The sequence below is a fragment of the Chitinophaga silvisoli genome, assembly GCF_003412465.1.
Lineage (GTDB): Bacteria > Bacteroidota > Bacteroidia > Chitinophagales > Chitinophagaceae > Chitinophaga > Chitinophaga silvisoli.
On sequence record NZ_QTJV01000006.1, the window covers coordinates 56,717 to 114,387 of the forward strand.

The window sequence follows — 57,671 nt, forward strand, 5'->3', positions numbered from 1 at the left end:
GTGGAATCAGAAGGCTCCGGCAATATCGAATTATTACCGCTTTTAAACAGGACCGCAGCCGAGAAAAACAGGAAATTAACCTTCGTGATTGATAAAGTCATTACCCCGGCTAAAGAACAGGACTTTAACGACAAAGTAGCCTTACTTTCTAAAATATTCGGGAAAGCCCAAAAAAGCCGTGCGCATCCTGTACTCTACTGGCAAACCATGATTTGAATTAAATAAAACACTAGTATGGAACTACCTATCTACCTTATCAGCGGTTGGAATGAGGATCGTCCTGTATGTAAGCTTATTAGAAATTCTTATTTTCCAACTCATGCACATCTCGATAATACACTCACCCGGCAATTATTAAATGTCCAGGTCAGTGCATGTGGTAATGTCCATGCCGGCAAAGGCAATAGCAGGGTGATCTTCAACGGTAGCGAAATCTTCGCAGATAATGACAGCCACTTATCTGAAATTACTGATACACACCTACCATTATTAAAAAATAGGATCTTAATCGCTGCGGGCCATTACATGCCCAATAAAAAAGATCTTGCATTAGTCAATAGTAACTCTTACCAATTACTCTGCAATGGTATCCTGATGTTAAAGAAAACCATCCTGGCGGGTGCCGCTGCAGACCTGTTAATCACCATCAACGATGTCACCGTCAATGGTGAAAATCCCCATGCGCCTACTATGACCAGCGACGAAAGAAAATCATATTATGACAATTTCAGGCTTCCCAATGCTTATCTAAAAGAAATCGTCGCACTACAATCAGAGGGATACACATGCTCCGTGTATGTAGTTGGAGAAAATAAACTGGCAGAACGATTGAATAAAATAGCAGGCAAACTTACCACACAAGGGGCCTTCACCCAGGTGAATGAACCTAAGGGCTATAAGCTGAACTTCGATTCGAGAGAGCTGGTAGAATTAGCACACAATCAATACAAGAGCGATACTTTTTTCATTTCCAACGAAGCCGGTATTCCCGGCAAGCCAAAATGTGTAAGGGCATGCACCAAGCTGGCAGCGCTTCCATACGAAATGAATTATACAGGGTTTATTCAATACCTGCCGGTATGCTCCCGCAATGCGCTGGAAGGTTTCCTGATCGGGAATAGAATATTCAGCCGGCAATATGGACATAGCATCCCTTATATCTCCATCCATCATACAAGGTCATGTTTTTAAAACTTAAAATTCAAGCACGTGCAAACGGAAAATAGCATAGTAGACACTGCATCTCTCTCATACCTGGGAATCACCAATTCGCCCAGGATCTTTTGGAACCTGCCGGTTCCCACATTAATTGAAAAAACGATCCTCCACCTACAGGGGAATCTAACGATTAATGGTGCCCTGTCTATTGATACAGGCAAGTTCAAAGGGCGATCCCCGCAGGATCGCTTTGTTGTCAAAGACGCGGTTACAGCAGACAAGGTGTGGTGGAATGACCAGCATAATTTCCCCCTGGAAAGCGACACATTTGATGTGATCTATAGAAAAATGATTGCTTACCTATCCAATAATGAGGTGTATGTCAGGGACGCAGGAGTTTGTGCTGACACCAGGTATAAAATGAAGATCCGCGTCATCAACCAATACCCATGGAGTGACTTGTTTGCGCACAATATGTTTATTCGTCCTACTGAAGACGAATTGCAACAGCCTACGCCCGAATGGCACCTCCTTTGTGCGCCGGGATTTACCGCTGATCCGGCCACAGATGGTATTCCAAGCGGGAATTTTACCATCTTAAATTTCAGTAAAAAGATCATTATCATCGGTGGTACCGGCTTTACAGGGGAAATGAAAAAAAGTATATTTACCATCTTAAATTTCCTTCTGCCTCTCCAACATGAGGTACTGCCTATGCACTGTGCTGCCAATGCAGGCGATAATAAAGAGGTTGCCCTTTTCTTTGGCTTGTCAGGCACTGGCAAAACCACCTTATCAGCTATTAATAACCGCTCCCTGATTGGCGATGATGAACATGGCTGGAGTGATCATACAATTTTTAACTTTGAAGGGGGATGCTATGCCAGAACCATCAATCTCACACATCACAAGGAACCGCAGATCTATGAAGCTATCAGATTCGGTTCCTTATTGGAAAACATCGGCCTGATGCCGGATGGAGTAACACCTGACTATACATGCAGCAGGAAAACCGAGAACACACGGGTTAGCTACCCCATTGAGTTTGCAGGCAATATCGTGCCGGGGTCAGTGGGGAATACGCCGCGTCATATCATCTTCCTGAGCTGCGATGCATTTGGTGTATTACCTCCTGTAAGCAGACTTACAAACGAACAGGCTGCCTATTATTTTATTTGCGGTTACTCTGCTAAAATCCCGGGATCAGAGGTTGGTGTAACTGAGCCTACGGCAGTATTCAGTCCTTGTTTTGGGGCTCCCTTCTTTCTCCTCCATCCTACACAATATGCGGACCTGCTACAGCAAAAGCTGGCAGCCGGGAATATAACACCCTGGCTTATAAATACAGGTTGGATAGGCGGGCAGTACGGGGCAGGCAAAAGAATCGACCTTGCATACTCCAGGGCGATCATCAAGGCAGTGCTTGAGGGCAGCCTGCAAGAGGTGCCTTATCATACCGACAACATCTTCGAACTGGCAATACCGGTATCTTGTCCCGGCGTACCGGATAATATCCTCAACCCCGCTGCCAGCTGGACTAACCAAAACAGTTACGATGAAAAAGCCAGGCAATTGTTAGAGAAGTTTCAACAGAACTATTCAAACTACTCAAAAAAACAATGATGGACGAAAATAGAAGAACCCACCTTGGGTATATACAGAATATTATTGCAAGAATGGGATCAAATTCGTTTTATGTGAAAGGCTGGTCTGTTACCTTGGTTGCCGCTTTATTTGCCCTGGCAGCAAAGGACGCGAATAAAAATTATGTATTGATCAGTTGTATACCCGTACCCATCTTCTGGGTATTGGATGCCTATTATCTCTCTTTGGAACGGAAGTTCAGGAAGCTATATAAAGAAGTTGTAGCAGGAAGGGTCGCTGATTATGTGATGGATGTAAGCAGTTACAAAAGCCATAACTGGACCAGCTGCCTGTTTTCCATATCGGTATGGCCCGTGTATGCGTTGATAATTTTAACTACCTTCTGTGTGATGTTTTTATTGCAATAATTTATCTATCGTCTTCTAACCAATTGTATCCTCCTCTCCCTCCATCCCTGCCATAGAGATTTTTACCTTTGGAGCCAGTATCAATTATGGAATGCTGACGCACCTGCGAATGCCGCTTTCCCTGGTTCAGGGCATTCTTTGCACCTGGTACATGAAGTTATACCAAAAATTTCCCTTTAGTGGATGACATAAGTATTGGCTGGAAAGATCCGAATGGGATGAACCGGGAAAAAGCTTGTATCAAAAGTAATGCGAGGGGCCTGAAATTCTACTTTTGATACAAGCACTTTTTTTTATTCAGCTTTTAACCATTTGAAAGAAGTACTATCCGCCACCAGCTTCTCCCCCACAAATTTCAGTTTAACCATCCCCGTAGCCCTCGGCGATACCTTATCCCCCGAACGATGCGTATGGAATACATAGTACATATTCCCTTTATTATCAAAGAACACATCGCCGTGCCCCGTTCCATTCTGCCCGATATTATGTCTGCTGATAAACGGGCTATTGTCTGCCTTCTTCCAGGGCCCTGATGGCGATGTAGCAGTAGCATACCCTACCGCATAATCAATATTCCTGAAATCGTTGGCAGAATAAATCAGGTAATACAGTTTTCCGTGCTTTATTACTGTTGGCCCTTCTGTGACCGGCCAGTCAGACTTCGCAGTATTTTCCCAGGGTGCTGTGCCGGAGATTAACTCCTTTTCCGTACCCGGTATGATATCAGACAGGTCTGGTTTCATTTCAGTAACAAAGATGCGGTTGCCGTGTTCCAACTTCACATGAAAGAGATAGACCTTTCCATTGTCATCAAAAAAGATGAAAGGGTCAATTTGTTTGCCGCTGCCACTGAGCGCATAGCTGCTATCCTGTTTGAAAGGGCCTGCGGGACTGTTGGATCTTGCTATTGCGATCTGTTCATTGGCCGTATAAGCCATGTAGTAGGTACCTTTATGGAGGAAGATTTGCGGTGCCCAGAATCCCTGGGAACCATAGGCTTCGCCACGGGTCAACGCCAGCCCATTGTTACTGCCTGCGGCAGGTTTCCAGTTTGTAAGATCCCTGGATTCATATACGGGGAAGCCCTGGGGACTGCCGGTTCCGTAGAGGTAGAATTTTCCCTTGTCCCTGAACACGGTTGGATCGGCAAGGAAGATGGATGGCTGCTGTGCCAGGCAATACGTGGAAATGAATGTCGTTAGCACGACAATGCTAAATGAGAGTTTCTGACTAACCATAATGGTTAAAGATAATAAGCCGGTCTTATATTTTTCAGATCTTATTCCAATACAGGTGCTCTCCCCACCGCCTTCATCAATTCCAAAAATACCTCCTTCGTATATCCCTCCCTTGTATCCATCCTATACACCTGCTTTCCATTCACCATAACATTCAACAAATACTTTTTCCATCTATCCGTACCTTTAATAATCACATCCTGGTAATCCTGCATCGTCATCACCATCCCCTTCAGGCCTATCACCTTCACCCGCCTGAAAAAAAACTGCCTGTACTCAATACGCAGATGCCCTCCCTCCAGATTCACCCGGGTCGTAAATCTATAGGTCAGCTGCGAAAGCACCATGTAAAACACAAAAAGATAACCGATAAAGCGAAATTCTTCATCGAAAAAGAACAATCCAAAGAAATACAATAAAATCGGGAAACGGGTAATATCAAACAAAAACATCGGATACTCCCGGGTTGAACTGATTTCCATAAACGTGAGGTATAAGGGGTACAAAAGTAAATAAAACTCCCCGACAGTTAAAAATTATTCCAGACTACAACAATACCCTCCTTCATTCAATCTGACTCAGTACAACAGCAGCATCAATTAATCATTAAAATTGTCCAAAATAAAGTACTCACAATTCTTCCGGCAACAGGGGAATAGCCCTATCTTTGCCCCGACAAGTTAACTAATATATAACCCGAACCTTACCCCTGACTGTAGAGACACATTCATGAAATAACAATAAAGACCCTGACCCTTACTGATTTGCCTGTGTAACCCGACACGCATCCAGCTCCTTTATTTTTTTTCATACTGTACATCTTTTCGTCGCATCCATGCGTCGGTTATACTTTTTTATTCATTTATTATCTTTAAACCCTTCATCATGAAAAAAATCCTGGTATTCTGTCTGGCTGTAGTCTGCTGGTCATGCCAAAAAGAAAACAACGAAAATCTAAAAGTTAAAAACACCCTTGCCGACGGAAGCACCCAAAGAGCCGGCGATGGGGTAAACGATGTGATCGGATATGGTTACGATGTAACAGGTGTCTATGCTGATGCCTCTGCTTCAAGAAATGCCGTCATCGATATCCCCGCATTCTCAGCTGCCTATCCAAATCGCCTGTATGTATCTTTCCCAAACAGTCAGAGCTTCTTCTCCACCTGGGGACTGAATGCACGTGATTTCTCCAGCAAAATTTCGAAAACCATCAACGCCACCTCCGCCTTTTCTGCATTTACCGGTACTGTCAATGCCAGTACAACAGAAACCAATACCTATTCATCCAAATACATGTATGGTATTTACAACCTGTTGCTCCAGAAAAAACAAATCCAGTTAAATGCAAGCACCGATCTGCTGAAGAACTACCTTACTCCTGAGTTCTTAGCTGATCTGAGTAATCAGTCTCCTGCCTACATCGTCAGCAAATACGGCACACACGTGCATGTAAATATCATCACAGGTGCCAAACTTGAAATTCTATACCGCTCAGAAACCAGCAGTTCCAGCAGGGAAGTAGCCGTGCAGGCAGGATTGAAAGTTTCCGTAGGCAAGATATTTGATTTAGGGGCTACTACCAGCACTGACATCAAAGATGCGCAAAACAACAGTAACCAAAGACTCACTTATCACACCACTGGTGGTGCTATCTCTGTGCCGCTGGCAACCGTAAATGTAGACGGTGCTACCAGCGTAAGCCTTGCCGCATGGCAGGGTTCTGTAACGGAGGCCAACTCTGTCCTGGTGGCTATTCCCGCCGATGGCCTGATTGAGATCACAGACCTGGTCAGTGATGCAACGCAGAAAGCCGCATTGCAAAATTACATCACGCAGTATATCGCCAGCAGGGCGGTGAATGTAACTTATAATACAATGCCTCTACTGAGTTCATATAACATCCTTTCTATGAGCAATATGTTGTCAACAGCACCGGAAACCGCCGGGCTGAGTAACTGGGTACAGAGAGGATCCATCGGCCAGATCTTTACGGACAATGGCATGGAAGGAACTGTTCCTGTTTACAGGTATTACCTGAACAACGGCACTTTCTTTTTCAATACCAATTATAATGAAATTGGTACAGGTGGAGACCTGGGGCACCTGGATTATATAATTGGTTATATCTATTCCCAGCCCACTACAGGGGCTATACCTATCTACCGGTATAACCATAATGGCAAACACTGGTATACGACTAACTATAGTGAATTGGGCGCTGGTGGATATAAAACTGTCGGCGGGTTACTGAGGTATTATTATACCTATGAGGGTATCATAGGCTATATTAAGCAGTAAAAACGATTCAGATTGTGAAAAGGCCGGGAATGCCTGGCCTGCCCCCTCTAAGACAGGTTCTTTCAGGGGGCTTTTTATTTGCAAAAAATACAAACTAGTGGGTATTTTTTCCTACTGGCAGAAGTCCTAATTTGCAGGTAAATACAACGCCACACAATTTTAACCCCCAAAATCTTTATTGCATGTTTGATAGTGCATCCATGGAAGTGGTTATTGCCCTGGTATTTATTTACCTTATTTACAGTTTACTTGGCTCCCTGCTACAGGAAATCATTGCGACAAATATCGGACTACGGGCTTATATTCTCCAGGTTATTATCCGCCGCATGTTAAACGACAGGGGACCCAAAAAGTCCGCACCGCTGAACGACGAATTTTATCATTCACTAAACGCTGTATCGAATGAGATAAAAGACAGCAATAAAGGGTTGCGGTCACGGATCCTGCTGTTTATTGTCAGACGGATCCTGAATGATAAAAGTCTGAATAAACCTGTATTACTAAGTGACGAGTTTTACCGCCATCCGCTGGTCAAGTACCTGGTATCAGGTGCCTGGTGGAGTTTTCGCAAACTCCCCGCTTATATCACCAAAGAGACATTCTCAAAAGTAATGATCGACCTGCTGAGAGGAACGGATCTGAATGCCGGCGATGCTTACAATACTAAAATACAGCAAAGCCTGAATGAAGGTGCCATACAGTGGAATCCTGATATCAGTATTTGCCCGGATACGTTGAAATACCTGAAATCACTCTGGGTAGATGCGCAGGGAGATGTACAAAAGTTTAGGGATTCACTGGAGAAATGGTTTGATGAGATGATGGACCGGGCAACAGACCTGTATAAGAAGTTCACCCAAATTATACTCTTGTTTGTCGGTATGCTGATAGCTGTTTCCTTTAATGTAGATACCGTGAAAATTGTGTCTAAGCTGCAGCATAATCCCAAATTGAGATCACAGCTGAACTTACAGGCGGCACAATATACAAAGGATCATCCGCAGGGTCTTCAGTCGGCCGGACAGGAAAAGGAGTTGCAGGATTCATTGTACGCACAGGCATTGCGGATGGTGGGTAAAGGTGGCGACGTGGCGAAAATGAATGAGTTGCTGGCCCTGGGATATGATGGCGGGTTCAGGAAAAATTTTGATAAGGGGATGAGCATATTGGGATGGATCCTGACAGCACTGGCCATTTCCCTGGGAGCACCGTTTTGGTTTGATCTCCTGAATAAGATCATGAAACTGCGCTCAGCGGTAGACAGCAGTAAGGGAAATGATGAGGGACCGAAGGAGCAAAAGACAGTAGTAGCAGTGAAGGAAAGGGTTGGGTAAGCATACAGATCGCTGCAAAAATATTCATTCCCCAAAAAAAGGCGCATGATCAAAGTCGTTGTAAAAGACAGATATCTTAATGTGCGGGTAGGTAAACCCCGGCTGAATGCCCCCTGTTATCAATACATTGCTCCCGGTAGTGAGATTGAGGTAGATGGTAAGTTGTACCCCGGAGATCCATTTGAAAAAAATAGCTTCTGGCTGAAAGACGGAGCTGATAACTACTATTGGAGTGGCGGTGTATCCGGCTTGCCGGTAAAGGATGATCAATTCAGTAGCGCTGCTACCTATGCATGGTTCAAAAGTATGCAGATCGATCAGATCTGGCAGGAATATGGAACGAAGGGACGAAATGTAACGGTGGCGGTGATTGACTCCGGCTACTCAGTGAGTAATCCTTTTTTAAAAGGCAGGGTCCTGGATGGTGACAGGTATTCATCGCTTGCAAAAAATCCGGAGTTGCCTACTGCCGAAGAAATTGATGATAACGATGTAGATGCGCATGGTAATAGATGCGCATCCCTGGTGGGTGCGCTGAGTACCCCGAATAGTACACTGGGCATAGCACCGGAATGCAGGTTGCTGATCGCGAAAATATATGAGAACCAGGTGATCAATAATAATCAATACCTGGAAGATGCGATTAAATGGGCGATTGATAAGGGTGCGGATATCATCTCTTGTAGTTTGAAATTATCGATTACTGCGGCAGGGGCAAATGCACTTGATCAACGGATAAAAGCGCTTGTTGGCAACAAGCCTGTATTGCTGCTGGCAGCAGCTGGAAATACGATTAAGAACCTGGCTAAAGTTGATTTCTACCCGGCTTGCATGTCTACATTTGAATCTATTGGCGGTGCTACATTGGATGGCCATATTAATTCATCTACGGCGATTAATGGCAAAACTTTTATCTACGCCCCTGGTAAGGATGTAGAATCTTATGGACCAGGTAACCTGCCTACTCCTGATAGCGGCACCAGTTTTTCCACCCCGATTGTAGCAGGTATTGCTGCTTTGGCAATGAGCTACCTGAAGAGTCATAATATTCCAATTATTAAAGATGATTTTTTAAAAATGCTCAGGGAAAACGGGCCTTTGCAAAATGATATTCCAGCTCCGCCTGAAAGGAGATTTATAAACCCATCACAACTTTTCCAAAAATTAAAATCGCTTATATGAAAGGTAGATTACCCCTGATTGTGTTACTATTTTCCTGTCTGTCAGCTCTTGGTCAAAACAAAAATAAAAGCATCTATTTACAATCGAAGAATTTATTTGCTGCCCTGAATGGAAATAAAATTGTGTTAGATGGAGATTTAGCCGAGGATCTTACTGAACTTTTTTCCGATGCAGTGACTGCCGATGATATCGCAAATGAACTTAACAACAATCCGTTTCTGAAAGGGAAAATAACATTCATTGCTCCTAATGCGCAGTCTGCCGGCACCGGGAGATTTAATTCATTGATCAAACAGGCGGGTTCCCTCGATGTTACCAACTTCGCCAATGCGCTTGCCAGTCTGCTAATAGACCGTGCAAAGGAGGAGCTGAATCTTGCTTTCTTCAACCGTTTACAACAGTTCTCCATAAAATACCCCGAATTCCAGACTTTATTCCCTACCTCCTATGACAGGCTCAGGAACCTGCTCAATGTAGACTATCCCCGCATGTTGCCTGTATTGAGAGAGGCATTTTTTAGTGACATCGAACAATTGACCTACAACCTGGAAGCAGTGCTCGAATTACCAAAATACCAGGCACTGAGGAATAACTTTCCAGAGATCAACATGGCAATAGAAACACTGAAACTGATTCACAAGCTTGAAAATGGCGCGACACCTTCGGAGGTGATTGTCGATGTGGACGATGCGGCTACCAACATTACCCGGGGTGATTATTGGGCGAATGCAAGCCTGGGATTTAAAAACCTGGTCACTACTGTTCACTTTACAAGGATCTTCTCTGAAAGTTTGCAGGGTGATGATGCAACTAAGATCTGGATTTCGCTGACGGATGCCAAAGACCTTGTAAAAAATGAAAACTTCACCAGGCTGTATTTAGGTTTGCTCTGGCAAAAGGTCGTTAAAATGCGAGAACTGAGATACTACAAAAACAAAACTGATTTCACTTCACTGCAAGACCTTTTGGCAAGCAATAGCAACAGTATTCTTTTATTTCAAAACAAGATTTCCCAATTCCTCTCATTAGCCAGCCAGGTGCAGCACAACTATAATGAGATTAAGGGACTTGCTCCCGGGGAAAAACCAGGCCCGGAACAGTATTACAACTACATCAATACATCGCTCGATATAATCGACTTTGGCCTGAGCATCGTCAAACTCCTTGACAAGGACCTACAGCCGGATGATTATCTTGATATTGCCCGCCAGTCAAATAATCTCTATAAAGATATTTATTCAAAGCAATACACGATGGCGGTGAATGATGGTTTTGAGATTATTGGCAGCATCCATGACCTGATTAAAACGAAGAAAGACGACGTGAATGATGCAAATGTAAATATCGCCTTCAATGAATTCAGCACTTTTGTGTCCAAAGCCAAACCCTATGTATTATTCATCGGCAATGTGGCAGATGCAAAAAGTGAGGAGGATATAAAGGCAGCATTGAACAATGCCATCTTACCGGTAGGCAGCTCATCTATCAAGAAAAATTCAGCGAATAACCTTAGCATCCAGGCCTACCTGGGCGCGTATTATTCTATGCATAATGACCGTTCGGATGCAGTGAGAGCGTGGTCAGATAAGTTTGGTGTATATGGCCCTATCGGCATTGCTTATACGCCGGGAGTTTTTAGTTTTGGAAAGGGAGGTGCACTTTCTTTGTTTGCATCTGTATTTGACCTGGGGGCTATCATTGATTACAAACTAAAAAAAGATTCTGTGATCACGAGTACGGATCCTGCCAGCAGCTCCTCTGCAAGCAAGCAGTATACAGTGAATCTTGGCCAGATCTTCTCCCCTGGTTTACACCTGGTATACGGCTTTTGCTACAATGTTCCTTTATCATTGGGAATTGGGGCACAATATGGTCCTGGCCTGTCTAAGATAGATGTGGCAGGCACAACGAATGTGATCAATCCTTCATGGCGCTTCAATGCATTCCTGGCAGTGGATTTGCCTTTATTCAATGTGTTGAATAAGACGAAGGACAGGAAATAATCTGAGCGGAGCCGGGGATTGCATCTCCGGCTTCTTTTTGTATTTATTCCAATAGCAGCTCCCTTACCGTTTCATTCCCTGCCAGATCCGCCACAGTGGCCTTCACCTTCCCTCCCACCGGCAGGGCCACTACTTTATAATACCAATCCACGCCATTACGGCCTACTACCGCCTTGCCTCTTTCCAGTATCGCACCTGCAGGGTCGGTGATGATTACTTCCACTTCCGCTACCCTGAACTCATCTTTTGCCGTCACTACCACAGTTGAGTCTTCGAAACGAAGACTTTGCACCTGGGGAGAGTTATAAGCATCCTTGATCGCCATATTCCAGGCATTCTGTCCCGGACCTGCCTTAGAGGCATAGTAGGCTTTCAATTCAGGATCTTTGAGTATCTCCTTTGCATAAGCCGCAGCTTCCTGCATTCTATACCTGGCCTCCAGCTGTTTTTGAGTCGGCTTTTTATTAGACCGGCCCCGCTTTTTAGCTACGATAATCTGGCCATTCCTTTTGTAAATCGTGATTTGATCGCCGAGGCTCCCTTCGACGTATTGAAAGAGCAGGTTGTCTTTAATAATAGCCATATAAATTGGTTTTGGAGTGAACACTCAATGTTAGCGATTCAGTCCCGAATAATAAGGTATCTTTTATACTAAATGAGTATCAATACTTCATCTTTTCGTCACTAAAAGGGCACTTCAATATCGATTTGATATAGAGGTGTCCTTATGGTGTCCTTATAGTATCCTTATGATGATAGGTTGACCTTAATGGCTGGAGGAAGAAGCAAATGCCGGCCAGGGGCAGTTGAAGCAAATGGAGGGACAGGGGAATAAAACAGATATATTCCCTAAAGAGGGGAATTTTTCGGTGCCTGATTACAGGTGATTTGTGTATATTCGCTACAAGAGGATAATAATCAATTCGTATGAGAGTATTTATCATATTGCTGGCAATGGCATTTTCCGTTATAGCCCGGGCGCAGAACAGTATTAATAATTACAAGTATGTACTGGTACCCGAGCGTTTTGACATCTTTAAGAATGATGACCAGTATGGGGTGAACACTATGACCAAATACCTGCTGGAAGGTGTGGGTTTTAAGGCTTACATGACTGATGAGCCACTGCCGGCGGAACTGGCGAACAATAAGTGCGGGGCGCTGAAAGCAGAATTGGTGGAGAAGAAAAAATTCCTGGCGACAGGTCTTATCCTGGTGTTAAAGGATTGCCAGGGTACAGTGGTTTATCAAAGCCAGGAAGGTAAGAGCAGGGAAAAAGAATGGCAGGCGGCCTATACAGAAGCGCTGAGGAATGCATTTGTGTCGCTGAATGCGGCGCAGTATAAGTATGATAGCAGCACATCCATAGCCAATACGGCGGCTGTTGCCAGTACAAGTCCCGCGGCCACTACTCCTGCCGTAGTGAATACAACTGCCGCTGCACCAGTGATCAGCGCGGCTACGCCAGCTGCTGTAAGTGATAGCAAGGATATACTTTATGCACAGGCTAACGCGAATGGTTACCAGCTGATTGACACCTCTCCTAAAAAAGTAATGACCTTACTGAAAACATCCCAGCAGGATAATTTTATAGCTGATAATGGGGTGGATAAGGGAATTGTGTTCAGGAAGAATGGAGAATGGTATTTTGAATTTTATAAAGAGGATAAGCTGAATTCGGTAAAACTGAATATTAAGTTTTAGGTTATTGATTTTACCTGATTTTCCAATATAAGCTACAACATCACATGCATCGCCTTTTCCGGAATCCAAGCGGATGAGGCGATGTTCTTTTTAGAGATATAAGCTACAACATCACCTGCATCGCTTTTTCCGGAATCTAAGCGGATGAGGCGATGTCCTTTTTAGAGATAAATACGGCACAAATCCCCTTGCCCCAAACAATTAAGCAGCTCACTTGTTTCTACCATCATGCTACTTAACAAACAAATCTCCATTTCATACTTCCTCGATCTCATCAAATGGGATCTCCTGGCCATTGCCATTTACGCGATCATTGCCGGTTCTCTAGACCATTACGGTCTCTTGCGGCGTGTCACCATTCCCCTTGCTATTTTATCCCTGGTGGCTACCATTGTATCACTGCTGCTCGCATTCAGGACCTCTCAATCCTACGAGCGATGGTGGGAAGCAAGATTGATCTGGGGGGCGATCGTAAATGACAGCCGCACACTCATCAGGCAGGTAAAGACATTTTTGCCGGAGGAGACGGCCAGCTTTGCGCAACGGCAAATCATCTGGTGCTATGCATTGTCCGAATCATTGAGGGGTCTGCCATTTTCAGAAAAGGTGAAGGCGTATATTGCTCCATTCAATTCAGAGAGCCGCAACTGGCCGAATTTTCTCCTCAATCAACATGGGGAAGCCCTGGCAGCGGCAACGGAGTTGAACCCTAACAGGCAGGTGCAAATTGATGCGACCCTGGCCAGGTTGTGTGATGCGATGGGGAAATGCGAGCGGATTAAGAAGACGGTATTCCCGAAATCTTATAGTTTACTGATTCACTTTCTTATTTATGTATTGATGACGATTTTGCCCTTTGGACTAGAGGATAGATCGCAGTGGATGGAGATTGTAATTGTGTTCGTGGTGCCGGTATTGTTTATAGCTATTGAACGCACGGCTATTGTTATGCAGGATCCTTTTGAGAACAGGCCGACGGATACGCCGATGACGGCGATTAGTCAGACGATAGAGGTAAATTTGCTGGAGATGATTGGGGAACCAGTGCCAGTGCAGGAGGTGCAGGAAGAGAGTTATTATCTGATGTAATGGTGGAAGGGACTTGTGGCCTGAGAGAATCGTTGTAGATCTTATTTCCTGGGGAAATTGTGGAAGGGACTTTTTTCCTGAGATAATCGTAGAAGGAACTTATATCCAAAGCGAATTGGTGGAAGGGACTTGTAACCTGACGTAAAAGTCCCTTTATTTTTATAAAAACTTTGGCGATTCCAGATCCAAGGCACCATTAGCCGGCCAGGGACCATCAGGAATATGCAAAGCACTATGGGGCCATGCTTTCCAGTTATCCCGGGGCATAGCCGCTGCTGTGACCAGGTTGTGCACTACGATAGACAAGTCATCCATCCGCCACACATCTTCATTTGGATCATCGTCCATACCGGCAGATGCAGCGATTGCTTCCTGTCCCGTACGGGAAACGACTACTGTAGCGCAAGGCGGCGACCAGCATCCCAATCCACTAAACACAGCGTGTAGCCTTGCCGCCACTTCTATCCCTCCAACAGAATCCATGGAAACCGCACAAGCCACTGGCTTGCCAAAAAAGGCAGGCGTATTCTCAAAAGCAGAGACGACTTCTATAAAACGTTGCAAAGGAGAGCTCCAGTTATTCCAGTAAACACCTGAAACCACCAGGATGCCATCGCAGGATGCCAGGAGGTCGTATACTTCACGGATACCCGGCAGCTGATCTGACAATGTAAGCATTGTCGCCTGCTGACCTAATAGCGTCACTGCATGATTTGCAAGGACAGCAGAGTTGCCGGTATTCCCCCGGAGAGAGCCGTTTAAGACTAATATTTTCATTTTATAAGAACGGAATGACTAAGAATCGAATGAATAAGAACCGAATGATTAAGACTCGAATGATTAGGAACCGAATGACTAGAACCGAATGATTAAGACCCGAATGATTAGACTCGAATGACTAGACTCGAATGACTAAAAAAAGAAATAACTAAGAAAAAGAATCACCCGCGAAAAAATCAATAATATTCCCGGAGAATTATTCCAATGTCACCTTCTCATACTGATCTAAATCCTTAAAAGTGTATTCCCTGGAATGAATCTGAACACAGAAAGGCAATGCACCTTCATCTTCTGACAGGTAGGTGACCTCAATTCCATATTCAGTAAATAAGATACCACCATCCTCATCCAGGTAAGCTTCACTATTCTGCCCCAATTCCTCCATCAACTCAATTCTTGTGAGGTTAAACAGGTCTAAATCATTATAAAAAGCTTTAGATGGGGAGAGGCAAATGATATTCACAACGACACCATCTGCAAAAGCGAATCCGATTCCGGTCTTACTGTCGATAATATTCATACCATATTCATCATTTGATTCTGAATAGCCGTTCTTCATCATTTGCTCTATTTCAGGAATAGACATTCCCAGGCGATATTCCCCCATGCTAACAAATGGGACGATATTGAATTCCATATAATCTATTTAAAAGGTCTTTTTAGATCGGGTAAAAGTCCGCTTTTTTAAGGGTATTTGCAAGATTAAATTTTTTGAAGGGCTATGATGTAAATGGATTTACTTCCGAATGATACGCCCAATGAGCTTCATTTAAATTCCACAGGCAGGGGCAGTGTTTTTCTTTTTACAGTGGGAATTATTAACCCATACCACCACCATTGTATGTGCTTGTAAACAAAAAAGGACCACATTGCTGTGATCCCTTTAATCATTTCTATACATTATGCAACTGATGCCTTGGTATAACAAAATACCCCGACCTGATCCCCTCCTCTATTAAGCCTCCAAACCATTCCAGGCTCAACTTGGGGAAATACAGTCCATATCCCGCTATCAAATCCAATGACTTCCCATGCATGTACCTGACCCTCCTTGGAAAATCTTCTGAGCGGCGAATCCAGTTGTCCATCAGGGAAATCACCTTCTTATCTGCCACACTGCCTTCGAAAGAGGCTACTTCTATATTAAAATCCGCAGCATCGACCACCTCCACTTCATGTCCCAGCTGTGTCAGCATCCCTGCCAATTGCTGGAACGACAGGTACTGGGGATTTTCTATGTGCAGGCATTGCATGTTATTCTCCGGCATCCTGATGGCACTGTTGACGATGCCCCTGGCCACAACATCTACAAATGAGAAAGATACTTTTTCAACGTATGAACGGGGGATCTTCTTAAGCAGCAGCATCCCTTTAATAATCTGGAAGATCCGGTTATCCGCCATGTTCTTCTGGAACCTGCCAGCCACCGCATCCGCAGCTACGTGGCCTACCCTGTAGATCTTGCCTTTGATATGCGCTTCATTGAAAGCCTTCCTCACCAGTTTCTCCGCTTCGAATTTCGTTCTTTCATAATCAGAAACAAAGGTCTGCCCATACTCCAGCTCATCTTCAGAGAATTGTTTAATACTACCGGTTCTGGCACAACCACTCACCGCCAATGTAGATACATAATGCAGTTCCTTCGGCTGATGAAGTTTGGCGAGCCGGATGATTTCATGCAGCGGATCGATATTTGTTTTCTCCAGGTCTGCATAGCTTTTCAGCAAATTAATATCTGCCGCCGCGTGGATGATCAGGTCTGTACCGGTAGCTATTGTATGATAGTCTTCCTTGCTGAGGCCCAGTTGGGGAGATGAGATATTCCCCTTTAAAACCACGACCTCAGGTGCAGGCGTAGTACCGAAATAATAATGAAACTCCTCCTGTAAGCGCGATTCCGCCTGCTGCTGCGACTCCCCTCTCACCAGGCAATACACCTCCGCCTCTCCAAACCTGGTAAGCTCATTCAGGATGTGAATACCTAAAAATCCGGTAGCCCCGGTAAGGAATACACGCCTTTTAGCAGTCCTGTTGCCAGCTTTGATGGAGTATAAAGGCTGGCCGACGGATGGCAGTCCACTTTGAAGCAGCAATGGTGCATGTTGCTGCCCCAGTTTTGCGAGGAAGCCCTTTACAATATTATCTACATTACTCTTGGTGAGCATCTTTTGCTGATACTGCAGATCAATGATCAAGGATGCACCAATAAAGCGGGCGGTAAAGCAAAGCTTATATTCCTGGTGGGCCTTATTGCTCCTGGTCGTACCCGGATTGAATGATGATGGCGACATACTGATCACTGAATTCTCAAACTTATCCGGGAAACGGCCCAGGTAGTTAAAGCGGATATCAGGGATGATCGTTGAGCGATTATAAAATGCATCGGGATAAGCATTGATCAGGTTGCCCGCTTCTGCTTTCTGGTCTATGAGTGCAGAGCAGGTATCCGGATCAAGGTACTTTTGATCAAAAGTTACCGGCAAGGTAGTAGACCACCATGCTACCGAACGACTAAGATCTGCCAGCTGACCATGTTGTGGCCTGCCATGGAATTCGATATCGATGGTAATGGCAGGCAAAGAAAATTCTTCCAGTAAGGCATTTGTAAACAGGCTAAGCAGGTAGCCGCTTAAACTGGTACTTTGTTTCTTTTCGTCTATTTGTTTGAGAAATGCAGATGTCTCTTCCGGGATGCGAATACTACATACTTCTGTAGTTGTAAGCGGGTGAGTATGTAAGCGCTGATCGGGTAAACGATGTATGACAGGGTGCCTCTGCAAAGCAGCCTGTTCCAGCGAAGGCAGGATGCCCTCCCCTTCCGGCAAGCTGGCATAAAAATGCTTCACTGCATTTTCAGGATTTACTACCGGCAACTGATCCTTTATAATCTGTTCATAATAATCCAGCAATTCATCGATTATAATATTCCACGAAATAACATCGACTACCAGGTGATGACAGGCTAAATACAGGTAATCTTTGCCGGCAGGATCAATGAATAAATGCGCCGCCAGCAGCTTATTATTTTCTATTGAAATTTCATTTAGGAGGGAATGGCAGATCTCCTGGATCTGCAATACGATGGAGTTCTTACCATGCAGTATAGAGGTTCCCAAAGCCGCTCCTGCCTGCTCATGTTCATCATCCGTAAAGCCGCCTGTCAGCTGCAAATGACTATCCCTGACATAACTAAATGCCAGTGCCATTTCTCTTACTCTCACCTTATGACCGGTTTCCAGCAAGATGCACTGGCAGTACTTATCCTGGTCAAAACTCTCCTGCTGAAGGAACAAGGATTGGGAAAATGTAAAATGGTCCTTTTGTGCGCCTGTACTATGGCGATGCTCCTTTTCCTGCTCCTGGATGCGTTCAGGATTGAGTGCTGCAAAGTCTGAAAATACAGGATTGTTATTGATGTCTGTAATGTGTACTTTATAGCCATAACGCTGTAAGCGGCCAATAAGCTGGATGCCCAGCAGTGAGTCGCCACCCGTTTCAAAGAAGTTATCGTTGGCATTGACGGTATGGGTGTCGAGTACTTTTTTCCAGCAGGACTCCAGCAGGGAAGGCCATGAATTTACATCTACCACTTCATTGACAGCCGCAGGTTTTTGAATACCGGGTTCTTCGAAGCTTTTCTTCAGGGCATTCATATCAATCTTCCCGTTGGAATTGTAAGGTGCCTTTTTATAAAAGAAATAGCCTACCGGAACTTTATAACGGGGCAGCTTGTTCAGCAACCAGTTCTTCAGCTCATTTGCAGTAAGAGTACTGCCTTTCAGGAGCTTTATGTAGGCATTCAGAATGGTATGTTCATCTTTGGTGGCCAGGCTGACAATTACGTTTTCTATCTCAGGATGTGCAGCCATGGCCAGTTCGATTTCGCCGAGTTCCACACGGTAGCCATTTACTTTAACCTGCCTGTCGGTACGATACAGGAACTCGTAATTGCCATCATCAAGTTTCCGGCAGATGTCGCCGGTACGGTAGCAGAGGGTCTGCCGGCCATTGATTTCGCGGAGGAAGAATTTTTTGTTATTTTCTTCTTCATTCTCGAAATAACCGATGCTCACACCGGGACCAGTTACATAGAGTTCACCGATATTGTCCTGCGGAGATTCAAGGAAACAGGCTCCCTGCCCGATGGGCGCACCCAGTGGTACAGAACCTGATTGATGATAATGTGGAGAACTGGTTGTTATTCTGAACGCGATGGCACCGATCGTGGTTTCGGTGGGACCGTAGTGATTAAAGAGATTGTCGCAGATGCCTAATGAGAGGATGGTATCAACGGTTTCCCAGCTGAGTTTTTCGCCACCCAGTACAATGGTTTCAATAGGTTTTTTATATCCGTTTTCCAGATTGGAAACGAGGGACAATAAGTGTGAAGGCGTAATTTTGAGTAATGAGATGGCATCTTCTTCAATAATTGTATTAAAGACAGCAGGATCAGTGGCTTCGGTTTTATTGATGATTCTCAGCATACCACCTGCTACCAGGGCCACAAGTGTATTGGTCAGGCCAAGATCTGCGGCGAAGGTTGATACGTGTGCAGCTCTAACATTTTGAGGGGAACCCAGTTTTTGATAAATGGAATAGGTATAGTGCATGACATTCTCATGCGACAGCTGTACGGCTTTGGGTTTGCCGGTAGTACCGCTGGTGAGCAGGATATAGCAGGTTTCGGGATAGCTGACCGGATGAAGTAATACCTCTTCAGGCGCAGGACGATCCAGTGATAAGAGATCGCTAAAATAAAATATGCTGTTGCCCGGAAATTCATCTAAAGGCATTTCAAGGCCTTTATCCAGGATGATGCCGGCACTCTTTACCTCTTTTATTTTTTCACGATTGGTGGCAACGCCGTCTTCACGGTCGATCATTACCGGTATACCTCCACACATCAGAATAGCATAGAAACAGACCATGCTTTCTGTATTTTTACTGCTGATACAAACAATCCGGTTACCAGATCTGATACCATTCTGCTGAAGGATAGCCGCTGCTTTCCGTGCGAACAGGAAAGTATCACGATAGGTGAGCGCGCTGGTGCTGTCTTTAATTGCGATGCTATCCGCTTGCTCCTGCACTTGAAGTGAGAGGAGCTCAATCAGGTTTGAACAATGTGATGCCATTGAAATTTGAATGAGGGTTAAGAGTTAAGTTGCATTCGTACCGGGCTATGGTATGGCTGTCTGGTGGAGTTATTATAAGGGTCGTCTAATTATGGATAGGATTGTCTCGTTGGCCTTATCGATATATTATCCAGGTGTACGTTTCCGGGTAAATCAACCAGGAAATCAATCACTGCTGCCACATCATCTGCTACCAATACAGGCCCTACTTCTTTTGAATATTCTTTGAACCATTCTTCGCTATAGCCTGCATTTTCCTGGAAATTGGTGCTGACGATGCCGGGTTCTATCAGGCTGACGCGGATGCCTTTGGGACCTAATTGTCGTCTCAGGGCTTCTGTTACACCATGGGTGGCAAACTTGGTAGCACCATATACAGAATTGAACGGCGATACATTGCGGCCGATGCCGGAGCCTATCACCACTATATCCAGTGGTTGCTTTATAAAATCATGTCCGGCTTCTATTCTTTTTATCATTTCGCCGGAGATGCTTTTCAATTGGTACATGATTCCTTTTACATTGGTATCAATCAGGTCGTCCCACTGACCGGCATCAGAATTAAGGACTGTTCCTGGTAAGCCTCTGCCTGCACTGGCGATAAAAATATCGGGAGATCCTTTCCAGGCTTCCTCACATTTTTCAATGCATTTGTCAGTGACTGTTTTGTCGGTCACACTGCCACTCACTATTTGTGCTATGTCTTCTCCATTAGTGGACAATTGATTTATTTCCTGTTGTGTGCTGATCAGTTTTTCTTCATTCCTTCCATTCAGGACCATCCTGATATTTTTCTTTGCAAACCTGTATGCAACAGCCTTGCCTATTCCGGAGCTGGCTCCCGTGATGATAGCGGTACGATTAGACATAATAAATGTTTGGAGAGTGATTTAAATTTAGTCTTCCCAGGCTGCAGAGCTGCGAAAGCGGTTTTGAGAAAATAATAACCTGCCGGCATAGAGGCCAAGTCCGGAGAGCAACCCGCATACCAGGCCTGAGAGGAGTATGACTACTATGCCTGATACGGACATCAAAGCACCCAGTTTATGGAACATGGTTCCCCCAAAGGCATATTCAAAGTAATAACTGGCACCGGCCCAGACGATAAACCCGGACAGGAAACCGATGGTAAATGCGGCGATCTGCAAGTTGAGCAGGGCACTAAGGATGCCGATGAGAATGACGGGCACAATGAAGCCCCACCATGGCAGGAAGTCCATCTGGCCTGTCAGTAAAATAACAAGGAGTAAGAGGGGAGCTACTTTTAGATTATCTGCAATTCGTTTTTTCATAATAGTATTATTTCAATTTCCAGTAAGCACTTTGTACCTGTTTGCCTTCTGCTGCCGACAGGAGGAACGTAATCGGGTAATATTGGCCTTTGTTCCAGTCATCCACAAATTCATCATAGTGACGACTGCCCAGGCTACCCGACTGACCGCCTGCAAAAATCCCGTACGCGACCGGTTTGGGGCCTAATTCTACGATCATTCTCCAGGATGGACCCCAGTTAGCCGAAACAGCATTGATCGCCTCAGGGAAGCCCGCAGATGGCAAATCCGGGCGACTGAAAGCAGGCAGCTTCGTCATATGCATTACGTTTACTTTGTTGACATCGCCCCATCTGGCAGGAGATTCCTTATATTCCTTTACGGCTGCTACGAAAGCTGCATTGATAATTTCACCTGCGTTTTCCCTGGCCGAGGTGCCCTGTTTATCAAAATATACGGCATCCGGTTCCTTTTCAATCAGGTCCATCAGGATATAATCGTCCGGTACCCGGGTGCTAAAAGTGTATCCTTTCAGTTCATCCCAGGTGTAGTCCCGGATATTCTTCCACCAGCGTTCAAACAGGCGAGCGTTCACATCATCCAGGTTGTAGGTACCCTTCCATGTTGACAGTCGGGATAAGAGTTGTTGCTGATCTGATGATAATTTGTTTTTATCCAGCTTAGCGAGTATAATTGGGAGTGCCTGCAATGCGAAATTATTTGTGTTGTCAAGTTGCATGGCTTCCATTTTCTTCACGTCAAAAGCGCTGTCCCTCTCCAGCAGATCCCGGATTCTCTGTGCCCTGTTTTCCCTATAGTATCCATTATAGTAATAAGGATAGTCTGGTGATGCAGGCCGTTGATTGGCGGAGAAAACAAAGTTGCAGGCAGGATTGAGTACCCCGGGTAAACTATCAGCGGGAATGTATTTTGCCGTCAGTTCTGAAACAGTATTGGCATCGTAGATAAACCTGCCTTCACCGGGTTGTTTGATTAATAATTTACCCTGGTGATTAGCGGCAATATCATTATCCTTTGAGGCGAATACGAAGTTCAGGGAGGGACAGGAGTACTGGCTGATGGCCTCTTTATAATCTGTGTAATTAGTGGCACGGATCAGCTTTATAAATGTGCGGAACTCATTGGAGGGGTGATGCAGTTCCCATTTCAGCGCGTAGTTAACACGGTCCGGCTGCCATTCAGAAAAATGTTTATCACTTACTACCGGTCCAAAGACTGTTTGATAGATCGTATCTTTTACTGTTTGTTCCCCTCTCCTTTTGATCTCTTCAATGGCGTAATGCAGGTCCTGCCATTTCCCATCCAGCTCATATTTGGTATAATCATCTGTCACTTTCAGTTTGTACCAGTCCTTTACATCATCTGCACCATTGCTGATGCCCCAGGCTACATTTTGGTTGAAGCCAATGAGCAAAGCAGGAGTACCGGGAATAGAAATGCCATAGGCATTAATACCGGGTGCAGACAGCTGCATTTCCACCCAGATGGAAGGAAGGGTCAATGCCAGGTGAGGATCACTACACAGGATAGGATAGCCTGATTTCGTCTTTTTGCCGGACACTGCCCAGGTATTACTGCCATATTGTGGATTGTAATCGCTTTTAGGCACTACAGTGCCGGAGCTAAAGAAGGAATAATCCAGGTAAGCAGGCTGCCTGATATGCGGGGCTTGCTGCAATGCCAGCTGACGATGTGCGGGCATCATGGGGGCAGTATGATCAGTATAGTCAGGGAACAATTTATTGAACTTCTCTTCTCCCAGTGTGAGCATGAGGTTGGACATGTTGAAATCTTCCTCATAGCCGGAGAGCATATTTGCTACATACTTCATGAGCAGCACTGTTTTCAGGTTCGTCCATGGCTCGGGGTCATAGTCCAGCAGCTTATATTCGAAGGGCCTGGTCCTGTAGTTGAGCTTTTTGATGTAGGCATTGACACCTTTCGTATATGCGCTGACTACCCTGAAGGTTTCAGGGTCCTTTTCAATTAAGGCAAGAGAAGACTTTGCCGCACTGAGCATACCAATTCTCCGCTGGTTCCTGTCATAATTGACATAGCCATCTTTGAAGATCTCTGAGAGCCTGCCTGCGGATGCATAGCTCAGGAAATCCATTTGCCATAGGCGCAGCGCAGCAGTTACATATCCCTGGGCAAAGAAGAGGTCATCGGTAGAAGAGGCGAAGATGTGCGGCACTTTTCTTTTATCGAAATAGACATCTACCTGTCCGGACAAGCCCATATTACCGAGGGAAAGCGCAGTGGCATCCAGTGCACGGTCGTCTTCATTCTGTACGGCACCTGAAAATGGGTTCAGGACTTTCCCGATGGGGAAGACTGAAAACATTTGTTGGGACAGGGCCAGGATCAGTATGAACAGGGCCAGGAGTGGAAAGATGGCATGTGTGTTTATTCTTTTCATATACTCATTTCATTTGTTAGGTATGAATGCCGTTTTCCTGTAGCATTCCCTGATGATATCCGCCATGCGCTGAGGATGTTTGTGGATAAAGAAGTGATCACCTTCCAGGATCTCATAATTGAAATCAGACCGGGTGAATTTGCCCCAGCAGGCAATCTTGTCAGCATCCTCTTCCTGGCTGCCCATGATGGCGTAGAGGGGAACATTTACAGGGGGTTCATGTTCCATCTTTCTCTTTTCAACCACTTCAAAATCGGCTCTCAGGATGGGTTCAAACAGCTCATAGAGTTCCCTGTTTTCCTTCAGTTCTACCGGCATACCGCCCAGGCTTTCCAGCTCATGAATGAACTCTTTTTCGGCCAGTGTATGCACAGATTTCCGATTGCTTACAGCCGGACCGGCATTGCCGCTCACGATCAGGTAAGCAGGCCTTCTGCCTGTTTTCTCCAGCATATTGGTGACCCGCAATGCGAGGTAAGCGCCCATACTATGCCCATAGATGATAAAGCGATCGGAGCTGATTTGCGGAGCGATCTGTTTATAGATATCAGCAGCTGCCAGGTCAAAATCATGTAGCAGGTCTTCATGAAAGCGTTTACCCCTGCCGGGAAGTTCTGGTGAAAAGGTCTGAAACTCCTTCAAAACCGATGTGAGCAGGCCAAATGAATAACTGTTTCCTCCAGCAAAATGCAGCAGAAATAATTGTGGTTTATTCATAATTGAGTGGATAAAATTTAGTAAGCGTATGCAGCATGTAATCTTTTTCCAATAAAATCCGTCAGCATCTCAGCGCTGTAATCTTTACATTCCAGGACGTTTGCCGTCTCTCTTTTTTCGTGCTCATCCAGCTCGTTCAGAACGCAAAGTTGTGGTTTGCCTGAGAAATTTTTCATCAGCAGACAATTTACCAGCGGCGAATTGCCCCACCAGAAATAGGCGTTTTCTACTGCATGTGGGTACCGGCCGGTATAAGTAATAATTAGTGGCACCTTATGGGCAGGCATACCGTTGGCTGTAAAATAATTGTAGATGCCAGAAGCGCAGTGCAGCAGTCCTGTGCAGGGGCCAAAGATCATCTTTACACAGTCGGCGCTCATGAGTACGATGTCTTTCCGAAGTCCCTGGCGGTTGGCGAATATGATCTTTGATACGATCTTTTCGCCCAGGCATTCGGTATATAAAGCTTTCTTTTCAGCAATGTTTTCGCAGATCATCAGTACGCGGGCCTTTTCTCCTGACAACAACCAATGCAGGGTGCGGAAATAGGTATCAATCCGGAGCACCTTGCTGCGCATAGAGGCGGAATCAAATACTATGTAGAGCTCTTCCTCATTTTTTACGCCCTGGGCTTCATACCATTGATTTGCCCAATCCTTTTCTTCAGCTGAGATATACAATTCATGTACGATTTCTTCCTTACCTTCTTTCAGGAAACTTACCAGCTCAGGATAATCGGGGAAAACGGCTACGCCACGGTCTACAGGGTAGATAAAGTTCTTACTGAGCGAGAAGAAGGCTGTGTGCATTTTTCCTTCGGCCAGTAATGCACCATATTTTTGTTCTACTACAGAAAGAAATTTTGCTTCGTCGGACATGGCACAGAATACGACATCGTATTCCTCCAGGGGCAGCTCTTCCCATTCAGAGATGGTGACACTGTTGGCATATGGGTTATTTTTAATTAACGCCTGCAGGCCAGCAAGGTTCTTGTCATCAGGGGTGAAGCTTAAATCTATCTTTGCCTTTGCAAAAAAAGAATTGCAGGGTTTGATATTGTCCAGCATGAAACAGGTGTCACCGATGTAAAACAGTTTCTGTGCATAGACTAAAACGACCCGTTTAACTTTTTTTCTATCCAGGAGGGAATTATTCTCCAGGATTTTATTGAGGATAGTATGCATGGTCTGATAAATATTGAGGGTAATGGTTTCACGAGATTTTTAAGGTATCACGAGATAGCAATGGTTTCAAAGACATTCACTTTTTCTTCTGTTAGTTTGCCATAATCCATCTTGTAGAGGCGATCTGCACAGTGATAATATCGTTCATCGTGGGTGATGGCCAGGATGGTAATGCCTTGTTTATTTAACAGTGGAATGATTTCCGTATAGAATTTTTTCCTGAAATAAGGATCCTGATCGGCGGCCCATTCGTCCATTACAACCACAGGCTTTTCTTCCAGCAGGGCGGCGATCAGGGCCAGCCGCTTTCGCTGTCCGGTAGAGAGTTCCAATGTAGAAAAGGCATTGCCTTCCAATGTCACCTTGCCCTGGATTTCGAAGAGTTCCAGGTAGTAATGCCATTTATCTATATTGATATGATCATTGCCATAGATTTCATCGAAGAGGTAGAAATCACTGAACACAACGGAAAAAAGCGTTCTGTATTCAGGGTAATTGTCTTCCGTCAGGGGCACTTCGTTGAACAGGATCCTGCCGGCTGAGGGCTTTATGAGGCCCAGGATAGAATTGACGAAAGTCGTCTTACCACTACCATTGCCACCATAGATAAAAACGGTTTCACCTTTGCGAAGGGAGAAATTGATGGGGCCAACTTTAAAGCCATTTTCAGTGGAGGTGTAATTAAACTCCAGGTCTTCAACGATGATATTGGAGAACTCATCCTTGGTGTAGAATTTATCCGGAACCGGGTTATCGAAGTTCGCCTGGTCCAGTTCATCTTTGAGGTCCATGAGGTGTGTGGCGGCTACCTTGGCGCGCATAATGGCAGGAAGGAGCACCATGATCACTTCGATAGAACTCAGGAGATACAGGAGGGTGAAGACAAAGCTTACCACATCTGCAGCTTTTATTCCCAGCACAAAACTGAAATACAACAATACAGTGGAGATCAGGATGTAGAAGAGGATCTGCCCCGTGATCTGGTTATTCAGGTAGCCGATATAGGCGGCCTTGTTATTATCGCGCGACTCTACGCCTATGCTCCTCACTTTGAGCTGGTAGATATCTTTCCCTTTCCTGGGTTCCATGTAAATTTCCTTGAAGCCGTCGAGGATAGCCTTGAAGTACTTCTGGAAGCGGGTTTCCAGTTTATGTGAGGCCTGGAACATGCGGTTGTTCCGCTTTGCGGAAAAGTAATAGATCGTGACCCCTGTGATAGCGACACACATCGTGATAGCAAGCAGCAACAGCGAGATGGTGGACATATAGATCAGGCAGGCCAGGGTGAGGATGATGGCAGAAAAGAATTCGATAATGGAAAAGGAAGCACTGGTCAGCACATTCACATCGTGCAGGATGGCCGTGTTGATATTATCTTTTCTTTTGGAAAGCTGTTCGTAGCTGGCATTCAGGATCAGGGCCAGGATCTCGCTTCTCATTCTCCAGAAAAGGTTCTGGGAGAGGTTAATGATGGTGAGAGACAATGTTCTTCTGACCCAGATGAACATGAGGATGATGCCGGCGAAAATAATGATGTACTCCTTGCTTACACCAGTGAGTTTGCCTGCGATGAGTAATCCGATTACCCGGGTGACCATGTTCATGAACAGGAAACCACACAAGCCAGATAGAATGCCAAGCAGACTATATTTTAGTATTCCCGCCTTACCTATCAGGGGGGCTACTATTTGCAACATTCGTTTCATAATTCTTCAGTTTATCTCTGGTGTTTTAGATGGCGTATATGATTTCTTTTAAATTTTTCAGGTATCGATCTCCCACATGCGTGCCTTCTGCACGGTGGAAAGACACGACGTTAAACACAAAGCGAAGGAGCAGACAATTTTTGTATTCCATGATATCCAGGCCTGCGTCCTTCTTCGTTCTGGGGATCACTTTCGCATAGCCACCTATTTCGGATGGGCTGAGCAGGTGATCTTTTTCCCTGAGGCGATCGTAGTTATGATAGTTAAAGAAAAAGAAGTTATTGAGTAAGTCAGGATCAGGTGTAAGCGCCGGATGCTGTTCTACTATTTCCCGGAATGGATATGCTTTATACTGCAGGTCATTCAGGTAATCGTCTTTTAATTTTTGGATGCCGGCACTCACCAGGGTTCTGACAGGCAGGATATTTACAAAGCAGCCGATGATATTGCTGACATCGAGGTGTTCAATATCCCTGCCTGAGTTGGTAGTAGCGATGGTGAGATCGTCTTGTCCGCTGAGCTCATGAAGCAAACGGAAGAGTGCACCCATGAGAATGATATTGAGGGTGAGTCCGTTTGCGGCAGCGAATTGTTTCAGGTCCTGGAACAGATCGCCGTGGATGGCCAAAGCGATGTCTGTACCATGCGTATCACTGCGGGTGCCGATGTTTGGATGCGGATTAAAGGCTTTCAGTCTTTCTGACCAGTATTGACGATGTTTCCGGCCATCAGCAGATTGCAGGAAGTTTTGCTGCCAGTTTGTAAAGTCGCTGTATTGGAATGGCAGCGGTTCCAGGGCTGTATTTTGATAAAGTTGATTCAGTTCTTTTAAGAGGATGCCGGTAGAGTAACCATCGGTGATAGCATGGTCGAAGGCGAATGATACTTTACTGCTGCCATCCGGTTGTGGATGCAGTTTCACGGACCAGAGCGGCGCTGTATACTGATCGAATTGCTCATCGTTGCCAGCTGATTCAGGGGCTACCTGGATGTTGAGATGCAGGTCCTGGAGAGGCAGAATATGAGCAAGGATCCTATCGTTCTTCCTGACAAAGACCGTTCTCAGGCTCTCATGCCGTTCTGCCAGCCTGTAAACGGCTGTTTTAAACTGTTCAGGATCCATACTGATGCTATCGCTGACCAGCTGTACCTGCGAGCCTTTAGGGCCCCAGTCTGCGAGATAATAGTACTGATTGCCTGATACTTCCTGTACTCTTTCTGCTGTGCTTAATTCAGCGATCAGGTGTACCAGATGTTCCTGGTAGCGGGCAAGTAAGCTGGAGATAGTCGCTTCGTCATATTGCTCTTTGCTATAACTGAGGGAGATCTGCAAACGGCCTCCTGCAATGATGCCTGATACAGCCAGGTGCACATCTCTTTCCAGTAGTGGGGAGAAGTCAGCGCCATGATAGCCGGGTACGTAGCGGAACAATTCTTCTCCTTTGTTACCTGAGATTTCCTTTCCAAAATCGCCGAGGTAGTTGAAGCTAACGGGGGCTTCCAGCGAATAGTTTTTCCCCTGCAGGTAACGCAGTACGCCGTAGCCAATGCCCTTGTTCGGTACCTGGTGAAGCTGGTCTTTTATATTGAGCAACTGATCGGTCGGCGCTACGTTGCCGGGTTCCAGTACGACAGGATACATGGTAGTAAACCAGCCTACGGTTCGACTGGTGTCGATGTCAGTGCCGATATCTTCACGACCATGTCCTTCCATTTTAACCGCGATGCGGTGCAGGTCAAAGATATCTTTGATAGCGAGTGTGAGGCCAGCTACGAGGATATCGTTTATCTCCGTATGATAAGGATGATAGCATTCATGTTGTAAGGCAGTAGTTTGTTTTTCATCTAAGCGGAAAGAGCTGGTAACGGTATCTTCTACTTTATTGGTGCCATCGGGATAATCCAGTGGGAATGCAGGCAAAGATATGGATGCCTGCTCTGACCAGTAGATTTCCTCACTTGCCGTATTGTAATGCTGCAATTGCTGCTGCCAGTATTGGAAGGAGTCGGTTTTCTGTGGCAGGGAGAATGGAATGCCCTGGATGTATTGACTGTACAGGGTACTGAGGTCTTCCAATAGGATGCGCCATGATACGCCGTCTACTACAAGGTGATGGATCACCAGCAACAGGCGATTGCCGAATAAGCCCACCCGGAGTAATGGTCCCTGTTCCAGGTCAATGCCTGCCTGGAGCTGTTCGTAGTAAGGGAGTGGATGGTTCGTATTGTGCACTTCCAGGTGATAGCCCTGTTTTGCTCCAAGGTTCTGCTGTTGCCATCCTTCGCTGCTGTGTTTGAACACCATTCGCAAGGCATCGTGGTGCAGTACCAAAGCAGATAAGGCAGCTCGCAGGGCAGCTTCATTTACTGGCGCAATGCTTTCCAGCAATACTGACTGGTTATAGTGATTGGAAGCATGCTCCAGGAACCATGCCTGCACGGGGCCGAGTGGCACTATGCCAGTGATGACACCCTGCTCAGGGATCCGTGTATTGACCGTAATATGTGCGGCCAGTTCACCCACTTCAGGATAGCGCAGCACATCCTGGATGGTAAGTGATAAACCTTTTTGTTTTAAGCGGGAAATAACCTGGATAGACTTGATAGAGTCACCACCCAGGGTAAAGAAGTTGTCGCTGATGCCGATGGGTTGTTTCTTTAACACCTCTTCAAACACTGCCACCAATTGCTTTTCCTTTTCATTGCGCGGCGCGATGTAGGTGACCCCGCTATTCATACCAAGGCTTTCAGGGGGGGGCAGTTTCTTTTTATCCAGTTTACCATTAGGGGTTTGTGGGAAGGCATCCAGCTGAACGAAGTGTGCCGGCACCATATAGGCAGGAAGGATATGATTCAGATAAGCCCTTAGTTCGGTAATTGTCAGAGATTCATTTGCCACGATATAAGCGGCAAGTTCCTTATCGCCCTGTGCATTGGTGAATGCGAGTACCTTGGCAGTGCCTACTGCATGGTGTGATTCTAATACCTTTTCAATTTCACCGAGTTCAATGCGATAGCCGCGGATCTTGACCTGGTCATCCATACGACCAAAGAATTCGATATTTCCATCCGGGAGGTATCTGCCCAGATCACCTGTGCGGTACATTCTTTCACCTGAACGGAATGGATCGCTGAGGAACTTTTCTGCAGTAAGGGCTTCTTTTTTATAGTAGCCACGGGCTACGCCCGCTCCTGACAAGTACATCTCGCCCATTACACCTGCTGGCAGTGCAAAGCCACTTTCATCCAGGAAATAGATGGCAGTACCTGTGATCGGTTTACCTACCAGGATATTGTGCTTATCTCTTATACGGAATACAGTGCTGTAGACGGTATCTTCCGTGGGGCCATAGAGATTCCTTACTTCGATCTTTTCAAAGTTAAGGTTAGTGATATGCTTTTCGGTCAATGGCTCACCGCAGAAATTGACAGCTGTTACACTACCGAGATCGGTTCTATGACTCAGTACGGCACCGAATACACTGGGAACGGTATTTAACAATACATTCTCATCGTATGGCAGGTAATCAGGTATGGAGAAGGCATTCTTCAGGATTCTCATTTTCTTCCCTGCGGAGAGTGTATAGAAGATCTCGTATACAGAAAGGTCAAAGCATACAGAGGTTTCGGCATATACGATATCGAACTTCGTTTGAGCGAATTCCTCTTTACACCAGTGCACAAATGCGCTTATATTACTATGTGCAAGCATCACCCCTTTCGGTTTGCCGGTGGACCCGGATGTATAGATCATATAAATCAGGTCTTCAGGCAGTGATTTGATGCCTATGCTGGCAGCAGATAAATCAGACTGGGTACTTTTGAATTGATTGAGGTCTTCTTCATCTACCAGTACGCGGCAATTGCTATCGCTTACAATGTATTCAATACGCTCCTGCGGATAATCAGGATCGATGGGCACGTAGGCGGCTCCTGCTTTCAGAATGCCCAGCATGGCAATGATGAGCCATTCATTTCTTTCGAGCATGATACCTACAAGGTCTCTGGGTTGTACATCGTGTACATCGGCGAGGTACCTGGCAAAGCGATTTGTTTTCTCGTCCAGTTCACGATAGGTGACAGTGGTATTTTCAAATACCAGGGCAATGTGATCCGGGTTTGTTTTCACCTGTGTATTGAAGAGATCGAGGAAGGTGGTATTCTTTTTTTCCGGGTGATAGGCATGTTGCATTTGCTGCATTTCCTCCTGTGCCAGTGCATTTAAGTGATGTAATGGCCGGGCAGGATCGGCGACCATCCTTTCCAGGATGTCTACATAGAGTTGTCCTATTTTATGGGCAGAGAATCCTGCTTTGAGTTTCCTTGCCAGGTGCACTCTTACTCTGCACCTGCCGCCTGTGCGGTTGATGCTGAGGTCGAGGTAGGTGTTTGTCATATCCCTTCCCTGGGAGAATACCGGTGTTCCTTCTTCCCGGGGGCGCTGAACATTGTTCTGCAGGCTATCGTAAATATGGAAGTCAACGTAGTTGAAGATGACATCAAATAATGGATTCCCTACTACCCTATCTTTTTCCTGCAACTGCACGATGTCCATCAGGCCCAGGCGTTCATATTCTTTCAGGCTGGTGATTTTCCGGTCTACAGCCTGGATATGTGCGGAGCATTGTTCCGCAGGGGAAACATCCAGTTTTAATGGAATGGTATTGAGGTAGCAACCTAATACTTTATCGCTGTCTTCGCAATCGGGCCTGTTGCTCGTCACGAGGCCTACCGTCACCTGCTGGCGGTAATTGAGTGTCTTCAGGAGATAGAGCCAGGCGCTGAGTGTGATGACTTTCACACTGGTGTTTAAAGCGGCGGCAGTTCTATCCAGTTCCTGTTCCAGTTCAGCATTCAGGTGTACGTAGAAGGTATCGTTCCTGTATTCATCTGCAAAGAGATCTGGTTTCACCTGGTCGGCTAATTCGGATTTCCAGAAATCGATGATGGTGTGATTCTTTTTATCTATTTCATATTGGATGATAAAGTCTTTGTAACTGGATTTTAATGGTATTGGTTTGTAGGAAGGCTCTTCACCCAGTTTAAAGTAGAGGTCTGTCAGCTCCGTCATAAGAGAAGCATAGCTCCATCCATCGATGATGGCGTGGTGTACCTGGAAGGCGAAGACGAAGTGACCTTTCCCAATATTGAATAGGGTGATCCGCCATAAAGGTGCTACAAATACATTGAAAGGATGTTTGAGTTCGGATGCAGTAAAATCACTGACGAGTCTTTGCTGTTCGTCGCCTGTCAATGTGGAGATGTCTTCATAGCTGAGTGGCAGGGTGATCTTTTTATACACGATCTGTACTTCAGTTTCATAATCACCCAGATTAAATCCTGTTCTTAAGATAGGATGTTTTTCTACCAGGAGTGTAAGTGCGTGTTGTAATCTTTCAAAAGAGAAATCAGGCAGGGATACCTGGTTCACCATCTGGTCATGGTAGATGCCGGATTGCGGATTGAGTAAGGATTCGAAGATCATGCCTTTCTCGATCGGGCTCATTGGGAATACATCTTCCATGTTTTCAGTATTGCCTGATGAGAGGATACGGTCACGTAATTCGTTCAGCGCTGTTCTTACCGCCTGTTCATTTTCCCGGGCGGTACTTGTATTCCGAACTATTTCGTCAGCGTATTGATCGATGTGCAGGGAGATGGCTTCGACCGTGCTATTCTTATAGACATCTGCTATGTGCAGTCTTACGTTAAGTTGCTTACGAATGGCAGAGAGCAGGCGGAGTAATTTGATGGAGTCGCCGCCTAAGCTAAAGAAGTCATCCTTCACACCTATCTCCTGGCGGTTCAACACGGATTCAAAGAGTGCCGCCATTTCACGCTCTGTTTCAGTGCGTGGGGCGATATATTGAACACCGGAATCCATGACCATCCCATCGGGATCAGGCAGGCGTTTCTTATCTACTTTACCATTGAATGTAAGGGGGAGTTTATCCAGCTGAACGAAGTAGGCGGGCACCATATATTCCGGTATGCGGGTGCTGAGGTGATAGCGCAGGTCTGCAACGTTCAGCAATTCTTTGCTGACGATGTAGGCGATCAGGTTCACTTCTCCTTCAGCGCCGCTGCGGGCAATGACTTCGGCAGCTGCTATATGCTGACGGCTTTGGATAGCGCTCTTTATTTCTCCCAGTTCTATGCGGTACCCACGGATCTTCACCTGGTCATCGATGCGACCGAAGTATTCCATTTCACCATTTTCCAGCATTCTGACTTTATCGCCGGTTTTGTAAAGTCGTTCGCCGGCGCGGAATGGACTGGAGATGAATCGTTGGGCGGTCAGCTCTTCCTTATTGAGGTAGCCGCGGCATACACCCTCACCGCCTACATATAATTCGCCGGGGATACCGACAGGCAGTAGTGATTGATTCCTGTCAAGGATATAGCAGCTGAGGGTCGGGATAGGTTTGCCTATGTTGCTGATATCGTTGTCAATTTCGTATTGACCAATTTCTTTGTAGGTCACATGCACGGTGGTTTCCGTGATGCCGTACATGTTGATCAGGCGGGTAGATGGGTACCTGTTTTTCCAGGCAGCGAGTTTGCCGGGTCTGAGGGCTTCTCCGCCGAATATGATATAGCGGACTTGCAATGCAGCATCTTCAGTTTCAAATTCCTGCCTGATTAAATTATAGAAAGAGGAAGGCGTTTGGTTCAGGATGGTGATGCCCTGCTGTTTCAATAAATTCAGGTAGGCAGCCGGATCTTTTGCAGTCAGAGAAGGCACCACTATGAGTCTGCCTCCTGCCAGTAAGGCACCATACATTTCCCATACAGAGAAGTCGAAGCAATAGGAATGGAACATGGTCCAGCTGTCATGCTCATCGAAATCAAATAATGGGGCATCGTTGGTAAAAAGGCGGACTACGTTGTTATGCTGGATCAATGTGCCCTTGGGATTCCCGGTTGTACCGGATGTGTAGATCACATAGGCCAGGGATGCAGGCCCTGCGGTGATTACAGGATTCTCTTTGGAATAAGCATCCTGTTGTTCCCTGAACAGGTTCAGTTCTTTTTGGTCTATCATCACTTTGCACTGACTGTCTTCCAGGATGTAGTCAATACGTTCTGCCGGGTAATCGGGATCAACAGGCACATAGGCAGCACCAGCCTTAAGTATGGCGAGGATGCTGATCACCATCCATTCACTGCGTTCCAGGCAGATACCGATCAGGGTATCAGGATGCACTTCGTAGTTTTGTTTGAGGTAGTGAGCTAACTGGTTGGCCACTTCATTGAGGGCCGCGTAGCTGAGCTGCCTGTCTTCATATACTACTGCAATGTTTGCGGGGAACATTGCGACCTGTTCTTCAAAGAGACCAATAATTGTTTGATGACGGGGATAATCAACCAGGGCATTATTAGCTGCTTCTATTAATTGGTGTTGTTCATCTTTACTGATGTAACTGAGCTGGCTGATGGTGCCGGCCGGGTTTTCTACAGCTTGTGCAATCAGGTTGAACAGGTGATGTGTGAGCCGTTCTATTTGTGCAGGTTCATAACAATTGGTATTGTAGCTGAACTGAATGTCCATCACATCTCCCGGGATGATCACTATTGAGAGGTCGTAGTTGGTTTGTTCAAAGTTATTGAAAGAAAGTAGGGAGAACTGTTGGTTGTCTTCCACGCTCTTCTCAACCACTTCCTGTACAGGGTAGTTTTCGAACACGAGGATGTGATCGAACAGGTTCCTGCCTGGTTCACTTTGCGACTGTACTTCGGCCAACTGCACATAGTGATGGCTGGTGCTTTCAATACTGCTTTGTTGTACGGATTGCAGGGTTTCTTTTATGGAAGCATTGTCCTTTAGATTTACTCTTACAGGAATGGTATTGATAAAGAGGCCGATCATTTCTTCAATGCCTTCCACTTCAGGTGGACGGCCGGATACCACAGTGCCGAATACTACATCGTCGGTATCGTTATACCTGCTGAGCAGGATGCCCCACATTACCTGAATAAAGGTGTTTTCCGTGATACCAATCTGTGCACAGAGCTGGCTGATTCCTTTTCTCACAGGACCTTCCAGGTAGAGGGATCTTTTTTGCCCTTCGTATGGCCTGCCGGTAGCACTTGCAGTGCGGGGCAGGCTGGCGATGGTATCATAGCCCTGCAGGTAGGTATGCCAGTAGGCCAATGTTGCAGCCTTATCTTTCCGGGCGAGCCAGTTGAAATAGGTGGAATATGGGTATACTGGTTTGAGGTCCGGGTTAATGCCCTGAGAAAGTGCGTGGTAGTATTGGAAGAATTCTTTGATGAGGATACTGCCACACCAGCCATCCATAAGGATGTGGTGGAAGCTCCAGATGAATTCGTAGGTATCATCGCCGAGACCCAATACAGTCAGGCGCATCTGGGAACCGTTGTGAAGGTCGAATCCGAGAGAGCGGTCTTTATCTCTATAAGCAATTACGTCGTTCTCATTTATTGTTTCATAATTAAAGATGCCGCTTACATTCTTTTGCACTACCTGTAAGAGCAGTTCAGTAAATAAGGTGCGTAAGATGGCATGGCGGGCTACCAGGAGCTGGTAGCTTTGTTCTAATAGCTGAACATTCAGCTGACCACGGATGCGATAGCTGAGTTGTTCGAAATAAGCAGCGGCTTCCGGGTTGGTAGCCCAATGATAGTAGAGACCTTCCTGCAGCGGACTGAGTGGGTAGAGGTCTTCTATAGTATAGCGGGTGCTTAATTCAGCGAGTTCGGCGATCTGTAAACCTTTGTATGTTAGATCTACAGGGGTCAAATGTTCTGTGCTTTCCTGGCTCAGTTCTCTGATCAGCGTTTCCAGGTGACGGCGATATGCGGATAAGAGAGATGCGATGGTAGCTGCTTTGTACTGCTGATCACTGTAGGTGAATGTGAGTTGCAGGCGGCCTGCAGCTATCATGCCGGATACACCCAGCTGTACATCACGTTCCATCAATGGGGAGAAATCACGGCCGTGGGCTTCATTGGCGTAGGTGAAGTTGTTGCTATCTGCATTGGAGACATTGCTGCCAAAATCACCCAGATAGTTAAAGTTAACAGCGGGTGCAATATTGTAAGCATGCCCTTTCAGATAGCGCAGTACACCATAGCCGATACCTTTGTTAGGAATGCGGTGAAGTTGTTCTTTTACGCTTACTAACTGTTCGATCTGGTTTTTATAACCCATATCAATTATTACAGGATATAAGGTCGTAAACCAGCCTACAGTACGGCTGACATCTACATCTATCCCGATGTCTTCACGACCGTGGCCTTCCAATTGGATGGCAACACGGGGAATCCGGAAGGTATCTTCTATAGCAAGGGCCAGGCTGCTAAGCAGGATATCGTTGATTTCCGTGCGATAGGCTTTGTAGCAATGATGCTGGAGATCTGCCGTGAGTTGCTCATCCAGTACAAATGAGGAGGATACAGTGTCTTTAATAAAATTGCTGCCATCCTGATGATCAAGGGGGAATGCAGGTAAAGGAAGGGCGGCTTTCTCTGCCCAGTAAGCTTCTTCATTAGTAGTATTATACTTGCGCAATTGCTGTTGCCAGTATTGGAAGGAGTCAGTTTTTTGTGGTAAGGAGAAAGGAAGGCCCTGGGTAAACTGATCATATAGAGCACTGAGATCTTCCAGCAGGATCCGCCAGGACACCCCATCTACAACCAGGTGATGGATTACCAGGAGCAGGCGATCATGGAACAGGCCGGCCCTGAGTAATGGACCGTTTGAAAGGTCAATGCCGGATTGGAGTTGTTCGTAATATGGAAGTGGTTCGTTGGTATCGAGTACTTCCAGGTGATAGCCTTGTGCAATGCCCAGGTTTTCCTGTTGCCAGCCTTCAGGAGTTTGCCTGTACACCATCCGTAAAGCATCGTGATGCATTACCAATGCTGACAGTGCCTGTCTAAGGGCGGTTTCATGGATGGGGGTACTGCTCTTCAGCAATACGGACTGGTTGAAATGATGCTTTTCAGGAGCATTACTTTCCAGGAAGGCAATCTGGATAGGTCCCAGGTCAACAAGTCCTTCTACTGTATGCTGGTCAATTGTGCGGGTGACAGTCCTGATATGCAATGCCAGATCTGACAGTATTGGATAGCGCATCACATCTTTGATGCTCAGTTGATAGCCACGTTTCCTTAAGCGGGATACTAACTGGATGGACTTGATGGAGTCGCCGCCGAGTATAAAGAAATTATCCTGGATGCTGACAGGGCGTTTCTTCAACACTTCTTCAAATACGGCTGCCAGCTGTTGTTCTTTTTCATTGCGGGGGGCTACATATGCTTCGGTAGAAGATTCTCCCGGTGCAGGTAAGCGCCTTCTGTCGATCTTACCATTTACGGTAAGTGGGATCTCTTCCATCTGTACAAAATGGGAAGGGATCATATAAGCAGGGAAACCGGCCATCATAAATTCCCTGATTCCATCTGCAGTTTCATTATTAGTTGAAACGAAGTAGGCGACCAGTTTTCTATCGGCATTGTCTGCGCCGCTGGCTATAACGGCAGCGGTGCTGATACCTGGATAAGCTAATAAAGCTGTTTCAATTTCACCGAGGGAGATGCGGTAGCCGCGGATCTTCACCTGGTCATCATTCCTGCCCAGGAACCTGATATCACCATCTGGCAGCCATTCGGCGAGGTCACCTGTTTTATAGATGCGTGCATTGTTCCGGAACGGATCAGGCAGGAATTTTTTATCGGTGAGTGCAGGATTGTTCAGATAACCAGCGGCTAACTGGGCACCACCGATGTATAATTCGCCAGGCACTCCTATGGGGCTAAGGTCATTATGCTTGTCCAGGATGTAGATATACATATTGGCGATAGGCTGACCGATCAAAACAGGGGTATTCTCTTCCAGCTCTTTGACGATACAACCCACTGTAGCTTCGGTAGGACCATATTCATTATAGACCCTGATATGCGGATTTATTTTTTTCAGGATGGATACATGCTTCGGCGTAACTTCTTCTCCGCCTACGATCGCGACTTCCATCGTAGAAGAACTAAGGTCCAGGTGTTCCAGGATACTGATATGGGAAGGGGTCAGTTTGATGCTGTTAATACCACTATCCGGGCTAAAACTATATTGAAGAATAGCTGCCAGTTCTTCGTTCGGACCGAATACCTCCAGGCGGCCTCCTGTAGTCAGGGGGCAGAAAATGCTGGTGATGGTAAGATCGAATGAGAGGGATGTAAATAAACCGAAACAGGGAAGTGCTGTAAAATACCAGGAGGTGGCCCATTGAATGTAATTATACAAACTGCCATGTGTGATGGCACAGCCTTTAGGAGCAGCGGTGGAACCGGATGTATAAATTACATAAGCCAGGTCAGTGGGTTTGGATGCAGCTGCTTCAACAACATTGTTATATTCAGCTGCTGTGTTTTGGAAGTGCGCCAGGACATGATGGTCTATCAGCAATTTGCAGGCGCTATCCTCCAGCATATAATCAATCCTCTTCTTCGGGTAAGAGGGATCAATAGGCAGATAGGCAGCACCCGTTTTAAGAATTCCTAAAATAGTAATAATCATCCATTCACTCCGTTCCAGCAGGATTGCTGCCAGCTCACCTTGTTGTAATGCATAGTTTTTATGCAGGAAATTGGCGAAGCGATTGGCATGGGCATCCAGGTCTGCATAGCTCATCGTATTGTTATTAAACAAGAGGGCCGCAGCATCAGGGTGATTATTTACCTGACGATCGAAAAGTGCGAGGATGCTGCCATCCGCTTCGTATGCGGTGGCAGTATTATTAAAACCATGGATGAGTTGATATTGCTCATCATGATCCAGCATGGCCAGATCGCGAACGGCTTTACCGGGATTTTGGACAGCCTGCGTGATGAGGGTATAAAAGTGTTTGCTTATACGTGAGATGAGGTCTTCATCGTAGCGGTTGGCGTTGTATATAAAACGGATTTCGAGGGATTCTCCTGGAAGGACAACGATGGTAAGGTCATAGTTTGTTTGTTCTACAACATTGGCGCTAATCAATGAAAGGCGGGGTTGCTCTTCACTGGCTGATCCGGAGCCCAGCATATCCTGTACCGGGTAGTTTTCATAGATCAGGATATGATCAAACAGGTTCCTGCCCAGTTCACTTTCGCCCTGTACTTCTGCCAGTTGCACGTAGTGATGACTGGTGCTTTCAATACTTCCTTTTTGTACATCCTGCAAGAGGGTTTTCACCGTACTGGAATCATTGAAGCGGATGCGCACGGGTACAGTGTTGATAAAGAGACCAATCATGTCTTCAATACCAGCGACATCGCCGGGACGGCCTGCTACGACAGCACCGAATATCACATCATCGGTATTGTTGTATTTGCCCAGCAGGGTACCCCAGATGCCCTGGACAAAGGAGCTTTCGGTGATACCGAGATCCGCGCAGAGATCACGGAGGCCTGTGCGGATGTCTCCAGCTACAAATAAGGACTGCTTTTGTGATTGGAAGACAGTATCAGCTGCTATATTCTTTGAAGGCAGGGTGCTTAGTGACTCGTAGCCTGACAGATATTTTTTCCAGTATGCAAGTGTGGCTACCTTATTTTGCTTTGCCAGCCATTCGAAATAAGCGGAATAAGGATGTACGGGTTTGAGTTCGGGCAACTGGCCTTGCAGCAGTCCATAGTATAGTTCAAAGAATTCTTTGATGAGGATACTGCCACACCAGCCATCCATGAGAATATGATGGAAGCTCCAGATGAACTCATAGGTATCTTCTCCCAGATCCAGGATAGCCAGGCGCATTTGCGAACCAGTATGCAGGTTGAAACCACGGGATCGATCGGTAGCGCGGTATGCTGTTACCATTTCTTCCGGAGTTCCATTTATAAGTTGATAATGAAAATCTCCTTTTACATTCTTTTGCACTACCTGTAATAAGGTGTCACCTAAATTCTCTGTAAAGAAGGTACGGAGAATGGCGTGGCGGTCAACCAGGAGCTGGTAGGCCTGTTCCAGCAGCCGGATGTTTAATTCCCCACGGATGCGGTAACTCATCTGTACAAAATAGGCGGCAGCATCTGTATAGCTGCTCCAGTGGTAGTAAAGACCTTCCTGCAGGGGGCTTAGCGGGTAGAGGTCTTCTATTTCAATTTTTTCTGTGAGTTGGGCCAGTTCTGATACCTGCAATTCCTTGTAGGTAAGATCGACAGGACTCAGGTGTTCTTTCGTTTCCTGGCTCAGTTGAGTGATCAGCGCTTCCAGGTGACGGCGATAAGCAGATAATAAATTATTTATCGTGGATGCTTCGTATTGCTGCCTGCTATAGGTAAAACTAAGCTGCAAACGACCGCCGGCCATCAGGCCAGAGACTGCCAGCAATACATCGCGTTCCAGCAGCGGGGAGAATTCATGGCCACGGGCTTCGCCTGTATAGGTAAAATATTCTTCTTTGTCATCCGCCACTACGCTGCTGCCAAAGTCGCCCAGGTAGTTAAAGCTAAGGGCTGGCTGCATCCTGTAGTCAAGGCCGGATAAATGGCGTAATAAGCCGTATCCCAGCCCTTTCTGTGGAATTCTATGCAAGCGTTCCTTCACACCTACAAGTTGCGCTATACGGTCTGTATACCCCATTTCCAGCACTACCGGGTACAGGGTGGTGAACCAGCCTACGGTACGACTCACATCTACATCCATTCCAATATCTTCCCGACCATGACCTTCCATCCGGATGCCGACCTGTGACAGGCCGAAAACTTCCTCTAAGGAAAGGGCGAGTCCTGCCAGTAAGATATCATTGATCTCTGTGCGATAAGCTTTGTAACAATGGTGCCGGAGGGCGGTAGTCAATTCCTCTTCCAGCACAAAAGAAGCAGCGACTGCATCTCTGACCAGGTTTGTGCCATCCGGGGTATCAACGGGGAATACAGGCAATGTATGTGATTCCAGTTCAGACCAGTAAGGAAGTTCATGCGCTACATTATAAGCGCGCAATTGCTGTTGCCAGTATTGGAAGGAATCTGTTTTTTGTGGTAAAGAGAATGGTACACCCAGGATATGCTGGCCATATAAGGAGCTGAGGTCTTCCAGCAAAATACGCCAGGAGACACCATCGACAACCAGGTGATGAATGACCAGCAGCAGGCGGTCTGCATCTTCACCATGGAATAAGCCGGCACGCAGTAATGGGCCATTTGCAAGGTCAAAGCCTGACTGGAGTAATTCGTAGTATGGCAGCGGGTCATTGGTAGTATGCACTTCCAGGTGATAGCCCTGATCAGCGCCCAGGTTTTCCTGTTCCCAGCCATCAGGGGTATTTCTATATACCATTCGCAATGCATCGTGATGCAGAACTAATGCGGACAGGGCTTTTGCGAGGCCGGCTTCATCAATGCGGGGATTACCTTTTAGTAAGACAGACTGATTAAAATGATGTTTATACGCTGCTGTACCTTCTGCCAGGAAAGAGGATTGAACTGGCCCTAATGGAACGAGGCCGGTTACAATTCCCTGGTCTGCTACGCGGCTAGCCACATGTACGTGGAGACTGAGATTGATAATCTCCGGATAACGGAGAATGTCCTGGATTGAAACACGGTAACCGCGTTGTTTTAAGCGGGAAGCAATCTGGATAGACTTGATGGAATCGCCACCGAGTACAAAGAAATTATCCTGGATGCCGATGGGCTGTTTGTGTAATACCTGTTCAAATACGGCTACCAGTGCCTGTTCTTTTTCATTGCGGGGAGCGATGTATTGTACGCCGCTGTCCATGTCCTGTCCTTCGGGAGACGGGAGGCGTTTCCTATCTACCTTACCATTTGGAGTCAATGGGAGTTCATCCAGCTGTACAAAGTGGGCAGGCAGCATATATGCCGGCAGGCGTTCACCCAGGTATTGGCGAATTGCTGCGATCGTCAGGGCTTCGGGACCTGTGATGTAGGCTACCAGCTCCTTCTCTCCTGTTGCCTGCTCACGGGCTATGACAACTGCAGATGAGATACTTTCATGTGTCTGGAGCACCGCTTCTATTTCACCTAATTCAATACGATAGCCACGGATCTTAACCTGTTCGTCTTTACGACCCAGGAATTCTATATTACCTTCCGGCAGCCAGCGACCCAGATCGCCGGTCAGGTACATACGTTCTCCGGGACGGAATGGGTTGGCTACAAATTTCTCTGCCGTCAGTTCGGGGCGATGCAGGTATCCGCGGGATAAGCCATCGCCTGCTACACAGATTTCACCAGCCACACCAATTGGCAAGAGTTGTTGCCTGTCATCAAGAATATAAGCGTAGCTATTGCTAATGGGGCGGCCTACAGGGATATTGCCGGATACTTCCGCAATATCGTAGGTCAGTGAGAAGGTGGTATTTTCTGTAGGACCGTAACCATTGATGATTTTAAGATCAGGGTAATGACTGCGCAGCTTTGCAATATGGACGGGAGACAAACGATCACCACCTGCGAGCAGGGTGCGGAGTCCGGCGAAAAGAGAAAGATCACCGTCTACCAGCTGATGCAGCCAGCCTGCGGTGAACCAGATGGTATCTACTTTTTCTGTTTGCATTAACTGTGATAAAGCAGCAGGTTCAAGCAGTACATGTTGTGGGCATAACACCAGGCAACCGCCATTCAGCAGGGCGCTCCAATATTCAAAGGTAGTCGCATCAAATGATAAGGCACCGGTGGACAGCACTACTTCGTGTCCGCTTAATGCTACGAACTCAGTGTTCTTTACCAGTCGTACTACTGCCCGATGTTCGACCATGACTCCTTTCGGGCGGCCGGTAGAACCGGATGTATACATAATATAGGCGAGGTCATTGGCTGAAATGGCCACCGGGATATTTTCTTCCTGGTTAGCAGTCTGCAGGAATCCCTGTATAAATGCCTCATCTATGACTACGCGGGTACCGCAATCACTCAGCATATCCGCGACACGTTCAGCAGGGTATTCCGGATCTACCGGCACATAGGCTGCACCGGCTTTCAGGATAGCAAGCACGGATATAATTACCCATTCACTACGCTCTAAACGGATACCGACCAGGTCATTATTTGCAATTGCATGTTCGCTGCGGAGGTAATCGGATAAGCGATTACTTAATTTATTGAGGGCATTGTAGGTGAAGCGATTTTCGCCAAAGACCAGCGCTGTCTTCTCCGGTGTTTGTGTCACCTGCCACTCAAACAGTGCGGTGATCGTAGCATCACGGGGATAGTCAGTCTCAGTAGCGTTAAAAGAATTGAGGATCTGGTCTTTACTGTTGCTGTCAAGGAAACTGGCAGTCGTAACATCCTGTTCAGGATTAGCAACAAATGCCCGGATCAGTTCTTTCAGATGTGTGCCGATAAGGCTTACAGCGGAATCATCGTATTCATTGCCATTATAGTTAAAGATAAGATCCAGTTGCTGTGCTGCGGGCGCTATGATTACGTTAAACGGATAGTTTGTCTGTTCCTGGCTGTCCATGGACATAATGCGGAGATGCTCACCTGTTGATTCACCGGATTCCAGTTCTTCTTCCAGCATTTCCTGGATAGGATAGTTTTCAAAAACGATGAGGTGATTGACAAGGCTTCTACCCTGCAAACTCCTGTTCTGGATTTCAGAAAGCGATACATAGTGATGCGGCACGGCTTCAATAGCTGCGGCATGGGACTGTTTCAGGAGGCTGGTAAAACCTGTACCGGGTTCAAAGCTGATCCTGACAGGAATAGTATTTACAAACAAGCCGATCATTTCTTCGACCCCATCCAGTTCCCCGGGACGACCTGAGACAACGGTACCCATCACGACATCAGTCACACCGTTGTATTTAGCCAGCAGCACCCCCCATACCGATTGCATGAAAGTATTTTCAGTGACCCCATTGTTCCAGCAGATCTTCCGGATTAGGTCTGTCGTTGATTCATCCAGTGAGATTCGCTGCTGGCGGACATTATAAGCAGTGTTACCGGCATTCCTGAAGGGCACCATCACCGTGTCTGTAACACCATTGAGATAATTGCTCCAGAAGTCGAGTGACTGCCATTTATCGTGTTGTTGTAACCAGTGGATATAGTCGCGGTAAGGGCGGGGAGCAGGGAGCGATGAGATTCCTTCGCGATAGATGGTATAGAATTCCTTTATGAGGAGGCCGGCACACCAGCCATCCATCAGGATGTGGTGGTGTGTCCATACAAATTCATATTGATCCGTATCCAGTTTATACACCGTCAGGCGCATCAGGGCGGAGGTTTGCAGATCAAAGCCCTGCGTGCGGCCGGCATCTTTGACGGCTGCGTCAATTCCTTCATTGTAGGTGAACCCTGTCTTCATCTCTTTCCTGACTACCTGTAGTAATTTGCCTCCGTATTCGTGCGTGAAATTGGTGCGGAGCACATCATGTCTTTCCACAATACTATAGAATGCGGCTTCCAGGAGTTGGATATCCAGAGATCCATGAATACGGTATGACAGCTGTTCTACATAGGTAGTGCTCTCCGGGGCGGACAACCAGTGATAATATATCCCTTCCTGCAATGGGGAGAGCTGGTATACATCCTGCACCATTCCCTGCTCCTGGAGGGATGCGAGTTCGGTAGTACTTAATTCCGGGTAGCTAAAATCGCCGGGGGTAATATGTTTTTCCGGAGTGTGGGACAGGGCTTCGATGAGATCGCGGAGCCTGTTTTCATAAGAAGATTTCAGCTGGTCTATGCTATCTTTTGTGAACAAGGTACTGCCGTACCTGATATCGGTGTGCAGCTTTCCCTGCACGATCATGCTGGTGACGGAGATACGCCAATCGTAGATAATGTCAGGACTGATATCTGCACCATGGCGATAAGCAGACATTTCGAATTGATCTTTATTTTCAGAGACACCGGTGCTCTGATCGAAGTCACCGAGGTAGTTGAATACAATATCAGGTTGTATAGCGTATTTAATACCGGCAGGATCTGCATAACGAAGCATGCCATAGCCGATACCCTTGTTAGGAATGCGACGAAGCATATCCTTGGTGTGGACCAGGTTTTCAATTTGCGCGGTTTCTTTCAAATCCAGTAAAATAGGGAACATGGTCGTGAACCAGCCTACGGTACGGGTAATATCTGTATCAGGAAATATGTCTTCCCTACCATGACCTTCCAGGAGTACAAAGAAGCGGCTGAGCCGGAATACGTCCTGCAATGCGAGGCCCAATGCTGACAGCAACACATCGTTGATATTGGTATTGTATGCTTCGTGGATGGGACCCTGTAAAGCGGTCGTGATATCTGCGCTGAGTGAGAAAGAAACAGATTGAATGTCTTTCGCTTTATTAATGCCCCCGGGAGAGAGAGGGGTAACGGCAGCAGCACTCAGGTTTGACCAGTACTGCATGTCCTGCATCATCAGGCGTTCATTCAGGGCACGCTCGTGTTGCAAAGCAGCCCATTTCTGGAAGGAATCAGTTTTGGAAGGGAGTTTGAATGCGATACCTTCTTCGTATTGATTGTATAATAAACGCAGGTCATCCAGGATAATACGCCAGCTCACGCCATCTACCACCAGGTGATGACAAACCAGCAATACAAAATCGCCTTCTTCTTTGTGGAATACGCCTGCTCTGAATAAGGGGCCTTTATCCAGGGGGAAGCCCGCCTGCAATGTATTTTGATCTAATTGTTCTTCCCAGTTGGCAATGCCTCTCAGGTCAGTAACGAAGACATGACTGTTTATTTCTGATACAGGCTTTATTTCCTGTGCCTGGTTATTATAAACAGCACGCAGCATATCGTGGTGCCGCAGCAATTCTGCTATAATTCTTTCCAGGGCAGCGACAGACACACCACCTTTCTTCCATAATAATACGGATTGGTTATAGTGTTCATTGCCATGATGCTGCTGAAAGAACCAGTTTTGAACGGGTGTGAGTTGAACAGTTCCACTTACTGCTGACTGGCTGATGACGTTTTTTGAAGCTGTGATCCTCTCTGAAAGGTCTTTCAGATCGGGATAGCGTAAGAGGTCGTTTACCTTCAGGCTGTATCCTCTCTGCTTCATGCGCGATACCACCTGGATGGCTTTGATGGAATCCCCTCCGAGGAGGTAAAAATTGTCCTGGAGGCCGATCCGCTCTTTCCTTAACACTTCCTGCAGCACACCGGTGAGCACTTGTTGTGCTTCGTTTTTAGGGGAAATGTATTGCAGCCCATCCTCCATTCCGGCAGGTTCGGGGAAACGCTTCCTGTCGATCTTACCACCGGGAGTTAATGGGAAGGCTTCCAACTGCATGAAGTAATGGGGAATCATGTAAGCCGGTAAACCACTGGCAATGAAAGCACGTACTTCTTCGGATTTCAGCTGTTTATCTGCAAGGAAATAGGCTGCCAGACCACTGATTTCTCCTTTATTTTGAATGGGAATGACAACGGCAGCTTTGATATCAGGATGCTTTTCGAGCACACGTTCTATTTCACCGGGTTCAATTCTATGCCCGTTAACTTTCACCTGATGATCTATTCTTCCCAGGAATTCAATGGTACCATCGGGCAGCCATCTTCCTTTATCACCGGTCAGATAAATGCTGTGCCCGGGTTTGAAAGGATCGGCAATAAACTTCTGTGCGCTTAAGGATGGATCATTGATATATCCGGCAGCTACGCCGGTACCACCAATACATATTTCACCTGGGATACCGATGGGCATAAGTTGCAAGGTACCTGCCGTGTTTAAAATATAAATGCTTGTATTGGCGACTGGATAACCAATAGGGAGAATTTCATTGTAGGTCTTATCAGGATTATAATGTAATTCTATGGATGAGATGGTGGTTTCTGTGGGGCCATACTTATTATAAAAGTCACAGTATTGGCTCCATTGCTGTGCCAGTTCTTTCGGGCACCTGTCACCACCGGAGACAACACGGCGAAGGCGGGAGTATTTTTTAACCGGCAATAATTTCAGCATGCCGGGGAACATGTGTACATGCGTAATGCCCTGCTCTTCTATGAGGGCGGCTAACAAAGCAGGATCTGTCCGGGTCTCTTTATCTGCTATTGTCAGACATGCACCACTTGTAAGGGCCAGAAAGATTTGTTCTACAGAGGCATCGAAGGAGATACTGGAGAACTGAAGTATATTTTCTTCATTGCTGATGTTAAAATTCGAACGCTGGAAGGTAATGTAATTAAGGAGGGACAAGTGAGACACTTTCACACCTTTGGGTGTACCGGTGGATCCTGAAGTGTAGATCACGTAAGCAGGGGCTTTAGGATCAGGCTTGTGATGGTATTTTTCTGCCGGTGTATTAAGCTCATTAAAAATGCTTTCATCCAGCAGTAATTTACAGCCACTATTCGCAACGATGTAGTCTATTCTTTCCACAGGGTATTCTGTATCTAATGGAATGTAAGCACAGCCGGCCTTTAGAATGCCCAGCATGGCTACTACCATCTTCTCACCACGATCGAATCTGAGGCCGATAAGATCCCCGTTCTGAAGCGTGTGGACTGCTTTCAAATGGGCGGCCAATTGATCAGAAAGTTCATCCAATGCCTGATACGTGAGGGTTTGTTGCTGAAAACTGAGTGCGATATTACCAGGTGTATGATTGACCTGCTCATTGAATAAATCCAGCACTGTTTTATTGGCAGGCAACGCTACTGCGGTGTTGTTAAACCGGCTGACCAGCAATGGTAATTCTTCTGCTGTAAGCATGCCCAGTTCTGATAGCGGGTTGGCAGGGGCCGTGGTAATTTCTCCGAGTAACTGCTTAAAGTGGAGCAGCATTCTTTCGATGGTACTGCGATCGTAGATATCACTGTTATATTCCAGGCTCAGGTGAATCCGGCCTTCGCTAACTTCTGCAAAATTGAAGGTCAGGTCGAATTTACTAATCACGCGTTCCCATCTCCTGTCGCCGCTGATCTTTATTTCTTCGGGGTATTCTTCTGTACTGTTATTGTTACTGATTTTTGTATTGGCCAATACCACCATTACATCAAACAAGGGACTGCGGGCCGGGTCGCGCTGAAAATCGAGTTCACTAACCAGTTCATCAAATGGATAGACCTGATGAGAATAGGCAGCCATGGTCACTTCTTTCACCTGTTGAAATAAGCGCTGGTAATTGTCAGTTGCATTGAACCTTGTTCTGAGTGCCAGGGTATTGACATAGAAACCTATCTGGTTTTCCAGTTCAATATGTCCTCTGCCGGCGATGGGGCTACCGATCACGATGTCTTCCTGCCCGGTATATTTATATAACAATGTATACACGGATGCCAGCAGGGACATAAACAAGGTGCCTCCCTGTTCGCGCGCCAGGAGTTTTAATACTGTGCTGATCTTTTCATTGATGTTAGTGCTGATGCTACTTCCATTAAAGGTCTTTACTGCGGGCCTGGGGTGATCGCCGTATAGATCCAGTACGGGTATTTCTCCTTCAAACTGTTGTAACCAATAGTCTCTGTGTCCGTTTAGTGAACGGGCTTTCAGGAGTTCCTGTTCCCATACTGCGTAGTCTTTGAACTGAATTCTCAGGGGTTGCAGCAGGTTGTCTTCCTTTTTGGAGAAGGCAGTATACAGGATCAGCAGTTCCTTATTGAGCAAGTCAATGGACCAGCCATCGGTGATGATATGATGGAGTACGTATACGAAAGTCCACTTGTTGGGAGTGACCTGGTATACGCTGATCCTGATGAGCGGACCTGCGGCGAGGTCAAAGGGCTTGATAAACTCCTGCTGTACGAGATGACGGAGTTGTGTATCCTGATCGGTTTCATGCTGCAGGTCCTGGTAGAAGATATTACAATCTGCGGCATTGGCAGCAAGGATGTATTGTCTTACTTCGCCGGTTTCATCTTCACGGAATACGGTTCTCAGGATTTCGTGACGGGCTACCAGGGCTTTAAATGCATAATCTAAAGCGGAGGTTTGGAGGGCACCTTCAAATACAAATGTGCCGGGTATGTTGTAGGCAATATTGCCGTCTTCGAACTGGCTGAGGATCCATAACCTGCGCTGAGAGGACGATAAAGGGTAATATGCACGTTCATTGGCAGGAAGGATGTGCTGCCCGGGGTCTTCAGTATTGAGACGGGACAGGTATTCTATGAGCTGGACCTTGTTGTTCTTCAGTTTTTCAAGGATACTGGCGGGCAATTGAGGTCCATTAAATTTGATTTTGAGGTCCTTCTCTTTTAATGAAATGACGATATTATTATCCTTTAATTCTCTTAGTAAGTTTTCCATCGCTGATGCATTTTAATAGCCGGGGTGTGGGGGTTTTGGCCAGATTAGATAGTAATTTCATTATCCATTTCCACGTCACTTTTCAACCATATCAGTTCGTCAATTTTAGCAGCGAATTCCCTGATGGTGATGTTTAGCAGGAAGTCGTAAAGACTTGGATTAACATTGAATTCATTTTTTATTCTCTTGAGCAGGATCATGCCTTTCAAAGAGTCGCCTCCCAGTTCAAAGAAGTTGTCTTCGATACCAATTCCGGCAATGCCAAAGAATTGTTCATAGATGCCTTTGAGTTTTTCTTCGGTGGCAGTTTCCGGTGCTACATACGCAGTAGATAATGCCGGGCGTTCCTTCTGTGTTTCAGCAACTGGTTTAAGTGTTTTGGGAGCAGAATATACTTCCTGCACGCGTGCGTTCAGATCACCTTTGTAGATGGTGAGCTGTGGAATTGTTTGCAGGTTTACACTCCAGTCAAACAGGGACACCAGTTCTTCAGGAGAAAGGGAGGTATTTTCTTTGGCGGCATCATCGGGAGTAAATGTGAGTCCGCTCAGGGCGACACTGATCCAGCCGGGTAAGCTGTCTTTACGGGCACTGACCAGGTGATCCATATAGAGGTTAGCAGCGGCATAGCTGGCATAGCCAAGGCCACCGAGTACCCCGGATAAGCTGGATGTGATCCATACGAAATCCGGGTGAAGGTCTTTGAAGACCTCGTACAGGGTTTCAATACCCTGTACTTTTGGCGCGAAGATATCGAGGGTATTGCTGCGGGTGAGTGCAGACAGGGGTTCAAAATAACGGCGGTCAACAATACCCGCGGCATGAATTACCCCATCTATGTGCCCGGATTCAGCTACAAGGGCCTGGATAGCGGCAACATCCGTAATATCGGCACTGTGATAGCTGACATCGGCACCTGCTGATTTCAATTCAGCGAGCCTTTCGCTGGCTTTTGTGTCCGGCGTGAGGGTTTGCCTGCCTATGAGGATCAAACGGGCCTTATAACGGCTGGAAAGGTGCTTAGACAGCACATAACCGGCATTACCCAAACCACCGGTAATGAGGTAGGTGCCCCCCTCTTTAATACGGCTACCAGTATTATTAATTTCTGCCTGGTTCCGTTCATAGTTTTTAATCCAGAGATGACCATTGCGGAGCGCTACAAACCGCTCCCTGTTCCTGCTTAGTAATGCCAGTACCTGCCTGATAGCAGGCTTTGTATCGAGGTCGATATTTGTACAGGATATACCGTACTCCTGGGGAGCGACCTGTAATATACCCAGTAATAATGACTGCTCATAATTACCCTGTTCATTGCCATATACCTGCTGGAGGGAATTGGTCAATACGGTGAGATGTTTTGTGCCATACTGCGCTGCCGCAGGGATGATAGCAGCAAGACCAAAGTATTGGTTGCCTTCATAAATAATGTCAGCGGGCGATGACAGGGAGCTGAATAACTGCGTCACATGTTCGGGGTTTTCTGCATTCAGCACATAGGCCTCGGCAGACAACTGCGCGTAATCCTCCCCGTTATATACTTTAATGACACTGGCACCTTCGGCAACCAGCTGATCGATCAGGGCCTGGGATAAGTCTTCATTAGCTGTGAAGAAGAGGAATCTTCTTTCTGCCAAAGACGAGATAAGAGGCTGCTCAGAACGCCGCCAGCTGGGATAGTACACCCAGTCTTTGAGCGTTTTACCATTCTCTGTTTTAGATAGAAGGCCTTCTGCGAATAAGTCAACCTCCGCAGGGTATGCTACGGGTTCAAAAGAGTAAGTAGGCAATGAGATTCTTTTGCGGGACTCGCCTGCATTAAACGCTGTCCAGTCCACCTGCACACCATTTGCCCATAGTTTTCCCAGGGCTTCCAGCAGGTAGGCATCATCCGGGCGGTTTTCTTTTACAGTGCGCACCAGGTTAACTGAAAATGCAGCTCTTTTTTGTAGTAATGGAATCAGGGTTCGTCCTGCACCTACTTCAATAAAGACAGCATTTGCGGCTGTAGTTAATAATGTTTGTAAGCCGTCGGCGAAACGGACGGTCTCGCGCAGATGACGGATCCAATATTCAGGACTCAGAACTTCTGTTGTTACCAGCTGGCCAGTGAGATTGGATATAAAGGGAATCTCAATTTCTCCAAAAACAACTGATTCCAGCAGGTTGCGGTAAGCGGGAAGAATGCTTTCCTGCATAGCAGAATGGAATGCATGAGAGGTATTTAATTTTACATAGGCGACCTCTTCATCTTTCAGTCGTTGTTCAAGTTGGGCGATTGCATCCAGGTCTCCGGAGAGTACAACCTGGCGGGAGCTGTTTACGGCGGCAAGGCTAATGTTGCTGTTAAGATAAGGTTTTACTGATTCCTCATCCAGGCCCACACTCAGCATGCCCCCATGAGGAAGACCGGACATCAGTTCCCCACGGTGTACCAGCAACCTAAGCGCATCTTCAAAACTAAATACGCCACTGATAGCTGCTGCCACATACTCACCGATACTATGCCCTATCATATAGGAAGGACGTAGTCCCCAGCTGAGTAAAAGCTTGCTCAAAGCATATTCCAGCAGGAAGATCAATGGCTGGGCATAACGCGTGTCATTGATCCGCTGATCTTCGGTGTCCGGGAAGAGTACAGGGCGAAAATCTTCATTAGTCAGTTCGTAGATATAGGACAAGCCTGCATCCAGATGTTGGCGGAAGACTGGTTCATGTTTATACAGGTCAGCGCCCATTCCGGCGTATTGGGAGCCCTGGCCGGGGAACATGAAAATGGTTTTGCCGGCAGGTGATTCGCGGATAATGCGATCCTCTGTGGTGTTGAATGAAGCCAGGTCTTCAGCGGAATTGATTAATACAGGCAGCCGATAAGTAAAATGTTTACGGCCCACCTGCAAGGTATAGGCCATGTCCGCAAGATTTACATCCTGATGGATGAAGTTTTTCAGTTGGGTTGTATAGCGGAGCAGAGAATTGCTGGTGCGGGCAGACAAAGGAAGCAGGTGATAACGTCTGCTTGTGGTGCCGGTGATTACTACCGGCGCTTCTTCCAATACGGCATGTGCATTTGTACCACCAATACCCAGGGAGCTTACGCCTGCACGCAGGGGGGCCTCTCCTTTCCGTTGCCATTCCTGCAAGGTGGCATTGACATAAAATGGTCCTCCTTCAAAGTCAATGTCGGGGTTAGCTGATTTGAAGTGAAGGCTTGCCGGAATTTGTTTGAATTTTAAAGACAGGGCTGTCTTGATCAGGCCTGCAATACCTGCTGCTGTATCCAGGTGACCGATATTCGTCTTCACGGAACCAATTGCACAACGATGTTTTGTGTTCCTGTTAAATGCAATATTCAGGGCTTCTACTTCAATGGGATCACCGAGTTTGGTGCCGGTGCCATGTGTTTCAATGTAACTGATGGTTTCGGGTTCAGTTTTACCGAGGATGTGTGCTTTCCGGATACATTCTACCTGGCCATCCACGCTAGGTGCAGTGAATCCTACTTTCCGGTTACCGTCGTTATTAGTGGCAGTACCTTTTATTACCGCATAGATCTGGTCGCCGTCTTTCAGGGCATCGCTCAGTCTTTTCAGCACTACGACACCTGCACCTTCGCCAGATAAGGTACCGGTGGCATCCTTATCAAAGGCACGGCAATGGCCGTCGGCAGAGAAGATCATACCTTCCTGGTAAAGATATCCTTTCTGGATCCGGGTGGAAAGGGACACGCCACCTGCCAGCGCAGTTTTACAGTCGCCAAGCAGGAGACTCTTGCAGGCCTGATCGATGGCGACCAGAGAAGTAGAGCAGGCAGTATTGACCGTATAGGCTGGGCCTTTCAGGTTGAGTTTATAAGATATCAGGGAGGCAAGATAATCCTTGTTGGTAATGATCTGCCTTGTATAGTCATCTACATTTCCATCTGTATTTTTGAGGGTGGCATACACTTTCCAGTTCACATCGTCACCGGCACCTGCGAAGAGGCCGATTGCACCTTTAGTTTGTTCAGGATTATAGCCGGCATCTTCCAGGGCTTCCCATACACAGAGGTGGAAGATCTTGTGGACAGGATTTAAGAGGGCAGCTTCTGCAGGACTATAATCAAAGAAGGCATAATCGAAGAGTTCCTTATCCTTGATGGCAATTTTTGCTTTCACAAAATCTTTGCGCTGGATGGTCTTGTCATCTACGCCGAGGTCTTTCAGTTCTTTGTCTGACAGGAAATCCACGGACTCAACTTCATGCACGAGGTTATGCCAAAATTCCCGCCAGCTGCTTGCTCCGGGGAAACGGCCAGACATTCCGATTATTGCAATTTCAAGTCCTGTGTAAGCTTGGGTACTTTTAGTTGTTGACATGATTTAATAATTTAAATGTCTCTTCCATAATATTTAATCCTGTTCTTGCATCGTGATCGGACTGGGTATGTGAATCTTTTCCGTCCGAATGCAGATAATCCACGAGGGCCTTAATGTTGGGCAGGCGGAATACAAGAACGAGGGGAATTTTCCGGTCAAATGTTTTTCTGATCAGGCCAAGCATCTTCATCATTTTGAATGAGTTGCCGCCAAGGTCAAAGAAATTGTCCTGTATGCCGACTTTTTCTATGCCTAATATCTCCTGCCAGATCTGTACAAGTTTCTCTTCCGTTTCATTGCGTGGGGCCATGTATTCAGCGGCACCTGAAAGTGCAGGGGTATTCATGGCTGACAGGACCTTTTTATCGATTTTACCGCTGGGAGTCACAGGCAGGGACGTTAATTGTACATAGTGATCGGGCAGCATGTACGGGGGAAGGATGCTTCCAAGGTAGGCGCGTATTTCGGTGGTGTTCAGTTCTTTTTTACCAACTAAATATGCAGTCAGTCCACGGTTGCCGTCCTTATCTTTCTTAACGATTACAACAGCAGATTCCAGGTCGGGATGTTTCTCCAGGATTGTTTCAATTTCACCGGGTTCTATTCTATATCCACGTACTTTTACCTGGTCATCTTTTCTACCCAGGAATTCGATATTGCCATCGGGGAGCCATCTGCCAAGGTCTCCTGTCATGTAGACCTTTCCACTTTGGCCTGATGGATCGGGAATGAATTTCTCCGCAGTTAATCCGGGTTTGTTGATATAGCCCCGGCTCAGGCCTGCCCCGCGGATGGCGATTTCGCCGGGGATCCCGATAGGCTGTTGTTGTCCATTACTATCCAGGATGTAGATAGTTGTATTGGCGATGGGTACACCGATCAGAACTTTGCTATTTTTAGTAATCCTGTAGATGGTGCTGTAGGTCGTATATTCAGAAGGGCCGTAGAGGTTGCGTACTTCGATCTGCCGGAGGTCTAAGCCTGCAATGATTTGCTGGGGAATAGGCTCTCCTGCCATGTTCAGGACCTTTACATTTGCCAGGTCCGCATGCTCGTTGAGGAGTGCGCCCACTACGGCAGGCACGGTATTTAAGAGAATCTTTGCATGTACGTTCAGATAGTCGTTTATCAGGAGTGCATTTTCTAATATGCGTACTTTTTTGCCGAAGCACAGGGAATAGAAAATTTCAAAGACTGACAGGTCGAAACAAACGGAGGTAACGGCAAAAACTACATCGAAGTCAGCATCTTTGAATTCCGTGGCAGCCCATTGTACAAAAGAATGAACATTCTGGTGTTCGATCATTACGCCTTTGGGGTTGCCAGTAGAACCGGATGTATAGATGACATAGGCGAGGTCGGATGCTTTAATGATGATGTCCGGATTTCCAGGATCATCAGGCAATGCGGCTGCTTTGAATTTCTCCAGTTCCTCATTATCAATCATCAGTTTGCACCGGCTGTCATTGAGCATATACTCCACTCTTTCTGCCGGATATGCGGGGTCTATAGGCACATAAGCAGCACCAGCTTTTAAGACGGCCAGCAGGGATATGATGAGCCATTCATTGCGTTGCAGCTTCACGCCTACCAGTTCATCCGGTGCTATACTGTAAGTATTTTTAAGATACCAGGCCAGGCGGTTCGCCTGTGTGTTTAACATGGCGTAAGTAAGTTCCACATCTCCGGAAAGCAGTGCAATGGTATCCGGGGTATTTTTCACCTGTTGTTCGAAGAGGTGAAGGATTGTTTGCGTTTCCGGGAAACTGATTTCAGGTCCCTTACCAAATATGGAAAGCAATTGCAGCTCTTCTTCCCTGATGTAATGCAGGCTGTATAAAGGCTGCCCGGCATGTTTGATAATGGCATCCAGGAGGCATTCAAAATGTTCGCTTAGTTTTTCGATGTCATGGAGTTTAAACAGATCGCTGTTATATTCAATGGTGTAGAAAAGTTCTTCCTGCTCTGATTCAGCAAAATTGAAAGTGAGATCGAATTTGCTGATCTGGTGACCGCCGTTATCAAAGTCTTTAACTTTTACATCGTGTAATTGTGCAGCTTCGGTATTATTAATACGTGTATTCAGCAATACTACCATGATGTCAAACAGGGGATTCCGGCTCACATCCCGCTGAAGGGATAACTGGTCTACCAGTTCATCAAAAGGATACATCTGGTGTTCGTATGCTTCGAGGGTGAGTTGTCTGACCTTTTCCAGGAGACTTCTGAAACTTTCCTGTCCACTGAAGCGGGTTCTGAGTGCGAGGGTGTTTACATAGAAACCGATCTGGTCTTCCAGGTCAGCATGTTCCCTGCCTGCTATCGGACTACCAATGATGATGTCTTCCTGGGTGGTATATCGATATAATAATGCATTTACAGTGGCCAGCAAGCCCATAAATAAGGTGCTCCCCTCCTGCTGTAGGAGTGACTTAAAGTCCTGTGTATGAGCCTGGCTGATCTTCCTCCTGATCATGCCGCCATTGTAAGTTTTTACGCCGGGTCTTGGTCCTTCTATTGGTAATTGCAATACGGGCAATTCGCCTTCAAACTGTTTTTTCCAGTAGTCAGCATGATCAGAAAGGGTCTTCCCTGTCATATGATCCTGTTGCCAGCTTGCATAGTCCTTGTATTGGATGCGTAAGGGAGGAAGTAAATGGGTGGTGCCATGGACAAAACCATTGTACAGTTGCAGCAATTCTTTCATCAGGATGTCCATAGACCAGCCATCGCTGATGATGTGATGCATAACGTAAACGAATCCCCAGGCATCGTCTGTCAACCGGAATAAGGCGGCTCTTAATAAAGGGCCGGTACTGAGATCGAAAGGCTTTACCAGTTCTTTAGTAACAAGGTGATTGACCTGGTCCGGATCATTACGCAAATCATGCTGCAGCAGACTAAACCTGAGGTCTTTCGCAGGCAATACAAACTGTTTGATCTCGCCTTGCGCATCTTCTCTGAAGACTGTTCTCAATATCTCATGACGATCGATCAATGTATCGAATGCAGTTTCCAATGCAGGAATATGCAGATTGCCTTCGAAGCGATAGCGGCCGGAGAGGTTATAGGCGGCATTACTGTCATCGAACTGGCTTAGGATCCAGAGTCTTCTTTGGGAAGATGACAAAGGATAGCTGGTATCGATGACAGCTGCCGGTATATTCAATATTTTATTCTCCTCCGGGCCTTTGCCTGTAGCCTGGATGTAATCAGCAACACCTTTGATGGTACGCAGTTCAAAAAAGTCTTTCAGGCTCGGGTTTACATTGAATTCATGCTTTATTCTTTTCAGCAGGATCATTGCTTTTAAAGAATCGCCACCCAGTTCGAAGAAATTATCTGCTGTGCCGATACCGGAGATACCGAAGAATTGTTCATAGAGGATAATCAGCTTTTCTTCTGTGGGTGTGGCTGCAGCGATGTAGGTGGTAGAAAGTGAGGGGCGTTCTGTGACGGGGATGTCTTCCACTATCTTTTGGGGTGCTGTATATACCTGCTGAATGCGGGTGGCCAGGTCACCTTTATAGATAGTGATTTGGGGTGTATGTTGCAGGCCTATGCTCCAATCGAATAAAGACACCAGTTCTTCAGGAGAGAGGGAGGCATTGTCTTTGGCAGCGTCTTCGGAAGTAAATGTAAGGCCACTCAATGCTACGCTGATCCATCCCGGCAGATCGGCTTTACGGGCACTGACCAGGTGGTCCATATAAAGATTGGCAGCAGCATAAGTAGCATAGCCCAGACCACCAAGTACACCGGAGAGACTAGAGGTAATCCAGACAAAATCCGGGTGGCGATCTTTAAAGACCGTATACAGGGTTTCAAGGCCCTGCATTTTGGGAGAGAGCACTTTGAGGGTGTTTTCGCTGCTAAGGGAGG

Annotated in this window: 25 protein-coding genes (2 of these 25 running past the window's edge); 10 read left to right on the forward strand and 15 right to left on the reverse strand. The window is 46.4% G+C overall.

All coding sequences use genetic code 11. The features are described from left to right. The 4 genes in view from DXN04_RS16095 to DXN04_RS16110 are tightly spaced (at most 53 nt apart) and all read left to right on the forward strand, a layout consistent with a single transcriptional unit that may run on beyond the window. On the forward strand, positions 1 to 216 hold the end of the coding sequence (locus DXN04_RS16095; RefSeq protein WP_116854407.1) for a toll/interleukin-1 receptor domain-containing protein. The gene continues 954 nt to the left of window position 1, outside the view; the window shows 216 of its 1,170 coding nt (coding positions 955-1,170); the start codon falls outside the window, past its left edge; the stop codon is at positions 214 to 216. A gap of 18 nt (positions 217 to 234) precedes the next feature. Further along, entirely contained in the window at positions 235 to 1,191 is a 957-nt protein-coding gene (locus DXN04_RS16100) for a hypothetical protein (RefSeq protein WP_116854408.1), read from the forward strand. Positions 1,192 to 1,209: 18 nt separating this feature from the next. Continuing rightward, entirely contained in the window at positions 1,210 to 2,781 is a 1,572-nt protein-coding gene (gene pckA, locus DXN04_RS16105) for a phosphoenolpyruvate carboxykinase (ATP) (RefSeq protein WP_116854409.1), read from the forward strand. Positions 2,782 to 2,834: 53 nt separating this feature from the next. Then, on the forward strand, positions 2,835 to 3,170 hold the full coding sequence (locus DXN04_RS16110; protein ID WP_199415062.1) for a hypothetical protein: 336 nt from the start codon (positions 2,835 to 2,837) through the stop codon (positions 3,168 to 3,170). Between the two features lie 293 nt (positions 3,171 to 3,463). Here the strand turns inward: DXN04_RS16110 and DXN04_RS16115 are convergent, their stop codons facing one another. Both DXN04_RS16115 and DXN04_RS16120 read right to left on the reverse strand, forming a co-directional pair. Continuing rightward, a complete protein-coding gene (locus DXN04_RS16115; RefSeq protein WP_116854411.1) occupies positions 3,464 to 4,408 on the reverse strand; it encodes a glycoside hydrolase family 43 protein in 945 nt (314 codons plus the stop codon). Between the two features lie 41 nt (positions 4,409 to 4,449). Then, positions 4,450 to 4,890, reverse strand: a complete 441-nt coding sequence (locus DXN04_RS16120; protein ID WP_116854412.1) for a hypothetical protein — start codon at positions 4,888 to 4,890, stop codon at positions 4,450 to 4,452. Between the two features lie 403 nt (positions 4,891 to 5,293). Here DXN04_RS16120 and DXN04_RS16125 point away from each other — a divergent pair, with 403 nt between their 5' ends. From DXN04_RS16125 to DXN04_RS16140, 4 genes are all read left to right on the forward strand, one after another. Continuing rightward, positions 5,294 to 6,706, forward strand: coding sequence for an MAC/perforin domain-containing protein (locus DXN04_RS16125; protein WP_116854413.1), 1,413 nt, complete (start codon positions 5,294 to 5,296; stop codon positions 6,704 to 6,706). Between the two features lie 182 nt (positions 6,707 to 6,888). Next, positions 6,889 to 8,040, forward strand: a complete 1,152-nt coding sequence (locus tag DXN04_RS16130) for a hypothetical protein (RefSeq protein ID WP_116854414.1) — start codon at positions 6,889 to 6,891, stop codon at positions 8,038 to 8,040. Between the two features lie 45 nt (positions 8,041 to 8,085). Continuing rightward, the gene (locus tag DXN04_RS16135) at positions 8,086 to 9,222 is read left to right on the forward strand and encodes a S8/S53 family peptidase (RefSeq protein ID WP_116854415.1); all 1,137 of its coding nucleotides are present in this window, start codon (positions 8,086 to 8,088) and stop codon (positions 9,220 to 9,222) included. Next, positions 9,219 to 11,225 (forward strand): hypothetical protein, encoded by a 2,007-nt coding sequence (locus tag DXN04_RS16140; protein WP_116854416.1) that lies wholly within the window; start codon positions 9,219 to 9,221, stop codon positions 11,223 to 11,225. Before DXN04_RS16135 ends, DXN04_RS16140 begins: the two co-directional genes overlap by 4 nt. Positions 11,226 to 11,268: 43 nt before the next feature. On the opposite strand, the gene DXN04_RS16145 is transcribed toward DXN04_RS16140, so the two are convergent. Next, positions 11,269 to 11,808 carry a hypothetical protein gene (locus tag DXN04_RS16145; RefSeq protein ID WP_116854417.1) on the reverse strand — a complete coding sequence of 180 codons (540 nt, stop codon included), beginning with the start codon at positions 11,806 to 11,808 and terminating at the stop codon, positions 11,269 to 11,271. A gap of 344 nt (positions 11,809 to 12,152) precedes the next feature. Between DXN04_RS16145 and DXN04_RS16150 the strand changes: the two genes are divergently transcribed. Together DXN04_RS16150 and DXN04_RS16155 are read left to right on the forward strand one after the other, a co-directional pair. After that, a complete protein-coding gene (locus DXN04_RS16150) occupies positions 12,153 to 12,929 on the forward strand; it encodes a hypothetical protein (protein ID WP_116854418.1) in 777 nt (258 codons plus the stop codon). Positions 12,930 to 13,157: 228 nt separating this feature from the next. Beyond that, positions 13,158 to 14,018, forward strand: a complete 861-nt coding sequence (locus DXN04_RS16155; protein ID WP_116854419.1) for a bestrophin family protein — start codon at positions 13,158 to 13,160, stop codon at positions 14,016 to 14,018. Positions 14,019 to 14,177: 159 nt separating this feature from the next. Here DXN04_RS16155 and DXN04_RS16160 read toward each other — a convergent pair whose 3' ends face one another. The 12 genes from DXN04_RS16160 to DXN04_RS16215 form a co-directional block, all read right to left on the reverse strand. Further along, positions 14,178 to 14,795 (reverse strand): NAD(P)H-dependent oxidoreductase, encoded by a 618-nt coding sequence (locus DXN04_RS16160; RefSeq protein WP_116854420.1) that lies wholly within the window; start codon positions 14,793 to 14,795, stop codon positions 14,178 to 14,180. A 199-nt stretch (positions 14,796 to 14,994) separates the two neighbouring features. Further along, positions 14,995 to 15,435 (reverse strand): hypothetical protein, encoded by a 441-nt coding sequence (locus DXN04_RS16165; RefSeq protein ID WP_147319958.1) that lies wholly within the window; start codon positions 15,433 to 15,435, stop codon positions 14,995 to 14,997. A 256-nt stretch (positions 15,436 to 15,691) separates the two neighbouring features. Then, entirely contained in the window at positions 15,692 to 19,933 is a 4,242-nt protein-coding gene (locus DXN04_RS16170; RefSeq protein WP_116854422.1) for a thioester reductase domain-containing protein, read from the reverse strand. A gap of 89 nt (positions 19,934 to 20,022) precedes the next feature. Continuing rightward, entirely contained in the window at positions 20,023 to 20,802 is a 780-nt protein-coding gene (locus DXN04_RS16175) for an SDR family NAD(P)-dependent oxidoreductase (protein ID WP_116854423.1), read from the reverse strand. A 27-nt stretch (positions 20,803 to 20,829) separates the two neighbouring features. After that, on the reverse strand, positions 20,830 to 21,225 hold the full coding sequence (locus DXN04_RS16180; protein WP_116854424.1) for a hypothetical protein: 396 nt from the start codon (positions 21,223 to 21,225) through the stop codon (positions 20,830 to 20,832). Between the two features lie 7 nt (positions 21,226 to 21,232). Further along, entirely contained in the window at positions 21,233 to 23,644 is a 2,412-nt protein-coding gene (locus DXN04_RS16185; RefSeq protein WP_116854425.1) for a penicillin acylase family protein, read from the reverse strand. Between the two features lie 9 nt (positions 23,645 to 23,653). Then, positions 23,654 to 24,361 (reverse strand): thioesterase II family protein, encoded by a 708-nt coding sequence (locus DXN04_RS16190; protein ID WP_116854426.1) that lies wholly within the window; start codon positions 24,359 to 24,361, stop codon positions 23,654 to 23,656. A gap of 17 nt (positions 24,362 to 24,378) precedes the next feature. Further along, on the reverse strand, positions 24,379 to 25,545 hold the full coding sequence (locus DXN04_RS16195; RefSeq protein ID WP_116854427.1) for a hypothetical protein: 1,167 nt from the start codon (positions 25,543 to 25,545) through the stop codon (positions 24,379 to 24,381). Between the two features lie 47 nt (positions 25,546 to 25,592). Next, positions 25,593 to 27,251 (reverse strand): cyclic peptide export ABC transporter, encoded by a 1,659-nt coding sequence (locus tag DXN04_RS16200; protein WP_116854428.1) that lies wholly within the window; start codon positions 27,249 to 27,251, stop codon positions 25,593 to 25,595. Positions 27,252 to 27,276: 25 nt separating this feature from the next. Continuing rightward, positions 27,277 to 49,431: a non-ribosomal peptide synthase/polyketide synthase gene (locus DXN04_RS16205; RefSeq protein WP_116854429.1), complete on the reverse strand. Its 22,155-nt coding sequence runs from the start codon at positions 49,429 to 49,431 to the stop codon at positions 27,277 to 27,279. Positions 49,432 to 49,475: 44 nt separating this feature from the next. Next, a complete protein-coding gene (locus DXN04_RS16210; RefSeq protein WP_116854430.1) occupies positions 49,476 to 53,789 on the reverse strand; it encodes a type I polyketide synthase in 4,314 nt (1,437 codons plus the stop codon). Continuing rightward, positions 53,776 to 57,671: the 3' portion of a hybrid non-ribosomal peptide synthetase/type I polyketide synthase gene (locus DXN04_RS16215; RefSeq protein WP_116854431.1), read on the reverse strand. 3,523 nt of this gene lie beyond the right edge of the window; 3,896 of the gene's 7,419 nt are visible here — the last part of the coding sequence; its start codon lies off the right edge, out of view; it ends in the stop codon at positions 53,776 to 53,778. The genes DXN04_RS16210 and DXN04_RS16215 overlap by 14 nt, the downstream gene beginning before the upstream one ends.

Coding starts and splice junctions, on each gene's coding strand:
- DXN04_RS16100 (WP_116854408.1), top strand. CDS start 235: ATGGAACTACCTATCTACCTTATCAGCGGTTGGAATGAGGATCGTCCT.
- DXN04_RS16110 (WP_199415062.1), top strand. CDS start 2,835: ATGGGATCAAATTCGTTTTATGTGAAAGGCTGGTCTGTTACCTTGGTT.
- DXN04_RS16115 (WP_116854411.1), bottom strand. CDS start 4,408: ATGGTTAGTCAGAAACTCTCATTTAGCATTGTCGTGCTAACGACATTC.
- DXN04_RS16120 (WP_116854412.1), bottom strand. CDS start 4,890: ATGGAAATCAGTTCAACCCGGGAGTATCCGATGTTTTTGTTTGATATT.
- DXN04_RS16125 (WP_116854413.1), top strand. CDS start 5,294: ATGAAAAAAATCCTGGTATTCTGTCTGGCTGTAGTCTGCTGGTCATGC.
- DXN04_RS16130 (WP_116854414.1), top strand. CDS start 6,889: ATGTTTGATAGTGCATCCATGGAAGTGGTTATTGCCCTGGTATTTATT.
- DXN04_RS16135 (WP_116854415.1), top strand. CDS start 8,086: ATGATCAAAGTCGTTGTAAAAGACAGATATCTTAATGTGCGGGTAGGT.
- DXN04_RS16140 (WP_116854416.1), top strand. CDS start 9,219: ATGAAAGGTAGATTACCCCTGATTGTGTTACTATTTTCCTGTCTGTCA.
- DXN04_RS16145 (WP_116854417.1), bottom strand. CDS start 11,808: ATGGCTATTATTAAAGACAACCTGCTCTTTCAATACGTCGAAGGGAGC.
- DXN04_RS16150 (WP_116854418.1), top strand. CDS start 12,153: ATGAGAGTATTTATCATATTGCTGGCAATGGCATTTTCCGTTATAGCC.
- DXN04_RS16155 (WP_116854419.1), top strand. CDS start 13,158: ATGCTACTTAACAAACAAATCTCCATTTCATACTTCCTCGATCTCATC.
- DXN04_RS16160 (WP_116854420.1), bottom strand. CDS start 14,795: ATGAAAATATTAGTCTTAAACGGCTCTCTCCGGGGGAATACCGGCAAC.
- DXN04_RS16165 (WP_147319958.1), bottom strand. CDS start 15,435: ATGGAATTCAATATCGTCCCATTTGTTAGCATGGGGGAATATCGCCTG.
- DXN04_RS16170 (WP_116854422.1), bottom strand. CDS start 19,933: ATGGCATCACATTGTTCAAACCTGATTGAGCTCCTCTCACTTCAAGTG.
- DXN04_RS16175 (WP_116854423.1), bottom strand. CDS start 20,802: ATGTCTAATCGTACCGCTATCATCACGGGAGCCAGCTCCGGAATAGGC.
- DXN04_RS16180 (WP_116854424.1), bottom strand. CDS start 21,225: ATGAAAAAACGAATTGCAGATAATCTAAAAGTAGCTCCCCTCTTACTC.
- DXN04_RS16185 (WP_116854425.1), bottom strand. CDS start 23,644: ATGAAAAGAATAAACACACATGCCATCTTTCCACTCCTGGCCCTGTTC.
- DXN04_RS16190 (WP_116854426.1), bottom strand. CDS start 24,361: ATGAATAAACCACAATTATTTCTGCTGCATTTTGCTGGAGGAAACAGT.
- DXN04_RS16195 (WP_116854427.1), bottom strand. CDS start 25,545: ATGCATACTATCCTCAATAAAATCCTGGAGAATAATTCCCTCCTGGAT.
- DXN04_RS16200 (WP_116854428.1), bottom strand. CDS start 27,251: ATGAAACGAATGTTGCAAATAGTAGCCCCCCTGATAGGTAAGGCGGGA.
- DXN04_RS16205 (WP_116854429.1), bottom strand. CDS start 49,431: ATGGAAAACTTACTAAGAGAATTAAAGGATAATAATATCGTCATTTCA.
- DXN04_RS16210 (WP_116854430.1), bottom strand. CDS start 53,789: ATGTCAACAACTAAAAGTACCCAAGCTTACACAGGACTTGAAATTGCA.